The organism is Sphingobium sp. VMM, assembly GCF_056790315.1.
Genome location: NZ_JBXGSI010000029.1, coordinates 1 through 46927, shown reverse-complemented (window position 1 = coordinate 46927; position 46927 = coordinate 1). Strand labels below are relative to the sequence as shown.

The 46927-nt window shown below is 61.8% G+C and carries 41 protein-coding genes and 2 pseudogenes; 22 read left to right on the top strand and 21 right to left on the bottom strand.

Annotated features, from left to right (window positions below; genetic code table 11):
* A partial coding sequence (locus ACUCV3_RS25230; protein ID WP_482241325.1) for an IS5 family transposase occupies positions 1-314 on the bottom strand: 314 nt, incomplete at its 3' end.
* Positions 315-397: 83 nt separating this feature from the next.
* Between ACUCV3_RS25230 and ACUCV3_RS25225 the strand changes: the two genes are divergently transcribed.
* Positions 398-640 carry a hypothetical protein gene (locus tag ACUCV3_RS25225; protein ID WP_137405232.1) on the top strand — a complete coding sequence of 81 codons (243 nt, stop codon included), beginning with the start codon at positions 398-400 and terminating at the stop codon, positions 638-640.
* A 741-nt stretch (positions 641-1381) separates the two neighbouring features.
* Positions 1382-1597 (top strand): annotated as a pseudogene (locus tag ACUCV3_RS25220) (transposase); the annotation flags it as partial.
* 58 nt (positions 1598-1655) lie between these two features.
* Here ACUCV3_RS25220 and ACUCV3_RS25215 read toward each other — a convergent pair.
* Positions 1656-1958, bottom strand: a pseudogene (locus ACUCV3_RS25215) (transposase); the annotation flags it as partial.
* Positions 1959-2123: 165 nt separating this feature from the next.
* Here ACUCV3_RS25215 and ACUCV3_RS25210 point away from each other — a divergent pair.
* The 6 genes from ACUCV3_RS25210 to ACUCV3_RS25185 all read left to right on the top strand — a co-directional run bounded on the left by ACUCV3_RS25210 (position 2124) and on the right by ACUCV3_RS25185 (position 9425).
* A complete protein-coding gene (locus tag ACUCV3_RS25210; protein ID WP_052076585.1) occupies positions 2124-2573 on the top strand; it encodes an IS110 family transposase in 450 nt (149 codons plus the stop codon).
* A gap of 349 nt (positions 2574-2922) precedes the next feature.
* Positions 2923-3261, top strand: a complete 339-nt coding sequence (locus ACUCV3_RS25205) for a CopG family transcriptional regulator (RefSeq protein WP_223178292.1) — start codon at positions 2923-2925, stop codon at positions 3259-3261.
* The gene (locus ACUCV3_RS25200; protein ID WP_037508573.1) at positions 3258-5351 is read left to right on the top strand and encodes a type IV secretion system DNA-binding domain-containing protein; all 2094 of its coding nucleotides are present in this window, start codon (positions 3258-3260) and stop codon (positions 5349-5351) included. The genes ACUCV3_RS25205 and ACUCV3_RS25200 overlap by 4 nt, the downstream gene beginning before the upstream one ends.
* Positions 5348-8302, top strand: coding sequence for a MobF family relaxase (gene mobF / locus ACUCV3_RS25195; RefSeq protein ID WP_037508570.1), 2955 nt, complete (start codon positions 5348-5350; stop codon positions 8300-8302). Before ACUCV3_RS25200 ends, mobF begins: the two co-directional genes overlap by 4 nt.
* A gap of 11 nt (positions 8303-8313) precedes the next feature.
* Entirely contained in the window at positions 8314-8901 is a 588-nt protein-coding gene (locus ACUCV3_RS25190; RefSeq protein WP_052076584.1) for a restriction endonuclease, read from the top strand.
* A gap of 68 nt (positions 8902-8969) precedes the next feature.
* Positions 8970-9425 carry a lytic transglycosylase domain-containing protein gene (locus ACUCV3_RS25185; RefSeq protein ID WP_230588527.1) on the top strand — a complete coding sequence of 152 codons (456 nt, stop codon included), beginning with the start codon at positions 8970-8972 and terminating at the stop codon, positions 9423-9425.
* Between the two features lie 19 nt (positions 9426-9444).
* Here ACUCV3_RS25185 and ACUCV3_RS25180 read toward each other — a convergent pair whose 3' ends face one another.
* Positions 9445-9759: a DUF4198 domain-containing protein gene (locus ACUCV3_RS25180; RefSeq protein WP_080726995.1), complete on the bottom strand. Its 315-nt coding sequence runs from the start codon at positions 9757-9759 to the stop codon at positions 9445-9447.
* A gap of 477 nt (positions 9760-10236) precedes the next feature.
* Between ACUCV3_RS25180 and ACUCV3_RS25175 the strand changes: the two genes are divergently transcribed.
* Positions 10237-11439, top strand: coding sequence for a tyrosine-type recombinase/integrase (locus tag ACUCV3_RS25175; RefSeq protein WP_048938506.1), 1203 nt, complete (start codon positions 10237-10239; stop codon positions 11437-11439).
* A 48-nt stretch (positions 11440-11487) separates the two neighbouring features.
* Here ACUCV3_RS25175 and ACUCV3_RS25170 read toward each other — a convergent pair whose 3' ends face one another.
* Entirely contained in the window at positions 11488-11949 is a 462-nt protein-coding gene (locus ACUCV3_RS25170; protein WP_482241324.1) for a Ros/MucR family transcriptional regulator, read from the bottom strand.
* 144 nt (positions 11950-12093) lie between these two features.
* Here ACUCV3_RS25170 and ACUCV3_RS25165 point away from each other — a divergent pair, with 144 nt between their 5' ends.
* Positions 12094-12330 carry an excalibur calcium-binding domain-containing protein gene (locus tag ACUCV3_RS25165; RefSeq protein WP_080993643.1) on the top strand — a complete coding sequence of 79 codons (237 nt, stop codon included), beginning with the start codon at positions 12094-12096 and terminating at the stop codon, positions 12328-12330.
* A gap of 215 nt (positions 12331-12545) precedes the next feature.
* On the opposite strand, the gene ACUCV3_RS25160 is transcribed toward ACUCV3_RS25165, so the two are convergent.
* From ACUCV3_RS25160 to ACUCV3_RS25145, 4 genes are all read right to left on the bottom strand, one after another.
* Positions 12546-14606 (bottom strand): hybrid sensor histidine kinase/response regulator, encoded by a 2061-nt coding sequence (locus ACUCV3_RS25160; protein WP_482241323.1) that lies wholly within the window; start codon positions 14604-14606, stop codon positions 12546-12548.
* Positions 14607-14717: 111 nt separating this feature from the next.
* Positions 14718-17261, bottom strand: coding sequence for an HWE histidine kinase domain-containing protein (locus tag ACUCV3_RS25155; protein WP_482241322.1), 2544 nt, complete (start codon positions 17259-17261; stop codon positions 14718-14720).
* Between the two features lie 133 nt (positions 17262-17394).
* Entirely contained in the window at positions 17395-19191 is a 1797-nt protein-coding gene (locus tag ACUCV3_RS25150; protein WP_482241321.1) for a GAF domain-containing hybrid sensor histidine kinase/response regulator, read from the bottom strand.
* A gap of 215 nt (positions 19192-19406) precedes the next feature.
* Positions 19407-20330, bottom strand: a complete 924-nt coding sequence (locus ACUCV3_RS25145) for a LysR family transcriptional regulator (RefSeq protein ID WP_010337043.1) — start codon at positions 20328-20330, stop codon at positions 19407-19409.
* Positions 20331-20530: 200 nt separating this feature from the next.
* Here ACUCV3_RS25145 and ACUCV3_RS25140 point away from each other — a divergent pair, with 200 nt between their 5' ends.
* The 5 genes from ACUCV3_RS25140 (at position 20531) to ACUCV3_RS25120 (ending at position 26499) form a co-directional block, all read left to right on the top strand.
* Positions 20531-21637, top strand: a complete 1107-nt coding sequence (locus tag ACUCV3_RS25140) for an MFS transporter (RefSeq protein ID WP_482241320.1) — start codon at positions 20531-20533, stop codon at positions 21635-21637.
* A 16-nt stretch (positions 21638-21653) separates the two neighbouring features.
* Positions 21654-22727 carry an alpha/beta hydrolase gene (locus ACUCV3_RS25135; RefSeq protein ID WP_482241319.1) on the top strand — a complete coding sequence of 358 codons (1074 nt, stop codon included), beginning with the start codon at positions 21654-21656 and terminating at the stop codon, positions 22725-22727.
* 426 nt (positions 22728-23153) lie between these two features.
* Entirely contained in the window at positions 23154-24506 is a 1353-nt protein-coding gene (locus ACUCV3_RS25130) for an LLM class flavin-dependent oxidoreductase (protein ID WP_482241327.1), read from the top strand.
* Positions 24503-26098 carry an FAD-dependent oxidoreductase gene (locus ACUCV3_RS25125; protein WP_482241318.1) on the top strand — a complete coding sequence of 532 codons (1596 nt, stop codon included), beginning with the start codon at positions 24503-24505 and terminating at the stop codon, positions 26096-26098. The genes ACUCV3_RS25130 and ACUCV3_RS25125 overlap by 4 nt, the downstream gene beginning before the upstream one ends.
* On the top strand, positions 26095-26499 hold the full coding sequence (locus tag ACUCV3_RS25120) for a 4Fe-4S dicluster domain-containing protein (protein WP_279730398.1): 405 nt from the start codon (positions 26095-26097) through the stop codon (positions 26497-26499). The genes ACUCV3_RS25125 and ACUCV3_RS25120 overlap by 4 nt, the downstream gene beginning before the upstream one ends.
* A gap of 223 nt (positions 26500-26722) precedes the next feature.
* Here ACUCV3_RS25120 and ACUCV3_RS25115 read toward each other — a convergent pair whose 3' ends face one another.
* Both ACUCV3_RS25115 and epsC read right to left on the bottom strand, forming a co-directional pair.
* Entirely contained in the window at positions 26723-28114 is a 1392-nt protein-coding gene (locus tag ACUCV3_RS25115) for a YeiH family protein (protein WP_482241317.1), read from the bottom strand.
* A gap of 22 nt (positions 28115-28136) precedes the next feature.
* Positions 28137-29066 carry a serine O-acetyltransferase EpsC gene (gene epsC / locus ACUCV3_RS25110; RefSeq protein WP_279730403.1) on the bottom strand — a complete coding sequence of 310 codons (930 nt, stop codon included), beginning with the start codon at positions 29064-29066 and terminating at the stop codon, positions 28137-28139.
* Between the two features lie 173 nt (positions 29067-29239).
* On the opposite strand from epsC, the gene ACUCV3_RS25105 reads away from it, so the two are divergent.
* A complete protein-coding gene (locus ACUCV3_RS25105) occupies positions 29240-29752 on the top strand; it encodes a thioredoxin family protein (protein WP_432215185.1) in 513 nt (170 codons plus the stop codon).
* Positions 29753-29780: 28 nt separating this feature from the next.
* On the opposite strand, the gene ACUCV3_RS25100 is transcribed toward ACUCV3_RS25105, so the two are convergent.
* Genes ACUCV3_RS25100 through ACUCV3_RS25075 form a run of 6 tightly spaced genes read right to left on the bottom strand, consistent with a single transcriptional unit; the run spans position 29781 to position 36955 of the window.
* Positions 29781-30506: an SDR family oxidoreductase gene (locus tag ACUCV3_RS25100; protein WP_482241316.1), complete on the bottom strand. Its 726-nt coding sequence runs from the start codon at positions 30504-30506 to the stop codon at positions 29781-29783.
* On the bottom strand, positions 30506-31186 hold the full coding sequence (locus ACUCV3_RS25095) for a DOPA 4,5-dioxygenase family protein (protein WP_482241315.1): 681 nt from the start codon (positions 31184-31186) through the stop codon (positions 30506-30508). The genes ACUCV3_RS25100 and ACUCV3_RS25095 overlap by 1 nt, the downstream gene beginning before the upstream one ends.
* Positions 31187-31227: 41 nt before the next feature.
* On the bottom strand, positions 31228-32592 hold the full coding sequence (locus tag ACUCV3_RS25090) for an LLM class flavin-dependent oxidoreductase (protein ID WP_279730409.1): 1365 nt from the start codon (positions 32590-32592) through the stop codon (positions 31228-31230).
* 13 nt (positions 32593-32605) lie between these two features.
* Positions 32606-35104: a TonB-dependent receptor plug domain-containing protein gene (locus ACUCV3_RS25085; RefSeq protein ID WP_482241314.1), complete on the bottom strand. Its 2499-nt coding sequence runs from the start codon at positions 35102-35104 to the stop codon at positions 32606-32608.
* A 43-nt stretch (positions 35105-35147) separates the two neighbouring features.
* Positions 35148-36110, bottom strand: coding sequence for an ABC transporter substrate-binding protein (locus tag ACUCV3_RS25080; protein ID WP_279730414.1), 963 nt, complete (start codon positions 36108-36110; stop codon positions 35148-35150).
* Positions 36110-36955: a class II aldolase/adducin family protein gene (locus ACUCV3_RS25075; protein WP_279730416.1), complete on the bottom strand. Its 846-nt coding sequence runs from the start codon at positions 36953-36955 to the stop codon at positions 36110-36112. The genes ACUCV3_RS25080 and ACUCV3_RS25075 overlap by 1 nt, the downstream gene beginning before the upstream one ends.
* Positions 36956-37591: 636 nt before the next feature.
* Between ACUCV3_RS25075 and ACUCV3_RS25070 the strand changes: the two genes are divergently transcribed.
* From ACUCV3_RS25070 to ACUCV3_RS25050, 5 genes are read left to right on the top strand one after another with little or no spacing between them, the layout of a single operon-like run.
* Positions 37592-38260 carry a TonB-dependent receptor gene (locus tag ACUCV3_RS25070; RefSeq protein ID WP_482241313.1) on the top strand — a complete coding sequence of 223 codons (669 nt, stop codon included), beginning with the start codon at positions 37592-37594 and terminating at the stop codon, positions 38258-38260.
* A gap of 36 nt (positions 38261-38296) precedes the next feature.
* A complete protein-coding gene (locus ACUCV3_RS25065) occupies positions 38297-39826 on the top strand; it encodes a TonB-dependent receptor (protein ID WP_482241326.1) in 1530 nt (509 codons plus the stop codon).
* A gap of 17 nt (positions 39827-39843) precedes the next feature.
* Positions 39844-40776 carry an alpha/beta fold hydrolase gene (locus ACUCV3_RS25060; protein WP_482241312.1) on the top strand — a complete coding sequence of 311 codons (933 nt, stop codon included), beginning with the start codon at positions 39844-39846 and terminating at the stop codon, positions 40774-40776.
* 59 nt (positions 40777-40835) lie between these two features.
* On the top strand, positions 40836-41996 hold the full coding sequence (locus ACUCV3_RS25055; protein WP_482241311.1) for a mandelate racemase/muconate lactonizing enzyme family protein: 1161 nt from the start codon (positions 40836-40838) through the stop codon (positions 41994-41996).
* A gap of 17 nt (positions 41997-42013) precedes the next feature.
* On the top strand, positions 42014-43327 hold the full coding sequence (locus ACUCV3_RS25050) for a hypothetical protein (protein WP_482241310.1): 1314 nt from the start codon (positions 42014-42016) through the stop codon (positions 43325-43327).
* A 73-nt stretch (positions 43328-43400) separates the two neighbouring features.
* Here ACUCV3_RS25050 and ACUCV3_RS25045 read toward each other — a convergent pair whose 3' ends face one another.
* The 4 genes from ACUCV3_RS25045 to ACUCV3_RS25030 form a co-directional block, all read right to left on the bottom strand.
* Positions 43401-43847 (bottom strand): TfoX/Sxy family protein, encoded by a 447-nt coding sequence (locus tag ACUCV3_RS25045; RefSeq protein ID WP_482241309.1) that lies wholly within the window; start codon positions 43845-43847, stop codon positions 43401-43403.
* A gap of 511 nt (positions 43848-44358) precedes the next feature.
* On the bottom strand, positions 44359-44601 hold the full coding sequence (locus tag ACUCV3_RS25040; RefSeq protein ID WP_010339352.1) for a hypothetical protein: 243 nt from the start codon (positions 44599-44601) through the stop codon (positions 44359-44361).
* A 151-nt stretch (positions 44602-44752) separates the two neighbouring features.
* A complete protein-coding gene (locus ACUCV3_RS25035) occupies positions 44753-45079 on the bottom strand; it encodes a hypothetical protein (RefSeq protein WP_234831478.1) in 327 nt (108 codons plus the stop codon).
* On the bottom strand, positions 45076-45447 hold the full coding sequence (locus ACUCV3_RS25030; protein WP_037523030.1) for a hypothetical protein: 372 nt from the start codon (positions 45445-45447) through the stop codon (positions 45076-45078). Before ACUCV3_RS25030 ends, ACUCV3_RS25035 begins: the two co-directional genes overlap by 4 nt.
* A gap of 678 nt (positions 45448-46125) precedes the next feature.
* On the opposite strand from ACUCV3_RS25030, the gene ACUCV3_RS25025 reads away from it, so the two are divergent.
* Positions 46126-46356: a hypothetical protein gene (locus ACUCV3_RS25025; RefSeq protein ID WP_125999339.1), complete on the top strand. Its 231-nt coding sequence runs from the start codon at positions 46126-46128 to the stop codon at positions 46354-46356.
* Positions 46357-46489: 133 nt separating this feature from the next.
* Here the strand turns inward: ACUCV3_RS25025 and ACUCV3_RS25020 are convergent.
* Positions 46490-46927, bottom strand: a 438-nt coding sequence (locus tag ACUCV3_RS25020) for a response regulator (RefSeq protein ID WP_482241308.1), incomplete at its 5' end; no start/stop codon positions are given.

Below are 46927 nucleotides of genomic sequence, written 5' to 3'. Positions count from 1 at the left end.
ATGATCTCGATCCCCCTTTTTGCCGTCGCGGCCTGCTGGTGGGCCCGAACAGAGGTGCTGTCGTGCGCAGCGGTGATGGCATCCATCATCCGGTCCCAGACGCCAGCCTTTCGCCATCGCACGAAGCGGTTATAGCAGATGGTGCGCGGCCCATAGCGCTCGGGAAGATCGCGCCACGGAGCACCGGATCGCAGCACCCAGAAAATGCCGTTCAGGACGCGTCGGTCGTCAACACGCGGAACGCCTCTGGGCTTGTTGGGCAGCAGCGGCTCGATCACGCGCCACTCAAAATCGGTTAGGTCATATCGGCTCATGCCGCCGCTGAATCACAAGTCGAAGCGAGACAAAACCCATTATGTGCTATCCGGCGTGTATCCAGGTCAAAGGCAGTGTTGAAATGAGCGAGTGGCGAGATGTTCACGTTGGCTTTGAGGGCGACGGTGTGAAAATCAGCGGCATTGCAGTCTGGCAGCAAAATTGGCGACGCACTGGGGAAGAAGCCATTCAACTCCCTCATCCAAGCTACCAGCATCAGCGCCATCGGTTCGATATTTACGAGGTCGGGCCTACAGATAGCCTAATCCGCTTCGCGGCTGGCGAACTCTCCAACGGTGTATGGGGCTTCTACATCCCAGCCTGAATCGCGTTTATGGGTTCACGACCTAACACACACTCTGCGCTGCTCATCAATGGAAGCGGCGGCACGGTAGGGCATTCCTCGATGTGATTCTGTGGCCGGTCAAAACCGACGCCCGACTTGAGACAGAGGCAGGCCCGAGACGAATACGCGGTCTTGCGGTATCCAACCCGCGCATCACAGTCTGATCAACCGTCGTCCAACGCCGCCGCTTCCTACCATGCGCAGCGCTACAAACCCTCGCCGCCATTGCGAGCGGAAATCGTGTCCCGAGGGGTTCTCTAATCGCCAAGGTCAAGTGTTGATTTCTCAGCGATCCATCCTGCGTGCCGGGCTCTTGGGTTCTCTCCGCGGTCACCGCGTCGGGTGCCGCATGTTTGCGTTCCAGTTCGGGGGATCGAAGTGGTGTGCGCGGTCATTGCCGCTAACCCGGGAGCGATCTCACCCTCGCCGCGCGTCCCGGCTGGACGCATTCCGTTGTGCTGATGATCAGTGTCGTTTCGGTTGCGATCTATGCCATCGCTGGCTCCCGGAAGGGCGTGTTAGTGCGCCACATCGCATGCAATGTTACAGCAAGTTTCCGCGCCAGAGCCACCTTGGCTTTTCGGGTTCCTGTCCTTTCGGCGATAGCTTTGGACCAGTTGCGTAAGCGTGGGCCACCAAGGTCCCGACAGACGATCGCGTTCGCCGCCTCAAATAGGCATTTCCGCGTGAACCTATCTCCGCGTTTCGAGATGCGACCGTTCCGGCTACACCCACCGTGTCGCTATCGCGAACAGCCGTCTCGTCAGCATGGTCGATGCTACCGTCACCTTCCGTTGGCGCGACTATCGGCATGGCAATGCCCAAAAGCATATGGCTTTGACCGCAGACGAGTTTATCCGCCGGTTCCTGCTCCACACTCTGCCCGACCGCTTCCATCGCATCCGTCATTACGGTTTTCTTGCCAACGGATGTCGTCGTACCCTATAGCGCGACGATCTGGATGAGAGGCCTCTCATCCTGTTTGTCGCGCGGCAACTGCCGCCAAGGCCTTCTCGGCGGTGCGGCGTGGCTCCAGGAGGCTTGGGAAGTAACTGCCTTTTCGAAGCTTCGGGATCGCCAGATCAATCCGGCCAGCTCGCGTATCCCAACCGCGCTCGCGGTAGCCGTTGCGGTGGTTCAGCCGTTCCGGGCTGCGTGATCCGCAAGGCACGCCCGTCTTAGCCTCGATCTCCAGATCCATCATGCGCTCTGCGGCGAATGCCAGCATCTCACCCACCAAATCGCTATCAGCCCCTTGCTCAATCAGCTCGACAAGGGCCATTCTGTCATCGGTCATCGTCTTCTCCAGGTTCGAGTTCGCATCCGAACCCTACCAGAAGATCGACGGTGGCCACCCTCTCAGGGAAACCTTCCTACACCACTTAACGTAATCGCCACACTCGACCTCCGCTTCGTTGCGGTAGGAGGACATTGCCGCTTCGGCGCTCGGCCGGAGTCGAACGTGGAGGACATTGCCGCTCTCGATGGCAAAATTCAGGCCGTAGCCAAACAGCATGGTACGGTACGTCTTTTGATGACAGCACCGGGAGTCGGACCGATCACCGCGATGGCGGTAACTGCAGCGTTCGACGACGCCGAACGCTTCAACCGATCTTCCAGCGCGGGCGCTTATCTCGGTCTGACGCCAAGGCGCTACGAATCTGGCGAAATCAGCCGGAACGGGCGCATCTCGAAAAGCGGTGACAGGTTCGCTCGGAAATGCCTGTACGAAGCGGCGAATGCGATCTTGTCTCGAAAGCTTGGCGGCCCTCGCCTGCGTGAGTGGGCACAGGCGATCGCCGGCCGAACCGGGCCTCGCAAAGCGAAAGTCGCGCTGGCCAGGAAGCTGGCGGTAACATTGCACGCAATGTGGTGTACCAATACGGCCTTCCGGGAGGCCGCTATGGCCTGACCTAAATCCGAAACAATACGCTGAACTCAAGCGCGACAGAACGCGTCCTCCTGGGACGCTTAGCGAGGGTGAAATCGTTCCCGCGAGTGCGGCACGGACCGCGCACACCACTTAGATTCACCCTACTTTGAACGCTAACATGCGGCGTCCAGCGCGACGACCGCGGAGAGAACCCTGGAGCCCACCACGCGCGTGACGAACCGCATAAGAGATCAGCTGTTGACAGTGGCGATTAGGGAACCTCGCGGGACACGACCCACCCTAATCAACGAATAACCACATGATTATGAGTAATGGATACTGGGACGGTTGCGCCTGAGCGAACGTTTTGATAAATCATCAGGGCTTCATGACATCTGCGAAGGTTTCCCGTTGGGAGATTTATCGCGTGCCCAAGGTTAACTTTCGCCTCGACGAGTCGCTGCACTCAACATTGATGCGACGCGCGCGTGGCGCGAACCTCTCTCTGTCAGGATTTATCCGTCAGGCGCTGGAACAGGCGGTCGACGAGCGCAAGCGCTACGTCTTCTCCTCGCAAGATGAAATCCTCGCCACCTCCATCCAGATACTCTCGATCCTGGCGACCTCCGTGGGCCAGCAGTCGCCGAAGGCCCTCGAACAAGGCATGGCCCAGGCGCGATCCATACTTCTGGAGCGCGGCCTCCTCGGGGAGGCGGATCGCCCATGAGCATTTTCCGGAACGATACGCTGGGATCGTGGACGCGGGGCGGGCAAGCGATCGTCCACAATGTCCGCATGACCACTCAGGTCTTCTACCAGACCATGCTGGCCGGGTTGATCATCTGGATCATCGGCACGCTTTGGTATGCCTTCGAAAAATCGACGGAATATGAGCGCTTCGTGCTGGTCAAGCTCGCGGAGGCGATGATCAAGGTCGACGCAGCGGGCGGCCCCAACGATCCGGTCCAGTTTCGCACGCCGACAGGCCAATCCTACTGGACGTCCGCGGACTGGTTGGCCGCTTCGACCCTGGCAAAGAAGACGCTGCACCAGTTCGAGATCTATCTTCTGCACGGCGCTCTTCTATCCGGGCTCTTCACCCTCGCCATGCTCGGATGGGCCTGGTTCTACTTCACGCGGACGGGCAGGGGCCTTGGCTCCAACGAATATCTGCGCGGCGCCCGCTTCGGTACCATCAGGCAAGTGAAGCGCGCACTCTGGCGGCAAGGCAAGGGACCGTTGATCGTAGGCAATGTCCCGGTCCCGGAAGCCTTCGAACCCGAACATATCCTTCTGTGCGGGGCGCCGGGGACAGGCAAGACCAACCTCATCAACGGCATGCTCGATGGCATTCGCAAGTCGGGAAGGCGAGCGATCGTCTATGACACGGCGGGTACTTTCGTCGAGAAATTCTATCGCCAAGGCACGGACATGCTGCTCAATCCGCTCGACCAGCGCACGGCGCGCTGGTCGCCCTGGGTCGATGTGCCGCGCGACTATCATTATGATCAGATCGCCGAGTCGACGATCCCCGACAAGCATGGCGATCCATTCTGGGCCAAGGCCGCGCGAGGCACCCTAGTCGCGGTCATGCGCAAGGTCGCGCGGCAGAAGCACACCTATGTCTCGGTGCTGCTCGACCGGCTGCTACGCTCCAAACTCAAGGATCTCGCCGCTTTCGTGTCCGGGACGGATGCAGCAGCCTTTATCAGCACCGAAGGTGAAAGGACGTCGGCAGGCATTCAAGCGGAACTCGCGTCGGTCATGCGCAGCTTCGGGTATCTCGACGATACCGAAGATGGCTTTTCGATCCGCGACTGGGTGGAGAAGGGGCAGGAAGGGAGCTGGCTCTTCATCACCGTCAAGGCAGATCAGTTGCCGTCGTTGCGGCCCCTGATCACCGTCTGGCTCGATATCGCGATCAGCGCGATCATGAGCCTCACGCCCGACCGCGATCGCCGCCTCTATTGCGTGATCGACGAGCTGCCGACGCTCCAGAAGCTGCCGTCACTGTCCGACTTCCTTGCCCGGGCCCGCAAATATGGCGGCTGCGGCATATTGGGGTTCCAGTCCTATCCCCAGCTTGAAGCCACTTACGGCATTCAGGATGCCGCTGCCATCACCGGCTACTGTTCCACATGGGTAGCGTTACGGGCCAACGATACCGCGACGGCCAAACATGTGTCGGAGAATCTGGGTCAGGTCGAGCAGGTCGAGGCCAATGAGGGCATGTCCTATGGCGTCAACGACATGCGTGATGGCGTCAACCTCTCGCGGATGCAGGTGACGCGGCCGCTGGTGATGCCGACCGAAGTCACCAACCTGCCCAACCTGGTCGGATTTCTGCGCTTCGGCCGCAATCTGCCGGTTGTCCGCTTCGACAGCCGTTTCAACGAAATTCCTTCACTCGGCCCCGCCTTTCTCGAGCGTACGGAGTCCCCCATTCAGATCGATAAGGCGAAGAAGCTCGTCCGGATCGCTCACGCCGAAGCGCGCGTCCGAGAGGTGATCGAGCGGGAAGCGGCGCAAACACCGCCGCCGCCCGCGAAACCGCCGGCCAGTTCCCCAGACGAGCCGCCGAGCGGTGAACAACCGCCGCAATCTCCGCCGCAGCAACGGGACCTGTTCCAGCCGCCTGAGCCGCACGTCGATGCGCAGCGGGTTGAAGACATCCTGTTGAACGAGGAGGACGCTGACCTTCCGGTTCCGCCCCGGCTCGCCTGGACGATCCTGGCGGGCAAGCAGGGCGAAATCCGCTCCGACCTGGTGCAACATGAGCGGGACGATGGTCCGCGCGAACCGTCGCGACCGGCATGATCCAGCCGCAACGTCTCCACGGCAAGCCCGCCAATATCGCCCGATATTATACGGTTGGCGACTATTATACCAAGGGCGGCAACGAGCCGTCCGAATGGGGTGGCAAACTTGCTGCCGACCTCGGCCTTTCCGGTCCCGTCGACGCCAGGCAGTTTCGTGACCTGCTTGCCGGCAAAGTCGGCGATCAGCAACTGGGGCGACACCGCACTGACGGGCAAATTCAGCATCATCCCGGCTGGGACTTTGCCGTCAATGCCCCGAAATCCGTATCCATCATGGCGCTGGTGGCAGGGGATGAGCGAGTGCTCGCCGCGCATGAACATGCTGTCACAGCTGCCATCACCTATCTGGAGGAACAGGCACAACTTCGCCGCCGCGAGGAAGGCAAGATCGTTCATGAGACCACGGGGCGCATTCTCGTCACGCGCTTCACCGAGCATGGCAGCCGGGAACTCGACCCGCACCTCCATACCCATCTGGTCGTTCTCAACATGACCAATCGCCAGGATGGCGACCCGATGGCGAGCCTGGAAAGTCGCGTCATGTATGGTGAGCAGCGCGTCGCCGGGCAGATCTATCGCAATGCGCTCGCCTTCAGCCTCCGCGAGGCTGGTTATGAGGTCGAGTTCGATCCTCGCACTGGCTTATTCGAGATACGGGGCGTGCCCAAGGAGCTCATCGAGCGCTTCTCGCAGCGCGCAGAGGCGATCGAGGAGCATGCCCGGGAACATGGCCTGGTCGGCCAAAAGGCCCAGCGCGCCTCCTTCTATGCCACCCGCAAGGCCAAGGTGAAGATCGGCGCGCAAGAACTTACTGTACAATGGCATGAACGGACTGGCGACCAACTCGACACGCTTGATAAAATCGCTGCCGTTGCACGCGAACGGGAGGGGCAACATTCTCCCCCTACCGAACGCACGGCTTCACGCGCTGCCCTTTTCGGCCTGCGGCAACTCGAAACCGCCGAAGCCGTCAACAATCTCGGCGATATCCTGCGCACGGGGCTCGCAGCCCATGTCGGGGAAATGCGGCTGGAGGATCTGCGTCCTCGGGTCGCGATGCATGAACTCATGCGAAAACTGCTGCCGACCCACGAGCAAACGGGCGACAGGGTACTCACGCATGGACGCACCACCCGCAAGTCATGGCGGCTGGAACTGGCGCTTACCCAACATATTGCACTTGGCCTCGACGACGCCCGGCCGATCGCGTCGGGCGACCGGCTCTTGGCCGTGCTGGAAAAGACGACACTCAATGCGGAGCAGCAGCGGGCCCTGGTCGAGACCGCTATGTCACGGGATCGCGTCACCGGAATCCACGGCGTTGCCGGTTCGGGCAAATCGACACTGGTGCGGGTATTGGGCGAAGCGGCGGAACCAGGAACGACGCTGATAGCATTGGCGCCCACATCATCGGCGGCTGCGGAACTGGGGCAAAAGGCCAGTATCGAGGCGCACACGGTCGCCAGCTTTGTAGCGCGTGGCGGCCATGGCATAACGGATCGCCATGTGCTCGTGCTCGACGAGGCCGGTCAGCTTGGCAACCGTCAGGCTAGAAGGCTGCTCGAGATCAGCCGGATAACCGGAGCAAGGCTCCTGTTCCTTGGTGACGAGAAGCAGACCGGCGCCATCGAACAAGGCAAGCCCTTCTGGCTGATGCGCCGGCTGGGATTGCCGGTGGTGGAACTGACCGAGGCGGTTCGCCAGGAAACCCGTACGATCAAAGAAGCGGTCGCTCAGGCGAGGGCCGGCAATTTCGAGCAGTCGCTCAAGAATCTCGACAGCGTGACGACCGTCACCGACAATGAGGCCATGGCCGCGATGGTGGTCAACGCCTGGGTGAGGCTCAAGCCCGACTCCCGTGCGGGCACCAACATCCTCGTGCTCGACAACGCCACGCGCCTCATCGTCAACAGCAAGATCCGCGAAGCGCTCAGGAACGAGAATGGGTTGGCAGCCGAAGACAGCAGGCTCTCGATCCTTGCCCCGGCAGGCTTCACCGATATCGAAAAACATATGGGCCGCTTCTACGGAGCAGGGCAGGTGGTGCGCTTCGACCGCGACATCGCTGGTCTCGGCGTTGCCCGGCACACGGACTATCGCGTCGTAGGGCTCGGACGGGAGCCCAACGGCCGGCAGGTCGTGCGCCTTGTCGATGAACAGGGTCGCATCATCCGCTGGGATCCGCAGACGACACGGGCCCGGCACATCAATGTCTTCAACCCCGAAGAGCGTGATCTGGCCGAGGGGGATCGTATCCAGTGGCGACTGGTCAATCGCGATCTCGATCTGCGCAACGCCGAGCGCGGCACGGTCGAAAAGCTGGACGGCGACCTCGCCACCATACGATGGGACCGGGACGGCCGTGTACAGCAGGTCAACCTGACAGAGCACAAGACCTGGGACCATGGCTATGCCGAGACGGTATATTCCTCCCAGTCGAAGACCTATCCGCGGGTCTTCCTGCTGGCGCCCGTGGACTCGCCGCTGGTTAGTGCCCAGAACTTCTACACTGCCATTACGCGCGCCAAGTACGGCGTCAGGCTCTGGACGAACAACGTCAAGGAACTTGTCGCCAAGCTGGAGCGACAGTCGGGTGAGAAGACCTCCTCCACCGAGGGCCTTGGACGCATGGACCAGGACCGCGTCGGCCCGTTCACGAACCGGCAGCGCGCGCGCCTGGCAACGCTGAAGGCCGAACAGGAAAAGGACCGGGCGTCGCGTGGAGATCGCGCCCTTGAAAGGCAATTGTCTCGCCGGGATCGCGGACCGCAAGGGACAGCAGAGTATATCGCGGAAGGCGCCCGAAGCGTCGCGCAGGTCCTCTACCGGTTTCTCGAGGGTATTCTCGATCGTGCTCGCACCCGGATCGAGCCCCCGGCGACGCATGCTGAACGGCAGTCGCCATCCCCCGCACCTCAACCCGAACCCTCCCACGGTCCCGAACGATAGAGGCTCGTCCCATGCTCCTCATCCTGCTCGCTGTCGCGTTGATGCTCCTGGCCCTTGTCCTGCACCGCTTTCACGTGCCCTTGCGGCATCGCTGGCGTCGCAGGCAGGCAAGGTTCATGGTGCAGCAACTGCGCCGCCGTGATCGCCTGCAACCGCCCCAGCTCCTCTACGCCCGGCTAAGAAGCATGGATCCGCTCGCCTTTGAGGAATTGCTGCTCGAAAGTTTGGAGCGTCGTGGTTTCAGGGTCATCAGAAACCATCGCTACACTGGCGATGGCGGCATTGATGGAAAGGTGATGATCGACGGCGCTCTGTGGCTCATCCAGGCCAAGCGCTATGCAACGGCCATCCGGCCCGAACATGTCAGCGCCTTCAATGCGCTGTGCCGGGCCAGCAACTGTCGCGGCCTTTTCATCCATACCGGCCGAACAGGGCCGCAGAGCCGAGAATCCATCGGTAACAGCAGCCACGTCGAGATCCTATCCGGGCGGAGGCTGCTTGCCCTGGTGACAGGCGGCCCGATAGCAGTGGCTGAAGTACCAGGCCGTGCCGTGCTTCCCGCGAAATCTCATCGAGCCACGCCGTGGCGGGCACGGTGATGTGGCGCCTTCTCTCGAGCACGACATGGGCAGTCACTGCCTTGCTGGCAGCATCGCCGGAACGGGCCATGGCCGCGCCCGAAAAAGTGCAGGAGGAACAGCGTATAGCTACCTGCATCCGTCACGCGTCGATGGGTCATGCGTGGCTGGAGAAGACGCTTTGGGGCCTGCGAGACCAGGAAGCAGGCTGGATCGGAGCTGAAGTCCGCAATAGCAATGGCTCGCATGATCTTGGCCCCTTGCAGATCAACAGCTGGTGGGTGCCGCGCATCGCCGCGCAAGTCGGGCACTCCGAATTGCAGGTACGACATTGGCTGCGCTTCGATCCCTGCTTCAACGCCGAAGCTGCGCGATGGATCTTTCTCTCCGGCCTACGAGCGGCGAAAGATTACTGGGCGGCAATTGGCCTTTATCACAGTCCGACTACTTGGCGGCAGCGCAGATATTCAGGTTCGGTCGCACGTCGGATGAAAATTCGCTTTGGCGAGAGCGTCTTTCACGAGCCGATGCGGACACATAATTAACGCTGGAAACATTGGCCAGCTACATCGCTGCGAGCGTGAAGGAATAGCTATAGTAGTGGGCTGCGGCGCCCGAGGGTGCCATGTCGCGGTGGCGCACGAGCAGAAGATAGCGACCGGCATCCGGCGAGGTAACGGTGAACTTGCCCGACGCATTGGTGTGGAGGTCGGCCGCCACTTTCTTTCCATCATAGAACCCGGCTTCCTGGAACAACCTCACGTCGGCGTTGGCCAGCCCCTTGCCGCTGTACAGGACCTTAATCGTGAAGGGCTGCGCTGTAGTGATCGATGTCGCGTTGCAAAGCGGATCGAATTTTGAACGCTGTGCCCCGCATATTTTAAGGCAGCAGCGCCGGCATCCTCCAGCCGTTCACCCTAGCGCCATGGCCCACTCCGGTTGCGAGGCACAAACAAGGACGGTTAAGCGGACTTCTACAATTTATTCAGATTGCGACTTCTAGAGAATGGCGACGTCGGCAGTTGTAGTTCCCCGCAAACACCGCTGCCGACATTGGAGACGAACTCGAGTATCGGTCCCGGTTTAATCCCTCCCCCGCAACCACCGATACCGACAAACCAGATTTTTCACTGGTTTGTCGGTCTCTGTTAGATCGCCCTCCCGCAACCATACACATACAGACCAAGCCGTCTCGGATCATCCCGGGGCGGTTTTTTTTATGCCTTTTTTGACGGATTTGCGCCGTTTCTTGGGGATGCAGCGCCGCCCATCGGATCGCGCCTGATACCAGGACGTCGATTTGCTTTTGGGGGTGTTTTGGAGGGTAATGCCTTTGCCCAGCAGGAGATACCCCCTATGCCGCTCAAGGAACTCGAGGTTCGCTACGCCAGTCGGCGCTCCAAGGATTACAAGCTTGGCGATGGCGGTGGTCTCTATCTGCTCGTCCGTCCGACTGGCTCGCGCCTCTGGCGCATGAAATATCGGTTCGACGGCAAGGAGAAGCTGCTCTCGTTCGGTCGCTACCCTGAGGTCACTCTTGCTGAGGCGCGGCTCCGCCGCGCTGAGGCCAAGCTGGCTCTTGCGCGGGGCGAGGATCCCGGTCCCAAGTCTCCCTCGCCTGTGACGAGCTTTGAGGCGGCTGCACGGGCCTGGCATGGTAACCGGGCGAGCGGGCTGGAGCCGGGGCATGCGGAGCGCATCCTGTCGCGTCTGGAGCGCGATGTGTTCCCCTCGCTCGGGCAGCGCGATCTCAAGGACATCACTGCAGGCGATGTGCTGACGATGTTGCGGGCGGTCGAGGCGCGCGGCGCGCTCGATGTCAGCCGCCGGCTGCGCCAGCACGTAAGCCAGGTTTATCTCTTTGCCATCCCGCAGGGCTGGGCCACCCATGATCCGGCTGCTGGCCTCGCCACCTTGCTGCGGCCAAAACCTCGGGTGCGGCATATGGCGCGGGTTGGGGCAGGGGAGTTGCCTGCGCTTGTTCGGGCGATCGACGCCTATGATGGTGATGAGAATCCCCGGCGGCGTGCGGTCACGCGCGATGCGCTCTTGTTCACGCTGCTGACCTGGGCGCGGACCAATGAAACCCGCTATGCGACATGGGACGAGTTCGAGGGGCTGGATGGCCCTGATCCCATCTGGCGGGTGCCGGCTGAGCGGATGAAGATGGGGCGGGAGCATATCGTGCCGTTGTCGCGGCAGGTCGTCGCCTTGCTCGAGAGCGTGCGGGTTTACAGCCGGGGCCCCTATGTCTTTGCCGGCGACAAGCCTGCGCTACCCATATCGCAGAACACGATGATCTATGGTTGCTACCGTATGGGTTATCGTGGGCGTCAGACGGTGCATGGGTTCCGCGGCCTTGCCTCGACCTGGGCCAATGAAGCGGAATGCTATCGGCCAGACTGGATCGAGGTGGCGCTGGCCCATGCCGATCGTGATGATGTGCGTGGGGCCTATAACAGCGCCCTCTACCTGACGCCGCGTCGGCGGATGCTGCAGGCATGGGCTGATCATGTGCTGGGCATGATCGTGGCGCCGCAGGAGGCACTGGTTGCGTGATTGCAGGCGAATGCGGGGGGCGGCTCTGCCGTTCCCCGCAATCTATCCTCAGGCCGGTTCGGCGACCTTCGTCTTGCGCGGGGTGCGGGCTGGCTTTGCGGGGGCAGAGGCTTCCGCGCGCGGCTTGCGGCCGAGGCCGATCTTGTGCGCCAGTGCCTTGCGCTGCGCAGCATAGTTGGGTGCGACCATCGGATAATCCGCAGGCAAGCCCCACTTGGCCCGATAGTCCGCCGGGGTCATCTGATAATGGGTCATCAGGTGACGCTTGAGCATCTTGAGCTTCTTCCCGTCTTCCAGGCAGACAATATAATCCGGCTTGATCGACGCGCGCACCGAAACCGCAGGCTCGGGCTTCACTTCTTCTGCAACCGCAGGTTCGCCCAGGCTAGCGAGTGCGCCATGCACATTGGCGATCAGGGAAGGAAGATCATTGATCCCAACACTGTTGTTGCTGACATGGGCAGCGGCAATATCGGCGGTGAGCGTGATGAGCGTTTCTTCAGCGGACATTTTTATTCCTTCTTCATGGCGACCAGTTATTTTTGCTAAATGGCAAAAGGAGGACCAGATTACCAGTGTGTGTTCGATGAACTATTGATCATGTTCGATCGCCTGTTTTAGAGAATATTTATGCTCGCTCGGCATCCTTGAACGATGCGGCAGAAATCTTCACTCATCATTGGCGCCCTCGTGATCGGTGCTGCAGGTGGCGTGGTTCTCCGCGACCCTACACCGGCCGCGCGGTCGGAAGCGCCTTTCTGGTCATATCGGAACTGTAGCGAAGCCCGTGCAGCAGGGGATGCGCAGCTCCATCGCGATCAACCAGGCTATGGCGCGCACTTGGACCGCGATGGCGACGGCGTCGCATGCGAGCCCTATACCGGGCGCTAAGCGGTCGGACGGCTCACGACCCTTTGCTGCCGTTCAGCCGTCGGATTTGACTTCCCAATAGCGGAAGGGCCGCTTTTCCTTACATAGCTACACTCGCGAGACAGGCATCGAGCCATAGCCGCAATGCCTTCCGCTATTATTCCCTCCCGAGGAGCAGATCAGGAATTATTGAAACGTGGTCGTTATTGCCCGTTACCGTTAGCGGCTCTGTCACCTCAACTCATCAATGCTGCAAGGTTGCCGACGAGATCAACTCTGCGGAACGGCTTGGTCAGTCGTGGCAGGTCAGGCGCAATTCCTTCGCTTTCGGCATATCCCGAGATGATGAGAACGGGCAGTGACTGGTTCTTTTGCCTGATCACGCGCGCCAGTTCGGAGCCGGTCATGCCAGGCATAAGATGATCGGTGACAACCAGATTGGGCGCTACGTCTTTATCAAGCAGAGCGAGGGCAGCTTCGGCGGACACCGCTTCTACCACCTGGTAACCAAGTTCTGACAGCATATCGGCGGTACTGACCCGCACGACGTCCTCATCGTCGACGAGCAGCACAAGGCCGCGCTGTTCTGGCAGTTCCAGGTTGGCGGGTTCCGATGCGACAACGGGGATATCGCTGCTTGTCGGTAGCCATAGCGTTATCTTACTGCCCACATGCGGGTGACTCTCAAGGTGTAACGCACCACCAAGTTGCGAGGCGAGGCCATGGACCATCGACAGGCCTAGGCCCGTGCCTTTACCCACCCCCTTAGTCGAGAAGAATGGCTCGACCGCACGAGCGAGAACATCCTCGGACATGCCGACGCCATTATCTTGAACAGCCAGGCGCACATAACTGCCGGGTTTCAACTCCATTGGGGCGTCATCATTGCTCCCCAGAGACGCCTCGATGCGCAACGTCCCACCTTCCGGCATGGCGTCGCGCGCATTCACGGCGAGGTTCAGCAAGGCCATTTCGAGCTGGTTGGGATCGGCCATTGCCGGCGGCAGATCATCAGCTACGAACGTCTCGATCTGCACCCGCGGGCCAACGGTGCTGCTGATCAGATCCCGCATTCCCTCGACCAATTGAACGACATCGACAGCACTTGCCTGCAGGGGCTGCCGCCTGGCAAAAGCCAGCAGCCGTTGTACCAATACACGGGCGCGCTCGGCCGACGACGCCGCGCCTTCGATCAACCTCTGCTCACGCTCGCCGCCCAACTTCTTGCGTTTCAGCAGATCGAGCACGCCAACGATCGGCGTCAGCAGATTATTGAAGTCATGCGCAACGCCACCCGTCAATTGACCCATTGCATCCATCTTCTGGGCCTGACGCAACTCGTCTTGCGCTATCGCTAACTCCGCCTGCGCGCGAAGCCGGGCGCTGATGTCACGGGCATGATGGAACGCCCCGGTGACCTTGCCGTCGGCATCCCGCAGAGGGGAATAATGGATTTCCCATCGTGGCGCGTGGATCGCGGGGTTGCCGAAAGCTTCCTCGATCGTGAAGGATTCACCGGTGAGCGCCCGCGCCATCTGCGCGCGCATTATTGGTCGCTGCTCTGGAACGAAGAGATCGCAGAACACGTCACCGATCTTCGTGTAGAAGCCATTCACACGGTAGAATTCGTCATTATGAGCCTTGTTGAAGGCGATCAGGCGAAAATCGGTGTCGAACGCGCAAATCGCGGTGTCGTCCGACTGGATAATGTCTTCATGAAGCCGGAGTGCCGCCGAGCGCTCTTCGATCCGCTGTTCGAGCGTCGCGTTGATATCGCGTAATGCTGCTTCGTTAGCCATTCGTTCGGCTTCGAGCTTGCGGCGGGTCAGCACCATTTCCGTAAAGTCGACGCACACGTCGATCATGCCTCTGATCGTGCCGCTTTCATCCCGAAGGGGACTGTAGGAAAAGCTCCACCAGGTGTCTTCAGGATAGCCTTTCCGCGTCATCACCAGATGATGATTGTCGAGGCGAACGGTTTCGCCAGCGAGTGCCCGACGCAGGAGCGGCTCGATGTCGGGCCAGACGTCGCTCCAGACGATATCGATCGCCTTGCCCATAGCGGCAGGATGGCGCGCCGCGAGGATGGGGGCATAAGCGTCATTGTAGAGGAAGGTCAGTTCAGGTCCCCAGGTCAGGCACATGGCGTGACCGTTGGCGAGCATCAGGCTGACGATCGTACGCAGAGACTGTGGCCATGCATCCATCGGCCCGAGCGGCGTTCCCGACCAGTCGATGCCGCGTATGATGGCGCCGGTCTCGCCGCCTCCGTCCAGAAAATCCCCTGAAGCCGTCACAGCGACATTCGGCTCGCGCCCCTCGTTCCTACAGTCTGCCTCAAAACACCGGATGCGCGATTTTGTTCGCGGACCTCGGCGCCGTCAGGACGGACAGCCATTTTCACAGGACTAACCTTCCATTGCCTGAACCGCCTGGATCCGCGTGGCGAGCGATGTCGCGCTGACGGGTTTCCGCACCATGGGGACCTGTTTGAAACGATCCGGCATGTTAACGGTATCGCCATAGCCGGTAACGAAAAGGAAAGGCACGTGAGATGCCTGAAGAAGATCGGCGATGTCAGCGGACGTTTCGTCCCCAAGGTTGAAATCGAGGATCGCGAATTGGGGAAGCGCCACGCCGATCTCCGTGCGTGCCTGTGCCACATTAGCCGCCAGCCTTACCGTAGCGGCGCCGAGCTTTCGCAACGTGTCCTCGGTGTCCATGGCGATGAGCGCCTGATCCTCGACTAGCAGTATGTCGGCTCCGCCCAGCACATCACGAGTGCGGACGACGGGTGCCGCCCTGTCCGCCGCGACCGACGCGCTTGCCACAAGATGGCCCCCGGGAATGCGCAACTCTGCCCGTAATCCTGCGGGATCGTAATCGACTCTGGCCGACCCGCCAAGATCGTAGGTCATCGTGGTCTGGATAAGCTTGCTGCCAAAGCCAGACCGGGTTGGAGCGACGACACTGGGTCCGCCTTCTTCAACCCATTGAAGAACGCAATCTCCTTCCACTGAGATCTGCCAGGTCAGCTTCAGCTGGCCTCCCGTCACGGACAGCGCACCATATTTGGCTGCATTCGTCATCAACTCGTGAAGAACCAGAGCGACGACCCCGAAGCTGCGATCCGACAATCCGATTGCCGGCCCTTCCGCGGTGACGCGATCGGCTTCGCCGCCATATCGGTGCAGGCTCGCTTCGGCAGCGATCAGCGTCGCAAGATCGCCGCCACTCCCGGTCTGCAGCGATTGATCATGGGCGAAGGCGAGCGCACGAAGGCGCCCCTCCATCGCGGACGCATAATCCTCGACGCTGGCAGCCGTCGCACCGGTCTGGCGGGCGATGGACTTCACCAGCGACAGGATGTTCTTCACACGGTGATTGAGTTCGTCGTTTAACACGCGACGCCGATGTTCGGTGCGCTCACGTTCTTCCGATGTCGCTTCATTATATCGCAGCACGACGTCGCGCAGATAGACGCGGATCGCTTCGGCGACCGCCAATTCGCGTTCGACCCACGGCTTGGACTGTCCCCGCACATCTTCGCGCCAAGTGTCGAAACTTCCCCGCGGACTGAGGCGATCCCCGGAGGGTCCGCTCACGATTTGCTTGACCGGTTCACCTGCCCACTCGACGGCGAAGGCTTCCTCGCTGCGGAACAGCACCAGATAGTCGCGCGACATGGACGAAATGGGAATCGCCAGAAGACCGGCCACCTCAGTCCCATATTCGCCTGACAAGCCGTCGATCGAACGAAGGTCGGCGGTCGACCAGACATTGCCGTCCGCGGTCTCCCTCAACACTCCGATGAGGTCGATGGCTTCCTGGCCGGAAGGCGCGCGCCCGATGGCGTTCCACCCACCATTCACTGAAATGCCGGCGCCATTGCTTTCGACGAGGGCGGAGAGATCGCCCAGATGGCGGGTCACTGCAACATCCACCGGTTCGCCCGGTTCGACATCGGCGACGATCTGGTCGAGTTGCGCGCGCGCTTCGTTCGTTGCGACCAGGGCGGCCCTCCGCTCGGCCAACGCGATCTGCATTGAGAAATATTGGCCGAAAAGTTCAGCGCCGATGCGTAGCGGCATCGGAATGACCTTGGGCGAGTCATGATGGCAGGAAATCAGGCCCCATAATTCGCCATCGACCACGACGGAGATCGACAGAGAAGCTGCGACGCCCATATTTTTGAGATATTCGCAGTGGATGGGTGACACGCTGCGCAACTGCGCGAACGACATGTCGACCGGCTCCTCATTGGCGCGCAACGGAGGCTCGAGCGGTACCGGCTGGAAATTGACGTCGCCGATCATGCGGATGGTATTTTCAAGGTACAGCCGACGCGCCTGGTAGGGGATATCGGATGCCGGGAAATGCTGCCCCATGAAGCTGTTGAGCTTATTAGCCTTCGCTTCGGCGATGACCCGTCCCGCGCCGTTATGCAGAAACTGATAGACCATGACACGATCATAACCGAGCATCGCACGAATAAGGCGCGCGCCGGTAGTTGCGATCGTGTCGACGCTGTTTTCTAGGCCGATCCTGCGCACCAGGCTCTGCGTCATATCGAGCGCATCCTTGGCCGCACTCGCATCGACCGAGGTGGGTTCGATCTCGACGAACAGGCGGCCGCGATGCTGATGCGTCAGCGCATCGACTGGAAGGTCGAGGTTCGGCAGTTTGAGGCCCAGAAGCACGCCGGCAAGGTGGGAACTGCCGACCTTCGCCACCGCATTGCGCAGGTCGTGAGCGGCGTCGGCGCCGAGCACTTCGGCCAGGGAAAGGCCCAGAAGACTGGAGTTACGCTTGCCGAGCAAATCTTCCGCGGTTTCAGAAGCGAATAATATTTCAGCCGATACCGGGTCGCAAACCAGCATGGCACCATGCGGCTGGATGCTGCCGGGAATGTGGATGGGTTCGCGATCGCAATTTGTCAGATCAACGGTCATAAACGCGCAGGCTAATCCTTGGGAAGGGTGTCCCACGCCTATAGGCATTGCGCCCGAGTGTCGATCATCTCCGGCTTGATTCTCGTAAACTATGCCGCCAGCTCAGGTGGGCGATTATGCCTGTTCTTGGCACTTATCGGCTATTTGCCTGGCGCGCATCCCGCAGGACCCGGGACAGCTCGTCAACGGAATAGGGTTTGTGCAACAGAGCGAACCCATGGCGCGCATCATCGGCCAGTACATGACTATACCCACTTGTCAGCACGATCGTCAGGTCTGGCCAGCGTTCGCGAACCTGTCTGGCCAGCTCAACGCCATCGATCCCGGGCATGATCACGTCTGAGAAGAGGATATCGATGTCGCGATGCTCGCGCTCCAATATGGCGAGCGCCTCTCGCGCATTGGCGGCGCGGCGGGTCGTGAAGCCAAGATCGCCCAGCAATTGGGAGGCGAATTCGCCGACCTGATCATTATCTTCCACGACAAGGATACTGGCCTCGGTCGCGATGACCTTCTCGACTGGGAAAACCGCCTCCATAGCCCCCGCCTTGCAGCGTGGAAGATAGAGGCTAAAGGTCGTGCCCTGGCCCAGTTGGCTGTCGACGTCGATTTCGCCCCCCGATTGCTTGGTGAAGCCGTAAACCTGGCTCAGGCCGAGCCCCGTGCCCTTGCCAACTTCCTTCGTTGTGAAGAAAGGCTCGAAGATATGATCGAGCTGATCGCTGGCCATTCCCGAGCCTGTGTCGGTCACGCACACTTTGACGAAATCGCCTTTCGCAGCCGCATGGCCCCGCCGCGCGGGAATATATCCAGCTGCCTCGATCGCGATCGTAATGCGTCCCTCGCCGCTCATGGCATCACGCGCATTGACCGCCATATTGACAAGCGCTGTTTCGAACTGGCTCGCATCGACCTCCACGAAGCAGGACGAGCACACCGGGTCGACGGTCAAGGCGATCCGCGATCCAACGACGGTTCGCAACATGTCCGCCACACTGGCGACCTTGTCTGCGGCATTGAATATTTCGGGCTTGAGCGCCTGGCGGCGTGCAAAGGCGAGAAGCTGACTGGTCAGTTTGGCGGCGCGATCGGCGGTTTCCGCGATGGCATCGATATATTTCTTCTGCTTGTCACGCGGCAATTCACGGCGGGCAAGAAGCTCGGCCGAGGACCGAATGATCGTCAGCAGATTGTTGAAATCATGCGCGACGCCGCCGGTCAACTGGCCGATGGCCTCCATTTTTTGCAATTGTCGAACCTGATCCTCCGACGCCATCAGTTCTCGGGATCGCTCCTCGACCCGTACCTCCAGCGTCTCGGCGAGTTGGCGCAACTGTTCTTCTGCGATCGTGCGTTCCAGGATGTCGGCCGCCTGCCGGGCCACAATGTCGAGCATGCGTAGGTCGCGGTCGGACGGTTGGTGCGGTTCGCGCCAATGGTTGGAAATCATGCCCAGCAGCTTGCCGTTGCGCGAGAGCAGTGGCGTGGTCTGCGCCGAACGGATGCCGGCGGCGCGAAACGCCTCCAGATCAGATGTGCCTGCGATATCGTCCCACGCTTCAAAATCGGGCACGATCGCGCGCTGCCCGAATTTCAGTGCGAGCGTGCAACTGCTATAAGCCTCAGGGCTGACCCATTGCCAGAAACCGACCGCCTCCGGAGGCAAGCCGCGATGGGCTAGAAGTTGCAATTCTCCCTCGTGGCCGGAGGGGTCTCCGGTCGGGCACAGCAGTTGCATCGTGCCGAATTGCGATCCCGTGATCGCCACCGCCGCCTCAACGATCTTGCCGTACAGCTCGAAGCGATCCTGCTCATTGATGAGGGCAACGCTGATCCGATGCAGCAAGTCGATGTCGCAAGGCTCGCTATCTGACGCGGGAGTCAGGCCATCGAGGGCCATGAGTTGCGGACCTTGTCGCGGGTTCGTCATGAAATTGCCCCTTTGCCGGCGAAAGCGAAAATCGTCGGACTGTGCGCGCACAATTCCTTCGGAGCGCAGAAGTTCCGTGGCTACGGACTTTCTGCAATTCTTGATCGTGCCTGCGAGTACAGTCGACCCTTTGCGGTCGCTCAGCCGTCGATTTCCGATGCCCAGATGCGGTCAGTCTGCTTTCTTTGGTCGCCCTGCAACGCGCAGCTCCACGATTACTTGCCGTCCAATCTTATGGTCCGTTCCGGCCATTTATACCGCAAGGCCTCGACTAACAGCGAGAAGGCGAGCGATGGCTGCGTGACCGTCGGGTAATAGAGATAGAAGCCCGGGAATGGCAGGCTCCACTCGTCGAGTACGATTTCAAGCCTGCCGGCTTGCAGATGTGCTTCCGCCAGATCCTGCGGGATGAAGGCGAGGCCCAGTCCTGCAACGGCTGCGCCGAGGCAGGAATAGCTGTTGTTGAAGATTAGCTGCCCGCCGACTTGCACCTTGATCTCCGCTTCGCCCTCCCGCTGCAATTCCCAGGCGTAGAGCCGTCCGGAGGTCTGGCGCAGCCCGATACAATTGTGCGACTGAAGATCAGACGGGCTTTCAGGCCGACCATAACGCTCGAAGTAGTCTGGCGAGCCGACGGCGACCATGCGGGCGTCTGGCCCGATGCGTACCGCGATCATATCCTTTGCCAGGGTTTCGCCGTAGCGGACGCCCGCATCATAGCGCTCACTGATGATGTCGATCAGGCCGTAATCGGTGATCATCTCGACCTGAACTTCAGGATAAGCCCTCATGAAGTCGGCCAGTTTCGGCAGGAGGAGCTCGTTGATCGCATGGTCCGACGCGCTGACGCGGATTTTACCGGTAGGCCTGTCTCGCACTTCGTTGACCGCGGCCAGTTCAGCCTCGATCCCGTCCAGATAAGGACTGACCTTCTGGAGCAGCCGCTCGCCGATCTCGGTCGGCGCCACGCTGCGGGTCGTACGGACGAGCAGTTGAACCCCTAGCCGATCCTCCAGCTTCCTGACGATTTGGCTGATTGCGGACTGGGAGAGTCCGAGCTTACCTGCCGCTTTGGTGAAGCCGCGCTCGCGCGCCACTGCCACGAAAGCGGTGATGTCGCTCAACGTGTCTCGCGCCATTAATTACGATCCCTACTGATTGTCAGAAGACTTATGTATCTAATAATAGATCGGCGCACGGGCTAGATAGCGGAGTAGAAATTCATCCGAAAACTACGAGGTAGACCATGCCGGCATCCGGCAAAATTGGGATCGTGCCAGCTTGGGGCGCGGTGATCGCAATGGCGCTGTGCGCCACGATACTGATTTCATCGGAATTCATGCCGGTCAGCCTGCTGAGCCCGATCGCGCGCGATCTGGCGATCACTGAGGGGCATGCCGGCCAGTCGATCTCCATCTCCGGCTTCTTCGCGCTCATCACCAGCCTGTTCATCTCGGCGATCATCGGCGTGTCTGACAGGCGTCGCGTCGTGCTAATCTTCACCGTATTGATGATCGTGTCCGGCGTGATGGTCGCACTCGCGCCCAATGCCCCGCTGCTGATGGCAGGGCGCGCACTGCTCGGGGTCGCGATCGGCGGATTCTGGTCAATATCGGCAGCAATCGTCATGCGCCTCGTGCCCGAGGAGTCCGTGCCCAACGCACTGGCGATCCTCAACGGCGGCAATGCGGTCGCGACCACATTGGGCGCCCCCATCGGCAGCCTGATCGGCGGCCTGATCGGCTGGCGCGGTGCCTTCTTTTGCGTCGTACCCCTCGCTGTCGTTGCCCTTGCATGGCAGTGGCGCAGCCTTCCGGCCTTGCCGCCGGAAAAGGCGACGATCCGCGCACGCGACGTGTTCGCTCTGCTGAAACATCGGCAGTTCGCCATCGGTATGATTGCCGTTTCTCTGTTCTTCTTCGGTCAGTTCACGCTGTTCACTTATCTGCGTCCGTTCCTTGACCTGGTGACGGGGAACGACGCGCCGCTGATCTCGGCTATACTGCTGGCGCTGGGCATCGCCGGCTTTGTCGGCACGATCATGATCGGCTGGCTGCTTAAGTCACATCTCTACAGCCTGCTGATCACCATCCCGGCCATGCTGGCAGTCATTGCCATCACGATGGTGGAAATTGACGGCACGCCGCTGACCGCCGGCCTACTGCTCACACTCTGGGGCCTGCTCGCTACCGCAGCGCCGGTCGGATGGTGGACCTGGCTGAGCCGGACTATGCCGCACGAGGCGGAAGCCGGCGGCGGCCTCATGGTCGCGATTATCCAGCTTGCGATCATGCTGGGCGCGATCGTCGGCGGCGCTCTGTTCGACGCTTGGGGCTATCGCGGCCCGTTCAGCGTCGCTGCCGGGCTCCTCGTGATCGCGTCGCTGCTGGCGTTCGTCACGTCACGTATCGGCGCCGCGCGGCGCCTTGCCGAACAACCGGCCTGACAAGGAGAGCCCCGCCATGACCGACCGATCCTTCCCATTCGAGCGCCGCGGCGTGCTGAAAGCCGGCGCCGCCGGTCTCGTCACCCTCGGCACGCTTTCGATCCCCTCCACCTCCTCAGCAAAGGCACGAAACATGACACAGGATTGGGACAAGACATTCCCGTGCAGCAACGCGGTCGATCACCAGAAGGTCTCGTTCAAGAACCGCTACGGCATTACCCTTGCCGCTGATCTGTATCTGCCGAAGGACCGTGGCACGGAGAAGCTTGCGGCGATCGTGGTCAGCGGGCCGTTCGGTGCCATCAAGGAGCAGTCCTCGGGCCTTTACGCTCAGACCATGGCCGAGCGCGGCTTCGCGACGCTCGCCTTCGATCCCTCCTATACCGGCGAGAGCGGCGGTGAGCCGCGCAACGTCGCATCGCCCGACACCAACACCGAGGATTTCAGCGCGGCCGTCGACTTTATCGGGCTGCGGCCAGAGATCGACCGCGAGCGTATCGGCGTTATCGGCATCTGCGGATGGGGCGGCATGGCGCTCAGCACCGCCGCCATCGACAAGCGGATCAAGGCTGTCGTCGCCAGCACGATGTACGACATGACCCGCGTCATGTCGAAGGGCTATAATGACAGCACGACCCTACAGCAGCGCGCCGAGGCGCTGGAGCAGATGAGCCGCCAGCGCTGGACCGACGCTGAGAAGGGCACTCCGGCCTATGGCCCGGTCTCGCTGGAGCTGAAGGGCGGGGAGCCTGAGTTCGTCGTGCAATATGCAGCCTATTACAAGACGAAGCGCGGCTTCCACCCCCGCGCGATCAACTCGAACGCCGCATGGTCGCTCACCACACCGCTTCCTTTCTTCAATCTGCCGATCCTAACCTATATCGCGGAGATATCGCCCCGGCCGGTCTTGCTCGTCCACGGCGAAAACGCCCATTCGCGCTATTTCAGCGAGACAGCCTATGCGGCGGCAGCCGAGCCCAAGGAATTGATGATCATTCCGGGCGCCACCCACACCGACCTCTACGATCAGGTCGACATCATCCCGTTCGACAAGCTCACGACATTCTTCAACGACCACCTCGCGGCCTGAAACAAGTGGGTGGGCGTCATGCCCACCTACTATGCTGTCAAAGAGATTCATTCTCATTGCCAGTGCCATTCTGTCTGGCAGATGCCAGACTTGCGAAAATGGCTGGCTTTGAGAAGGGCTCCCGTTCAAAGCGGCGGCAGGGATTAACGCGGGGTCGCTGCCGACCCAAATCAGTCATTTATTCGCGGATATTCCATTCCCTCAACCGGACGGGCTGCTTCCTACACTGGTGGCGTAAGTGGCGCTTGAAAATGCTGACGTGTGCGCGGCCTCGCTGGAGGTGATCTGTAAGTAATGGACTTGAAAATTTCTTTGCGTTTCTCTGTCACAACCTGTCCATCAGCCTTTCACAACAGCCTATGAGAAGCTCTCGTTATTCCGGTGGGAGCGGCACGGTTACGGTCATCGCATCCAAGGGAGACGATGATGGCCGACCAACCGCACCGCCAACTGCATCTGGGCGCGATCCTGGAGGGCGTGGGCGCCAATCAGTCGAGTTGGCTCGATCACGATCTGCCGGGCGATGCCAGCATCGATATCGGCTGGTATATCAGCCAGGCGCAACTAGCCGAGGCGGCCGGCTTCGACGTCGTCTTCATCGTCGATTCCCCCTATATCACGCCGGATACGGCGCCGCATTTTCTCAACCGGCTGGAGCCACTGACCCTGCTGTCGGCGGTTGCCGTATCAACCTCGCGCATCGGCCTCGTCGGGACGCTCACCACCTCCTATTGGGAACCCTATAATGTTGCGCGCCAGTTCGGCTCGCTCGATCATATCAGCCATGGCCGGGCCGGCTGGAACGTGGTCACGACGGGGCTTGAAGGAGCCGCGCGCAATTATGGCCGGACCGAGCATTTCGACCATGGCGTGCGCTATGCGCGTGCCCGCGAGTTCGTCGATGTAGTACAGGGACTGTGGGACAGTTATGAAGATGATGCCTTCCCGCGCGATCGGGCAAGCGGCATCTTCCTCGACAAGGCCAAGCAGCATCGGCTCGATCACAAGGGCACGCATTTCTCGGTCGCAGGACCGCTGGCGCTCAGCCGCTCGCGTCAGGGGCAGCCGGTCATCTTCCAGGCCGGTGACAGCGATGAAGGCCGCAAGCTGGGCGCGCAGATCGCCGAGGGCATCTTCACTATCGGCGCGGATTTCGACAGCGCGCGCGCCTATTATGCGGACCTCAAGGCGCGCGCCGCAGCGATCGGACGCAATCCCGACGATATCAAGATTCTCGCCGGTCTGACGCCGATCATTGCCGACAGTGATGAGGAGGCCCAGGCGATCGATGCCGCAGGCCGCGGCGCGCTCGATCTTGGCAAGCTGCTGGTGCAGCTCGGCCGTGCGTTCAACTATCATGACTTCGCCCAATATGGGCTGGACGAACCTTTCCCGGATCTGAGCGGTGTCACCCTCAACAGCTATAAGGGACAGGCCGAGCGGATCATCCGGACAGCGCGGGACGAGGGCCTGACGCTGCGCCAGGCGGCCTATCGCTTTGGCGACTGGCGGTCCCAGTTCATCGGCTCGCCCGAAACGGTCGCGAACGAGATCGAGCGCTGGTTCAGGGAGGGGGCCGTCGATGGCTTCCTGCTACAGGTAACCCGGCCCGAACCGTTCCGCCGCTTCCGCGAGGAGGTGGTGCCGATCCTGCAAGCGCGGGGCCTGTTCCGCACCGAATATGCGCATGACACGCTGCGCGGCCATCTTGGCCTGCCGGTGCCAAACCATCGTTACGCCGTCCCGCTCGCGTCGCCGGCGGCTGTCGCTGCCGAATGACGCAGGTCGCAGAGATCCTCCGGGACGCCGATGTCCTGATCATCGGAGGTGGCATGGCCGCCTGCTGGGCGGCGATCATGGCGGCGCAGGCGGGTGCCGAGGTGTTGCTGGTGGACAAGGGTTTTGTCGGCACCAGCGGCGTCACGGCGACCGGCGGTCCCAATCATTGGTGGGTCGCGCCGGAACCGGGACGGCGCGACTCCGCGATAGAGGAGCGTCATGCCCGCAGCTTTGGCTTGGCCGAACGGGACTGGATGGCGCGTATCATCGATGAAACCTGGCGTGCCCTGCCGCAGCTGGCGGGCTATTATCCCTTCGCCGGCGATGGCAAGGGCGGCACTTTCTACTCCGGTGTGCGCGGGCCGGAATATATGCGTGCCCTACGTCGCTTTGCGCAGGATGCCGGTGTCACCATATTGGATCATCATCCCGCACTGGAACTGCTGCTGCATGCCGATGGGTCGGTGGCGGGGGCGGCCGGCTATGCGCGGCTAAAGCAACAGGCCTGGGTAGTGCGCGCAGGGGCGGTCGTGATCGCGACCGGAGGCTGCGCCTTCCGGTCCGGGCTGATCGGCAGTCATGGCAATAGCGGCGACGGATTGCTGATGGCGGCGGAGGCAGGCGCGGTCCTGTCGGGCATGGAATTTTCCGTATCCTATTCCCTCTCGCCGGCCTGGAATTCGACCCGGACGCTGCCCTATTTCGCGGCCCGCTTCTTCGATACCGAAGGCCGCGAACTGGACGTGCCGCCGCCGCTGAGCGGGGAGGCGGCGCATCTGCGCGCTTTGGCCCGTGCGCTGGAGGCTGGACCGGTATTGGCCGACCTGTCGGACGCGCCGGACGCTCTGAAACAAGGCTTGCGTCGTATCCAGCCCGCCTCGCTCGCGCCGTTCGAGCGCAAGGGGATCGATCTGTTCCGCGATCGCTTCCCGGTGCGACTATTCGGCGAAGGCACGGTCCGCGGCACCGGCGGGCTGCAGATCGTCGGCGACGGCTGCGAGACCAGCGTCGCCAATCTCTATGCAGCGGGTGACAGCGCCACGCGCGAACTGGTTGCCGGGGCAACGAGCGGCGGCGGCGCGCAAAATGCCGCCTGGGCGCTCACCTCCGGCAGGATCGCCGGCGGCGCAGCGGCGGCCCATGCGCGTCGGACCGGACGACGAGGCGATACGCCGGTGCAGGCGGCCGGCACGGCAGGCCTGCGGCCCACTTCCACGGCACGGCTCGCCGACGCCCGTGAGGGGCTGCCGATCATCCAGGCCGCTACCATCGGTTATGATGCGGCGCTCTGGCGCAGTGCGGACAAGCTTGTGCGGCACCGGGACGCGGTTGAGGCCGCCTGGCGCACGATCGCGGATCATGGCCACGCCGAGGGCCTGGGCGAGGTGGCCTTGCGCGAGCATGCGGCAATGACGGCGTGCGCGCGCTGGATATTGGCGGCGGCGCTGGCGCGCGACGAAAGTCGCGGCATGCATATGCGCATCGACCGGCCCGGGACCGATCCGGCGCAGCAGAGTCGCTTGCTGGTCGCTGGACTGGACCGCGTCTGGACTCGTCCAGAACGGCCCGTTGCGCAGGAGATCGCCGCATGATCGCCCAGATATTCGCGGAGCGCTGCACCGGTTGCCAGGCCTGCGTGACAGCCTGTCCCACCCATGTCTTCGACGCGGGAACCGATGGCGTGCCGCTGATCGCACGGCTGGATCAGTGCCAGACCTGCTTCATGTGCGAGCTTTATTGCCCGACCGATGCCCTTTATGTCGCGCCCGAGCAGGAAGGCGAGCCAAGCCTGTCCGGCGCGCAGGCGCTGGCCATGGGGCAGGTCGGGCGGCTACGCCATGATTATGGCTGGGATCATGATGCCCCGCCCGAAGCTCCGCATCTGCAGGACTTCTGGCAATTGGGGCCCTTGTTGCGTGAAGGGGCAGAGATTGCCGCGCGCCGTTATGCCGGGCGTCAGTCCGGGCGTGGCGACATGGCTGGAGCGACCTGATCGCAAAAGCCCGAGCACCGCGCTCGCCCATTGATGATCCGGTCATGCAAGTTGCACAGGCCATTGCCATCGAAGGTCGAGGCCTGGGCCGACGCGAGCGCGCTCAGCCCAGGCATGGTCGCTTCGATCCGATCCGGTGCGCGATCGAAATGCCCGCAAGGGGCGCAGTCTGCGGTGGAAAGACTTGGCCGCGTCAGCAATGCCGCGATCCGGGACAGGAAGGTCATTGTCCCAATCCTGCCCAATGCGCGCCGAAAAGATGCACCGACAGGACATAGCCAAGCGCCAGATTGACGGCGACACCCGCGGTGAAGGCTATCAGCGGTTTGCGGCCGGTCGCCGCCAGATCGCGGATGCGGGTGGTAAGGCCGATGCTCAAAAAGGAGAAGATGAAGGCCCAACTGCGCAGATCCTTGATCGGTGCGATCAGGTTCGGGATGGCCTCCCTATTATAGCCCGCCAGGTCATAATGGGCGGTTGCGGCGGTCACCACGGCCGAAGCGAGGAAGAAGCCGAGTATGAATTTCGGAAAGCGTCGCCATATTTCCCGGATATCGGGGGCACTGCCGGCGGGGCGCTCCTCCCATCGCGTGGTCGCGACAATCGCCAGCACGACCGCCCAGATGCCGATCCAGACGTCGCGGCCGACCACCTTGACCAGCGTGAAGGCCTGCAAAGCCTGATCGGCCGTGCCGCTGATCCCCTCAACCTTGCCGGCCAGGCCGCCATAGGTCTGGGCGGCAGCGATACCGGCTGCATCGGCAAATTCCGATGTCCCGATCCATGCGCCGGCGATGCCGGTCGGCAGATGCAAACCACGCGCGACGAAGGGCAGGGCAAAGATCATCGCAATCGCCCACAGGACCACGATCGAGATGGTGATGGATGCCTGTTCCTTGCGCGCGCCGACCGCACCGGCGACCGCGATCGCGGCCGATACGCCGCAAACCGCGCCGCCGACGCCCAGAGTCGCGGCAAAGGGGCGATCAAGGCCAAGCCGGACGGCAATGCCGAAGATGACAGCAAAAGTGACAATCGAGACGATCGATGCCTGTACGATCGCGATCGGTCCGGCGAGCAGGATCAGCGACAGCGGGACGGTCGCACCGAGCAGAACGATGCCGGTCTTGATGTAGAGTTCGCCCCGCAAGGCGGGCGCCAGCCAGCGCGGTACACCGATCAGGTTGGCGACAGCCAGGCCAACAAACAGGGCGACCAGCGGCGGTTCCAGATTATAGCGGACCGCGCCTTCCCATTGCCCCAGCACGAAGATGGCATAGGCCGCCAGATAGAGAAAGCTGAAGGCGGGCACGAACGTCCCTATGCTGCGGCCAAGCGCGCGCAGGGCGATTGCGAAGGCCGCGAGCCAGAAGAGATATTGGGCACCATAGCGTGGCCAGTGCGTGACGAGATCGGCTGCGACTTGCGACGGGCTCGCCCATTTGGGCGGCAATGCCGCGAGCCAACGCAGATTGGCGCCATTCCAGAACAGAACAGATCCGGTGAGGACGATGGTGAGGCCGATCAGGATCGCCCAGCCATCCTCCTTGGCGAACCAGGCCGTCGGGCCACCGGAAGGCTCGTTCGGCGAAACGGACCGGGTGGGTGTCGTCATGCGTATCTCCCCCTCCTGCTGCTCAGATCGGCCTGATCGTCGGTGCCGGTGCTTCGACCAGGCTGCCCGGCGGGACGTCCTGACGCAACCAGACATTGCCACCGATCCGCGAGCCCGCACCAATCGAGACCCGACCGATGATGCTGACATTGGCATAGATGATCACGTCGTCGCCGATCAGCGGATGACGCGCTACCGCATGCTGGGCTCGACCGCCGGGAATGTCCGGGTCGCCACCTAGCGTCACGCCCTGATAAAGGCGGACGCGGTCACCCAGGATCGCGGTTTCGCCGATGACGACGCCGGTACCATGGTCGATGAAGAAGCTGCTGCCGATCCGCGCGCCGGGATGGATGTCGATACCGGTCTTCTCATGCGCGATTTCGGCGATGACCCGGGCGACCAGTGGAGCGCCGAGCCGATAGAGGCTGTGGGCAATGCGATGGTGAATGACAGCCGTCAGCGACGGGTAGGCGAGCAGCACCTCATCGACGCTGCGTGCCGCGGGATCAGCCGCGTAGCCGGCGTCGACATCACTATCGAGCAGGCGCCGCAGCGTCGGCAGATAGGCAGCGAAGCGGCCGATAATCTCCTCGACTTGAGTGGCAATCGCCGACTGGTCGCTGTCGGGCTCATGATAGCCGCGCTCCAGTCGGATTTGTGCGGCAAGCTGGGACAGGGTCGATTCAAGGGCCGCGCCGACATAGGCATTTTCATTCTGTGCGGTCAGTTCGGGCGGACCGAAGCGCAGCGGAAAGAGAGCGATCGCCAGTTCCCGGCTGATCCGCTGCAGCGCTTGACGCGACGGAAAATAGACACCTTGCTCGGCCTGGCGCTGATGCCCGGCGCGCCAGTCGAGACGGGCCTGGTGAAGCCCCTCCACCACTAGGTCAACCTGCTCGGGAAAACGAATGATCTCGGTCAGTGGGTCGGGTTTGGGGGTAGGCGACATGCAGATGATCCTTGCGTTCGGGATGATCGGTGTCGCGTGACATGTCTCCGACCTTGGCTGTTGTGTTTATCTACCAAATTTGTAGTGATTTGAAAGAGGATCAACTTGATCGCTCAAAAGCTGCTGTTTTCCCGAGCTGCTGGCGGGGCCCTGAAAGGAATGAGGATCAGATGATGAAATGGATTGCCGCGACTGGGATGGTGACGCTGGCCATGACCGGTGCGATAGCGGTCGGCGCGCCGACGCGTGCCCCTCGCGTGTCGATCGCCAGCCTGGAACAACTGCCTCAGCCTTTGCCGCTGCCTTATGATGTCAACGCTGATGCGGACCGTCAGGTGGCCGCCGCCCGGGCGCGGGCCAAGGCAAGCGGCAAGCGGCTGATCATCGACCTTGGCGGCAATTGGTGCGCGGATTGCCGCATTCTGGCCGGTGTCATGGAGTTGCCGGAACTCCGTTCATTCTTGCGCCGCCATTATGAGGTCGTGACCGTCGATGTTGGCCGGTTCGACCGTAATCAGCAGATCATCCGCCATTATGGCCTGGATCGACTGCAAGGCGTGCCTGCTTTGCTGATCGTCGACCCGCGCAATGACAAGCTGCTCAACCGTGATCGTCTGTCGGCCTTGGCCGATGCGCGTCATATGACGCCCCAGGCACTCGCCGACTGGCTGGCGCAATGGGTCTGAACGACGCAATGCCGGGACGAATGCAAGGCTAGCGGAAACTGTAGCCGCCATCGCAGAACAGGGTGCTGCCGGTCATATTGCCATTGTCGAGCAGGAACAGGGCGGCCTGCGCCTGTTCCTCGACATGGGCAGGGCGCCCGATCAGGCAAACTCCGTTCCAATGGGCGTAAGCGGCTTCACGCTGCGGCGCGGGGCGTCCTCGCCACAGGTCGCTGTCAGTGGTGCCGGGCGACAGACAATTGACCCGGATTGGGGACAATTCGAAAGCGAGGCCGCGCGCCAATCCCTCCAGCGCTGCATTGCAGGCGGCATAGGCAGGGGCACCGATCGGCCTGACCGAGGCCACACCCGACATTAGCAGGATCGATGCCGTCTGCCTTAACACCGGCAAGGCGGCGTGGACGGTCCAATATTGCCCCCAGAATTTGGCGTCGAATAGCGCTTCGCTTGTGTCAACATCGCCGTCACGAAAGGCTCCGGTGCGATAGCTGGCGGCCGGGGTAAACAACCCGTCGAGCGCCGGTGCATCGGCGAAGAAGGCCGCGATCGACGCACGATCGCCGGTGTCGATGGAGCGGGCGGAGGCCTGCTCCCCCAATGTCGCGATAGCGCTGGCCAGCCGGTCGGGCGATCGTCCGCCGATCAGCACTCTGTCGCCGCGCGCGACCAGCAATTTCGCCAGAGCAAGGCCGATGCCGCTGCTGCCGCCGACGATGGCATAATGCCGGCCGGCCTGTTCCGTAGCAGCGCCCATCAGCTACGCTCGATCGCGACCGTCGGCCGGGTATTGGGATAGATTTGTTCCACGGCCGGCTCGCCAGCCGCAAGGTCCGGCTTCCTCATGCCATAGGCGTTCACCGGCTGCGACCGGTTCACCCACAGGGCATAATGGAGATGGTCGGCGCGCGGATCGTCGGTATTGGGATGGACCAATATTGTCAGGCCCAGGCTGTTGAGCTGGAGCCAGGGCAGGATCAGCGGCTGCAGGTCGGTGCCGAAGCCGAAATAGAAGGACGGCGTGACATGCGGGCCGCGCGGCTCTGCATTCCAGTTGCCCAGTTCCACCGCAAAGCGTTCTGCGGTCCATTGCCGGATGCGGACTGCCTTCTCGTAGCTGTCCTCATCGAAATAGATATGGGCGTGATAGCTCTTGATATCGGTATAGGCGCGTGGCCGATCGGGCAGACCATACTCCTCGCCGGGGCGCACCGCCAGGGGACGGGGCGTCGGTTCCGTGGCGGTGGCATAGCCCCAGGGGCTCTTGCCCGTATGGGCGGCGATGGCGGCGGCAGAGGGCGCAGGAGCGGCGGCAAAGGCCGGCGCCCCGATCAGGCCACCGGCAGCGGCAAGCCCGCCGGCGCGCAGCAATTGCCGTCGGCCGGGGGAGAGAAGATCGGCCCAATGCTGGTCGATTGGGTCATAGGTCTGGGACATGTCCGGTTCCTTGTTCTAAGATTTTGGGAATGAAACGCCGCTCAGTTCCTGACAGCCGTTACTGGCTGGGGACGGGTGAAGCGGTTGTCCGGGCGATCGAGGCCCAGATTGTCGCGCAGCGTGGCGCCCTCATAGGCGGTGCGGAACAGACCGCGCCGCTGCAGTTCGGGGACAACCTCCTCGACGAAACGGTCGACCGATCCATGCAGGTCGGGGAACATGATATTGAACCCGTCGGCCGCACCGGCATGGAACCAATGCTCAAAGTCATCGGCAATGTCGCGTGCGCTGCCGAACAGGATGCGATGCCCGCCGGCGACCATCTTGCGCAGCAATTGCCGCACCGTCGGCTGTTCGCGGCGGATCAGGTCGATCACCAGTTGCTGGCGGCTCTTGTGCGTGTTGGTCACCGGGATCGCGGCGGGCAGGACGACCGGTTCGTCCAGCGGCAGAGTCCACAGGTCGATGCCGATATTGACGAAGCGGGATATGCCCTTGAGCGCGGAAACCGGATCGAGCAGATCCTGGAGCGCTTCGTAGCGGGCACGGGCTTCCTCGGCATCCTGGCCGACATAGACCGATATGCCGGGCAGGATGCGCACGTCACTGCGCTTGCGGCCATAGCGGCCGAGGCGGGCGGTGATGTCCGCGCTGAAGGTCAGCGCCTCGTCGATCGTCTGGGCGGCGGTGAAGATGATTTCTGCGGTTCGTGCCGCGAGTTCGCGCCCGTCATCGGATGATCCGGCCTGGGCGATGACGGGATAGCCCTGGACCGGGCGGGCTGCGTTGAGCGGCCCCTGCACCGAAAAATGGGTGCCCTTGTGGTCGAGCCGGTGGAGCTTGGCGGGGTCGGCCCAGATGCCGCTCTGCTTGTCCTGGACGAAGGCGTCATCCTCCCAACTGTCCCACAGGCCCGTGATGACGTCGAAAAACTCCTCCGCGCGCTGATAGCGCTGGGCATGCAGGACATGGTCCTCGCGGTTGAAATTCTCGCCGCCGCCGAGCGATGTGACCAGGTTCCAACCAGCTCGTCCCGCGCTCAGATGATCGAGCGAGGCGAGCCGGCGTGCCAGCGTATAAGGTTCGTTATAGGTAGTGTTGGCCGTGCTGATGAGGCCGATCCGGCTGGTGACCACGGCCAGCGCGGGTAGCAGGGTCAATGGATCCCAGCGCATTCCCTGTGCCGAGCGTGCCAGCGAATCCGTGTCGAGATCGGGAATGGCGACGCTGTCGTTGAGGAAGATCGCGTCGAATAGTCCCTGCTCCAGCTTCTGCGCGACGCGGGCATAGGGAGCAAAGCTGCGCGAGGCATCGACATCCACCTCCGGCAGGCGCCAGCTCGCATTATGCGAGCCGTGCCCCGACAGGAAGGCGCCGAGCTTGAGCGTGCCGGAGGGGTGGGTCATGCCTGCGTCTCCATCAGAAGCTGAAGGCCAGGCGGCCATAATAATAGCCGCCATAGAAGCCGAACGGGGACTGGGCCGGATAGGGCGGGAAACCGTTGGTATCCGGCAGCGTGTTCTTGTCGGGATAGGTGTCGAAGAAATTGTTCGCGCCGATCGCGACGTTGATGTTTCTCGTTGCCTGGAAGGACAGGTCGATATCGGCGATCCACTTGGCGCCGTAGAACTGGTCGGTCGCGGCCGTCGTGCCGAGGAAAGCGACCTTGGCGTAGCGGGTCTCGCGCAGGTTGAGCTGGAGATTGCCGAGCTTCAAATCCTGTCCCAGGATCAGTTTGGATCGGGGCAGGTTGCCGGCGATATAGCCCTGCGCTTGGCGATCGAACAAGGTGAGGTTGAGCGCAGCGAGTTCCGACGGATTGTCGGCCACATGCGTGATCTTGGTCTTGTTATAGTTGTAGCCGAGCGTGAAGCGGATCGACTTGTCCTCGCCCAGCGGCTGCAGATAGTTGGCGACCGCTTCGACGCCGCGGGTCCGGGTGTCGATCGCATTGGCGAAATAGCGCACAGAATAATTGGGATCGAAGCCGTTCGCGACCAGGATAGCGCTGACGCCCGCGCCGGTCAGATAACCAGTCTGGGCGATGCGATCGTCCAGCTTGATCTGATAGGCGTCGACCGACAGGTTGAAGCGCGTGCCCAGTCTGTAGGTGAAGCCGGCGCTCAGGTTGAAGGATTTCTCCGGCGTCAGCGGCTTGGCGCCGAGCGCATCGCCGATCGGCGTGCCCGGTCGCACCGACTTGGCGGTGATGAACGTCTGGACACCGTTGACGGTGGTATATTGGTTCGACGTCTGCGCAAAGGCGGACTGGGCCAGCGAGGGTGCGCGGAAGCCGTTGCTGATCGTGCCGCGGATCGCGAAATGATCGGTGAAGTCATAGCGGGTGGTGAACTTGCCATTCAGCGTGTCGCCAGCGCTGTCGTCATAATGTTCGGCCCGACCAGCCAGCCCAATGAACCAGCGCGGCACCGGATTGATGCCCAGGTCGACATAGGCGGCATAGCTGTTGCGGGTCAGCTTTGCGGCATCCTCGGGCGTGAGAACGATCGCGCCTTGCGCGCCGATGGTGGCATAGCGGCCGGCCAGCGGCGTGCCGGCGGGATATTGGTAAAGGCCGTTGGCATAGGCTTCTGGGTCGCCGGCGATGGTCTGGAAGCGCTCGTAGCGATGCTCGGCCCCGAACGAGATTTTCAGCGGTTCGGCAAGGCCGATATCCACGCCCTTGGAAATATCGAGATTGTTGGTCCACTGGGCGAATTTTGCGGTGAAGGTCCAGAATTCGGTTGGACTTGTATCGCCCAAGGAGGCGTTGAGGCTCTCCGTAGAGCCGTTTTTCGACCGGTTCTCGCCATAGGTGCTGGACAGATCCCAGCTCCAGCCACCCGCTTCGCCCTTGATGCCGGCGAGGATCTGGAAATCATTCTCGTCCAGCGTGTAGTTGGGCGCATAGCCATCAGGATAGATGGACAGCACCGCATTGGTGGAATTGGGGCGACGGAAATTCTGCCCGATGATCGCTTCGCGGGTTGACCATGTCGATGAAGAGTAAAGGGTCGCGGCCGGGGAAAGCGGCAGTTCCGCATTATAGAGGACCGTCAGTGCGCGCAGGTCGGGCAGGCCGCCGGTGAACACCGTCTTGTCCCGGCTCTCGCGCGGGTCGGGCTGCCCATTGGCCAGCGGGTAATAGAAGGCGCCGGTCGCGGGAATGGCGCGGCGGGCATGGTTATTGTCCTTGGCGCTGGCGGCAATGTTGACGAACCCGTCCGACCCCAGCTTGAAACCGATATTGCCGCCTGCCTCGATATTGCGCCCGTCGGAATTACCGCGATAGCTGTAGCGCTTGCCGCCGTTCGCGGTCAGCGTGCCGCCATGGTCGTCATCCTTGAGCACGATGTTGATGACGCCGGCGATCGCGTCCGATCCATATTGGGCGGCCGCGCCGTCGCGCAGCACCTCGATCCGCTTGATGGCGGCCGCCGGGATCAGGTCGATATCGACCGAATTGGCGCCCTGGTCGACGCTACCGGTCGACAGGTTGAGCAGCGAGCTATTGTGGCGCCGCTTGCCATTCACCAGCACCAGCACATGCGACCCGCCCAAGCCGCGCAGGCCTGCGGGGCGCGCAACACTGTTCCAGGATGAGGAACTGACGGTCAGCGAGTTGAAGCTGGGCAGCAATACGCCCAGTGCGTCGCGCAGCGAACTGTTTGCCCCCAATGTCGCCAACTGGCTTTCGTCGATTACATCGATCGGCACCGGGCTTTCAAGCGCGATGGTGGCCCGGCTGCGGTTGCCGACGACGACGATCGTCCCCTCGGCATCGGTCGGGGCTGGGGCCGGGACAGGTTGTTCCTGCGCAAGTGCTGCCGAACCGATTCCGACCGCGGTTAGCGTCGCGGTGGAAAGCCATAGCTTGCGCAGGACGCCAAAGGTCGACCGGCTGATATCATGTCGCATAAATTCCCCCTTTTTTTTAAGATGTTCGTGACGGTCAGCCCGATCAGATCAGGCCCGGTTCCCACAGCGCCGACAGATCGAAGCGATCCCGCACCAGCGCGAAGCGGGCGAGATCGTCGGCGACATGCTGCAGGCTTGCGATGGCGGTTTTGGCGGGCGGGACGATCAGGGCGGGCCGGCTCGCCTCGCGGGCCAAGCGCTGGAACAGGGCGGCGGGCTGGTTGCTGAGCGTCCCCGACAGTGCCGCCCAGCGTTCCGGGTTCCGGTCGATCCATTGCCAGGTCGCCTGTTCCCGGCGCAGATAGTCGCGGATCGCCGCTCGCTTGAGGGGATCGGCCAGTGCGGCTGGATGGGCAGAGATGCAGAAATTGCCCGAATAGAGACCGGCGACCGATCGGGTGATCCAGCGCCCGCCCAGCAGACTTTCGGTCAGCAGGGCGGAAATGCCGCCGGTGACGGTCGCTTCCACATGACCACGAGTGAAAGCGGCATTGGCGTCGTTGGCGGGCAGGCCGACGGCCTGCACATCGGACAGGCGCAGATCATGCGCTTCGAGCAGCTTGAGCAGATAATAATGATTGTTGGTGTTGGGCGTATAGGCGATCGTGCGTCCGCGCAGGTCGGGAAATTGCCGTGCGCTTGATCCCTTCACCACCAGCACGCCGCTATTGTTCACGTCGCCCTGGTGGGTTGCGATCAGCCTGAGCGGCGTGCCCGATTGCAGCGCGAAAGCCGGCGGGATTTCGCTCATATAGGCATAGTCGAGCGCGCCGGCGGCATAGGCGTTGAGCACCAGCGGGCCGCCGGGCAGATCGACATAGCGGACCTGGTATGGCGTGTCGGCCTGTCCTGCCGCCGCCATGAAATTGCCGGCCGTCGTCTTGTAGCGCCAGACGTTCAGGGTCACGTCGGACAATGCCCGTTCCGTGGCCGCGCCGCATCCGGCCAGCGTCAGGGCGCCGGCGCCGGCTAGCAGCGCCCGCCGGGAGTAAAGCTGCGCGCTCATCAGTCCAGCAGATCGGGTTGCGCGCGGACGATCTCGTCCCAATAGGGCAGGAAGTTGAGCCAGGCCCATCCTTCGCGCTGGTCGGGAGAGGGAAGCTGGGATGGGGGATCGATGATCGCTGTTCCGGCAGCCCGTGCCGCCAGTTGCACGCGGGCCGCGCTTTCATAGGCAATGAAGCGCCAGGCCGCGCTTTCGACGCTGTTGCCGACGGTCCAGTGGCCATGATTGGCCCAGAGCAGGATGTTGCGCTCGCCCAGCGCCCGGACGAACTGCTGTGCTACGGCGTCGCGCCCCGTAGCGGCATCCAACGACCGGTCGGGCACGAAGACCACCTGATCCTCATGGAAGGCGGCGAGGTCGGCGATGATCGGCTCGACCGGTTGCCGGAAGGCGGACCAGGTCTTGGCATGGAAACTATGGGCATGGACGATCCCGACGACGTCCGGCCGGGCGCGCTGGACGGCATGATGATAGGGGATGCCGGAGATGTTGACTGGCCCGTCGCCCTCGACGACCCGCCCGTCGCTGTCGATCCGCAGCAGGTCCGATACCCGAATATGGGAAAAGGGGACGCCGACCGGATTGACCCAGAAATGGTCCACATGTTCGGGGTCCCGGGCGCTCAGATGGCCGGCCAGGCCAGGCTCGACGCCATGCTGGGCCAGCAGGCGCAGCGACGCGGCCAGTTGCTGTTTGCGGTGCAGCCGTTCGTCTTGAACTGTGCGCCGGGCCGGCCCGGCCTCCGGCCTTGGTGCGTCGCCATCGCGGGGTACATCATGGATACGGAAGCGCCGCAGCGTTGATTGGGCAAAATTATCCGCGTGGGGCTGAGACAATATCGTCATTCACCGCTCTCGTCGTCGAACGTGGTTGGTGGATGATGTTTAGATTTTTGAAAATTGAGCCGGCAAATGATTATGTCTTCAGCGATTATTTGTAATGCGAATGGCTTCGTATTTTACCATGAGATAAAAATATTCATTATTTGCGGTGCTCATATCTGAATTTATCTTCTGTTCTGATCGAGGCCATGGCGGATCATGTGCACCACGGTTACGCACGAAGCGCGCTCGCGCGCCGGACGGCGCGAATGGGCTACAGCTTTCGCACGGGCGCAATCACAGGTTTAATGAGCAAAATTAAACCTATGGTGCATCTTATTTATCGACTTCATAGGTAGAGATTGCATTCCGCAGCGGCGATCGGCCGCTGCGCCAGTTGCCGAGGCGACATCGCCAGGCCCTTTTCATCAAGCATGTCCGCACGGGCGTCACACATCACCGGGCTGAGCGTTTGCTGGGTCGGATGTTTGCGCGTGCGTGCGGATCCAAGGGGAAAATATGTCGCGCGCCTGTTTCTTGTCATCCATCCTGTTCACTGCGTCCCTTGCTGCGATTGCCTCTGCAGCACCCGCAATGGCCGAGCAGGCGCCTGAAGCCGTTGCAGCGGAGCCGGGCGCGCAAAATGACAATGAGATTCTCGTGACCGCGCGCAGGCGCCAGGAGCGTGCGCAGGATGTCCCGATCTCGCTCAGCACGGTCGACGACCGGACCCTGCTCACCACTGGCTACAGCAATCTCACCCAGATCGCGAACCTGACGCCGAGCCTGACCATTCGCGGCACCAACGCGCGTAACACCTATCTCAATATTCGCGGCCTGGGTTCCAACTCGACCCAGAATGACGGACTGGAGATCGGCGTCGGCGTCTATGTCGACGATGTCTATTATGGCCGGGTCGGCTCCTCGCAGTTCGACCTGATCGACCTGGAACGGGTGGAGGTCCTGCGCGGCCCGCAGGGAACGTTGTTCGGCAAGAACACCACGGCCGGCGCAATCAGCATCACGACCCGCGAACCCAGCTTCTCACCCGAATTTCGCGGCGAGATATCGATCGGTGAAAATGGCTATCGCCAGGTGCGGGCCAGCGCCAGCAACGCGCTGGTGCCAGACCGGCTGGCGATCCGGCTGACCGCCTCAAGGACGCTGGAAGATGGCTATTTCCACAATAGCTATAATGGCAAGAGCCTGGGCGACAGCGACAATCTGTCCCTACGTGGACAATTGCTGTTCGTCCCAACGGACCGGATCCGGGTCAAGTTGATCGGCGACTATGCAGAGCAGGATGCGTCCGGCTTCGGCAGTGCCTAGGTCGGTTATTTCACCAAATATGACAATGGCGCCACTATCGCCAACAACATCATCGATCGGACGACGCGGCTTGGCTATGCGCAGCCCAACGCCTTTGGTGATCCCTATGCCCGGGTAACCAGCGTCAATGCGCCGACTACGTCCAGCATGCGCAGCGGCGGTGTCTCGGGCAAGGTCGATGTCGATCTCGACTGGGCGACGCTGACGTCGATCACGGCCTGGCGCTATTGGAACTGGCAGCCGCAAAACGACACGGATGGCACTGCGCTCGACATCAACCCCATTGGCGGCACCGCCAACCGGCAGCGCCAGTTCAGCCAGGAAGTCCGTCTGGCTTCCCAGGGCAAGCGCACGATCGACTATGTCGTGGGTGCCTATTACGTCCATCAGGTCATCCACGCGCTCAGCGAATATCGGCTTGGCGCGGATTATGCGGCCTGGAACAACCCCAATGCCAACCGGGCAATCGCCAACTATGCCTATACCGGCTTCCAGGCCAATTCGGCGGCAACGCCCAAGACCGACAGCTATGCCCTGTTCGGCCAGAGCACTTGGAATGCCAGTAATGCGCTGAGCGTGACGGCGGGTCTGCGCTTCACCCATGAGGACCGGCAGGCCAGCTATGACCAATATATGGCCGCCGGTAACGACCTTTCCCTTTTGAGCGCAGCGGACCGCGTGACGGCCCAGGCGCTGCGCGATGCGCTCTATCCCGCGACCAGTTACTTCCGCAAGGTCAGCGACAATGCGCTGACCGGACAGATCAATCTCTCCTACAAGATCGCGCCCGATATCCTGGCCTTTGCCAGCTATGCGCGCGGTGTGAAGTCGGGCGGCGTCAATGTCGGCCAGTTGCCTGCCGGCGTTTCCGGCATCGTCGAGCCGGAAAAGGTCGATGCCTATGAAATCGGCCTGAAGACCCAGTTCTGGGATCGCAAGATCACCGCCAATTTTGCCGGCTTCTGGACCGATGTGGAGGATTATCAGGCGGCGATCGCCGAGCAGATCGGCACCACCACATCCTATCGCCGTTATATCTCGAACATACCGGGCGTGCGCTCGCGCGGGTTCGAGGCCGATATTGCGATCGTGCCGACCACGAACCTGCGTCTGTCGGCCTCGGCGGCCTACACTGACACGACGTTCAAATCCTATCCCAATGCCCAGGCCCCGGTGGAGACCCGCAATGTCAGCCAGACCCAGGACCTCTCCGGCGAGCAGCTCGTGAATATTCCCAAATTCGTCTACACGCTGGCGGCGGATTATAGCCATCCCGTGCATGTGATCGGCGACGACGCGCTCTACCTGCGTGCCGATTATAATCATCGCTCGTCCTACATCACCGACGAGACCAATTCCCGCTACGCGCGTGTGCCCGGCTATGGCGTGCTGAACGCGCGGGTCGGCCTGCGCATCGATGGCGAGCGCTGGGATGTGTCGGTCTGGGCGCGCAACCTGCTCGACAAGAAATATTATAACGCGATGACCGCCGCCGCGACGGGCCTGATCACGGCCGGCATCGGCAATCCGCGCCAGATCGGCGGCACTTTGCGGGTGAATCTCTGATGATCGGAAGGAAAGCCATGGCCTGTCGTCGATGGGCGCTCTGCGCGCTATTTCCTCTGTCGCTGGCGGCAACCCAGGCGATGGCCGCTGACAGGGCGGGTAGGGCCGACACCCGGTGCCGGCCTGTGCCGACCGGTATCGATGTCGATGCGGCCACCGATGTTCGCGTCCATGTGCGCACCATTGGCGCGGGCCGGCCGATCCTGTTCATTCCGTCGCTTGCGCGCGGCGCGTCTGATTTTGACGATATTGCGCAGCGACTGGCGACGCAGGGCTATATGGCGATCCTGCCGGATCCGCGTGGCACGGGGGCGACGACGGGACCGGCGCCTGGTTCGCTGTTCGACCTTGCCCATGATGCGCAGGCGGCAGTGGAAGCGCTTTGCGATGGGCCGGTGGATGTGGTGGGGCATGCCTTTGGCAACCGGGTCGCCCGGGCCCTGGCCGCCTCCAGCCCGGCAACGGTGCGCGCGGTCGTTCTGCTGGCGGGCGGCGGGAAGGCGAAGCCACTGCCGCAGGTCGGCGATTCCATTGCCGTGTCCGCCGCGCAGGGTGCCTTGCCCGATGACCAGCGGCTTGGCGCCCTGCAGACCGCCTTCTTTGCTCCGGGCCATGATCCTTCGGTCTGGCTGAATGGCTGGTATGCCAAGGCCAAGACCTATCAGGGGCTGGCGATGCAGGGCTCTACCATCGATCAATGGTGGTCTGGCGGGAATGCTCCGATCCTGCTGGTTCAGGCGGATACCGACCCGGTCGCCCCTGCGGGCAACGTCGAGGAACTGCGCAAGGATATCGGCGCGCGGCTGCGCACGGTGACGCTGCGCCGCGCGAGCCATGCCATCCTGCCCGAGCAGCCTGATGCCGTGACCTTTCTGCTTGCGCGCTATTTCGCCGGGGAGCGGGATGAAGCGCAGCTACAGCGCGGGGCAGACGCCCTGATCAGGCCCTGATCCAGGAGGATATGGATTTGGATCGTAGAAGATTTTTCCAGGGACTGGCCGGTGCGCCTATGGCCGCCATTGCACTCAGCCCGGTGCAGGCGGCAACGCGGCTGTCGGTCGACACGCTGATCGATGATCTCGATATTTTCCAGGTGCGCGTCAACCATCGCGGCAATTGGGTGATCATCCGCTTGCGAACGAAAGGCGGCATGACCGGGATCGGCGATGCTTCGCATGGGGGGAATGACGCCCGCACGATCGAGCATCTCCAACATTTGACGGGTCTGTTGCGCGGGCGCTCGATTTTCGATGTCGAATGGTTCCGGCAACAGGGCGCGGCGCTGGTCGAGCGGACCGGCGGCGCGGCGCGGTCGGCTGTGAGCGCGCTGGCACAATGCCTGTGGGATCTGATCGGCAAGGCGACCGGCCAACCCGTGCATCAGCTATTGGGCGGGGCGCTGCGCAACCGGATCGTGCTCTACGCCAATATCAATCGATCGGCCGATCCGCGCACGCCAGAAGGCTTCGCGGCGATGGCGCGCCGCGCCGTGGAGGCCGGTTTCGATGCCATCAAGCTGGCGCCGTTCGACGAGATGCCCAAGCAGCCGTCGGAAGGTGCGGACATCGCCGAAGGCGTTCGGCATGGCATTGCCTGCGCGCAGTCGGTCCGCGACGCGATCGGACCGACGCGAAAGCTGATGATCGACGTGCACAGCCGCTTCACGCTGAAACAGGGGCTGGCACTGCTGCCCCGGTTCGAGCCGCTCGACCTCTACTGGCTGGAGGAGGTCACGGCCGAGGACGGATTTGCCGATCTTGCCACGATCAATCGGGCTGCACGGATGACGACCGCAGGCGGCGAGGCGCTCTATGGCATCGAGGCCTTCTATCGCTACGCCAGGGCACAGGCCGCCGACATCCTGATGCCCGACGTCAAATTGTGCGGGGGCATCCTGGAGCTGAAGAAGATTTCCGCGATCGCGGAGGCGGGGGGCCTCGCCGTCTCTCCCCATGGTCCAGCCAGCCCGGTCGGCAATATTGCGGCCGCGCAGGTCATGGCGACCGTGCCGAACTTCACCATGCTTGAATATGCCTTTGGCGAGGTGCCCTGGCGCGCTGAACTGCTGGGGCCAGTCGAGGACGTGGCTGGCGGCGCGCTGATGCTCTCGCCACGGCCGGGCTTCGGTGTTGACCTCAATGAGCGCGCTTTGCGCAAATATGCAGCCTGAAGGCAGGAGGAAGGCCGATGACGTTCAAAGCTGAGCGGCTCGACCGGCGCGACGTGCTGGCATCAATGGCCGCGTTGCCATTTGCACTGGGGCCGGTGGTTGCCGTTGCAACGGATAGTGTGCCGGGCATCGGGGTGGATCGAATTGCAGAAGATATCCAACGCTATATCGGCTTCGGCGCCAAGGCGTCGGGCGGGGCAGGGGATACCGCTTCGGGCGCGTGGATCGGCGAGGAACTGGCTAAGGCAGGCTATGCGGTCGAGCGGGCTGCGTTCGAAGCGCCCTATTTCGATCCGGCGATCGTGCAACTGCGGATCGACGGCCGCAAGGCGGAGCTCATTCCCCAGGCGATCGTCCAGCAGACATCCGCGGACGGGGTGAAGGGGGCGCTCTTTCACTTCGATCCCGAGCGGCCCTTAGCCATTCCTGCAAAGGCAATCGTGCTGGTGGACCTGCCAAAACGGGCGTGGTCGACCGCGACGGATCCGGTAATCCGGCGCGCCATCGCTGCATGTGTCGATGCCGATGCCTCGGGCATCATACTGATCACCAATGGTCCCACGGGGGAGGCCATTGCATTGAACGCGCCGGCGGATGCGCCGCTATCGTCCATTCCCACCGCCTGCCTTGCCCCAAGGGATGCCGCGCCATTTCTTTTAGCGGCGCGTACCCAAGACGAAGCGACACTGTTGATTGCGGGCAAGGCTGGGCGGCGACCGGCCTTCAACATCATGGGTCGATGGACCGCGCCGGGGGCGAGCAAGAAAGTCATTGTCACGACGCCGCGGTCTGGATGGCTGACCTGCGCTGCCGAACGCGCTCCGGGCATAGCGGCCTGGCTGGATCTGATGCGCTGGCTGCCGACCAGCGGTCTTAAACTTGACATCATATTCAGCAGCAACAGCGGCCATGAATATGAAAATCTGGGCGCGTCGCATCAGGTGGATGGGCGACTGCCCCGGCCTGAAGAGACGGCTTTGTTCCTGCTGTTTGGCGCCAGTATCGTCACGAAGGCAACCGCAGAGCAGGACGAGCAGTTGCGCATATTGTCCAAGCCGAGCGAGAAGCGCGCCTGCATCGTGACCGCGCGCGAGGCGTCGCGCGCCAGGGAATATTTCGCCGGCTGGGCGGGGTGGGCCGACCCCGCCATCGTCACCGATGGTGGGGCTGGCGAGGCAGGAACCGCCATCAGGGCGGGCTATCCCAACGTCATTGGCCTGATCGGGGCCAATCCCTATCATCATGTTGCCGGCGATACGGGCGCGATCGTTGATGCGGGCTATGTTCGGCAGATCGCGCAGGCGAGCCGCAAGTTGCTGCAATCTTTGTAGAGTAGAGGCGGGGCATACGGCCCGTCCCGGATGTTCAGGAATTCACTTGCACTTTCCAAGAGCGGGCATTCGTTTAACGAACACGGGCTTCTACCAGACGTTGCATCAACCTGATTTCCGCTTGGTCCTGACCTTGGGAGCAGGCAATTCCCGGGGATGTGATACGAACGATCTCGGCAAGCCACTCACGGTCATCCCACTTTTCCGCGTCGATCAGGAGCCAGGGCTTCGCACCGGGGTATGGAGGGGCTTCTTCCGCACCGGCAGCGAATGCCCTCCCTCCAACTGTGGGCTTTACGAATAGGTGGTCGTCGCAGATCAATGCGACCATTTTCCCATCGCAATAAATGCCGAATTCGCCAAACATCGCCTTGGCTGAAACGGTGCCGCCGCCTGCCATCTGCTCGACAAGGAATTCAACGGTTTTACGATCGGACGCCATAAGGCGATATCGCCCGTCCTGATGAAAAGGTCGAGGGTTAATCGACCCTTTGCCGCCGTTCAGCAGCCGATTTTTCATTCCCAGGTGCGGCCGGTCCGCTTTGCCGATCGGAACGTTCGAGACTGGCCGATTGCAGAATGACGGCTTTCAGCCCGCCGGTGAGCGATAGCTGCCGGTCGGTATAGGAGAGATAATCCTATGCAGTGGTTTGCGGTTAGGCGAGTGCAAGCTCAGCCTAGATCGGGATGAATCAACCTGTCCATCGCCTTCGCAGCGCGTTAAGCATAAAGTTCAGACATCTCACTATATATTTCGCTGACTGCTACCGATTGCGCGGAACATGCGTTTGAATTGCTGGGGAAAGCGATGCACGAGAATGAGATAAGCGATCATGGGTCGTACTCCATCGGGCGCGCGAGGGGCCAGCCCAACGCAACGCAGGTGTTTCCAGCCTCTGGAAATTCGGTCGAAACTCTCGACCGGCGTTCGATTTTTTGGAGAAGCGGCACCGGACATGCTCGGTACCGCTGATCACCAGTCAATATAGGGATCGCGGCGGCACATTATAAGACACAACGTCGGAGGCGCATCAAAATGGTGCCCATAATCGTTCGGCGTCATCGACCGCTTCAAACATGTCGCTTTCAGCCTGCATCTTATTGAGGTGAAGACGCACGGCGTCCGGGTCGCCATGCCGCGGAAATCCTCGATCCGCCTTGGCCGCCCTTGCTAGATCGCCGATCCAGCCGTCTCGGCCGTGCTGACCGATCAGCCAGGTGCCAAAGGCAATGTCCTCAAATGGGTCCTGTTCGATCGCTTCGCTATCCGTCATGGCCTGACCCGTCCCGCCAGTTGCCAGCCCCGTTTCGAAGGTTTGACCATGGGGCGACCACACAGCAGACATGCCGACATAAGCAAGCCATTTTCCACATGCTCCTCGACCGGATCGGGCCGATGCCGGCGCAGTAGATTGTGAAGGATCATCAAGGGGCTCCTGTCCCGCAATGAAGCGGACTTTGTCTTATTGAGGTTGCCTCCGCCACACCCTCTGACACGACATGATTGGCTGGTTCTGCAGGCTCGGCCGCATCTTCGATCAGGAATTCTAGCGCGATCGCTGCATCCTCTGCGCTGAGCAAACGGCGCACGCCGGCTTCGATGTCGGCCGCCTCTACCGCCTGACGGCCCCAGGCCGCAGCCGCGCGCAGGGCAACGGCGCGAACATGGGCGAGCGGCGTCTCGGCCGCCCTCTGGCGGTGCAGGGCTTCTTGCTGCCTGCACATCAAAGCACTATTGAGTGCGATGGTCATGGTCGCCCGTCCGAACGCGCGTGGCGCACCCACAAAGGCACCCAGCGCCACGAGTTCATCGAAGAAGGGGGGCCAAGGAGATCGGAACCATCCGCCGCCATTCCTTCGATCCGGGCCTGGACTTTAGCCTGTTCGTCCCGCTTTTGCGCCTGCTCCAAGTCCTCCAGCTCGATCCGATGGCTCTCCAATCCGCTACCTGTTGGAATGTGGAGCGTCGTCGCAATCCACTGATAGACCGTCCCTGTATTGCTTGCAAAAGCCTCTTCGTCGGTATCGAGTGCATAGGTACCTGCAGGCAGGAACCCAAGTCCTGGTAACTGGAAAGGCGCCCTGAATGTCACGGATGTGCTGCTCGTACGCTTCGTCATGGACGTAGCCAGCAGGTTTTATCCAAGGGCGTGCATTGATGTTGCAGAGTCATCACTCTCTCCCGAAAGCAGGCGGGAGCACGATGGTCTCTCTGTCACGAAATGCCTGCGGCATTATATGGGTGATGCGTCATCCTAGCACATCTCCCGATAGTCCTTGCATCAATTCGGCTGTCTGAAGAATGATGTATGTCGCCGATACGGCCAATGTCCTGGAACAGAATAAATGAAGAGCGACAGGCCTGGGACACCCCGGCACCTCGGCTTGTCGGCTCCGTCCCTGGTAACCGGTTCAGCCGCCGATTTTCCATCCAAAAGTGTGACCGGTCCGCCTGCCGATTTTGGATGCGAGATAGTGGCAGATAGCTGTCTGTCCTTTTCCCGAGCTGGGAAAATGGTTGCGGGCGGAAATAGCTGCCAAATGGCTGTCGACCAGAAAGGACCTTGTTTCCTCTCCCGTTTACGGGAGGAGCATGACAGTAATCCATCCATCCCGCTCATTCAGCGCGCCGAATTCATCCACGCCCCTTAAATCAGGGGTTCGGGAGCGATCTTCGAAGCTGCGGAACGTCAATCGGATTAGTTGTGTCGCTGTGACTATGGTATGGCAGCTAATCGCTGCGCAAATCGCAGTGGCTGAGAGACACATGCGCTCCCGAAAATACAGGAGAGACGCATATGTGCCCGTCCACTTCCGCCATCGATCTTGCCGATATGCTTATCCGCGCGAAAGACAGGGTAGGTGGTAATCCGTCCCAATGCCTTGAACGTTTGACCGCGCTTCTCGGTGCAGCACGGGAGAAACTGGCTCGCGGCACGAATCTCTCCAATGCCGACATCCAAAAGCTGAACGAGGCTTTGGATGAATGGCAGAATAAATGGGCGAGCCCGCTTGAACCTCGGAAATGACGCAATACATCCCTCGACGAAAATTCGCGCGATGCAGAGTTTCTCCAAAAATTTACTTACTATGCCAGATTGCTTTTCAAGAATTAGTTCGGTGCCCGGATTTTGACTTGAATGATGATGGAAGGGATCACCGTCATAATGCGTCAGTAGCGCCGTTCCGAAGGAGCGCAAAAAGCCTTTCCAACGGTTTTCCTGGCTTCATGACCAGCGGCAAGTCGGGATGCTGCGCGTGCAGCTCTGGAGGAAGGCCCGCAGCGCTGTACACTATGAAGGGTATTGCGGTTTCCATCAGGAAAAGTGCGAGAGGCGTGACGTCGCGATCCCGGAGATTTGCGTCTACGATGGCAGCGTCAATCTTCGCCTGAGTCAGGAAAGTTAGAGCCTCACCGACCGTTGAAAACGGCCCGACAACTGTACCGCCTACGGCTTCTACATTTTCGCAAAGCGCCATTGCAATAAGCGGATCATCCTCGACGATCAGCACGCAGAATCCTGATAGCATATGTTCTCCCCTTGCAGCGGGAGCACAATGTCTCTCAGTCGATGATGCGCCGAACATGTCACCGATAGG

Excerpts from the sequence above, each read along its gene's own strand:
- ACUCV3_RS25225 (WP_137405232.1), top strand. The coding sequence starts at position 398 with ATGAGCGAGTGGCGAGATGTTCACGTTGGCTTTGAGGGCGACGGTGTG.
- ACUCV3_RS25205 (WP_223178292.1), top strand. The coding sequence starts at position 2,923 with ATGACATCTGCGAAGGTTTCCCGTTGGGAGATTTATCGCGTGCCCAAG.
- ACUCV3_RS25200 (WP_037508573.1), top strand. The coding sequence starts at position 3,258 with ATGAGCATTTTCCGGAACGATACGCTGGGATCGTGGACGCGGGGCGGG.
- mobF (WP_037508570.1), top strand. The coding sequence starts at position 5,348 with ATGATCCAGCCGCAACGTCTCCACGGCAAGCCCGCCAATATCGCCCGA.
- ACUCV3_RS25190 (WP_052076584.1), top strand. The coding sequence starts at position 8,314 with ATGCTCCTCATCCTGCTCGCTGTCGCGTTGATGCTCCTGGCCCTTGTC.
- ACUCV3_RS25185 (WP_230588527.1), top strand. The coding sequence starts at position 8,970 with ATGGCCGCGCCCGAAAAAGTGCAGGAGGAACAGCGTATAGCTACCTGC.
- ACUCV3_RS25175 (WP_048938506.1), top strand. The coding sequence starts at position 10,237 with ATGCCGCTCAAGGAACTCGAGGTTCGCTACGCCAGTCGGCGCTCCAAG.
- ACUCV3_RS25170 (WP_482241324.1), bottom strand. The coding sequence starts at position 11,949 with ATGTCCGCTGAAGAAACGCTCATCACGCTCACCGCCGATATTGCCGCT.
- ACUCV3_RS25165 (WP_080993643.1), top strand. The coding sequence starts at position 12,094 with ATGCGGCAGAAATCTTCACTCATCATTGGCGCCCTCGTGATCGGTGCT.
- ACUCV3_RS25155 (WP_482241322.1), bottom strand. The coding sequence starts at position 17,261 with ATGACCGTTGATCTGACAAATTGCGATCGCGAACCCATCCACATTCCC.
- ACUCV3_RS25150 (WP_482241321.1), bottom strand. The coding sequence starts at position 19,191 with ATGACGAACCCGCGACAAGGTCCGCAACTCATGGCCCTCGATGGCCTG.
- ACUCV3_RS25145 (WP_010337043.1), bottom strand. The coding sequence starts at position 20,330 with ATGGCGCGAGACACGTTGAGCGACATCACCGCTTTCGTGGCAGTGGCG.
- ACUCV3_RS25140 (WP_482241320.1), top strand. The coding sequence starts at position 20,531 with ATGCCGGTCAGCCTGCTGAGCCCGATCGCGCGCGATCTGGCGATCACT.
- ACUCV3_RS25135 (WP_482241319.1), top strand. The coding sequence starts at position 21,654 with ATGACCGACCGATCCTTCCCATTCGAGCGCCGCGGCGTGCTGAAAGCC.
- ACUCV3_RS25130 (WP_482241327.1), top strand. The coding sequence starts at position 23,154 with ATGGCCGACCAACCGCACCGCCAACTGCATCTGGGCGCGATCCTGGAG.
- ACUCV3_RS25125 (WP_482241318.1), top strand. The coding sequence starts at position 24,503 with ATGACGCAGGTCGCAGAGATCCTCCGGGACGCCGATGTCCTGATCATC.
- ACUCV3_RS25120 (WP_279730398.1), top strand. The coding sequence starts at position 26,095 with ATGATCGCCCAGATATTCGCGGAGCGCTGCACCGGTTGCCAGGCCTGC.
- ACUCV3_RS25115 (WP_482241317.1), bottom strand. The coding sequence starts at position 28,114 with ATGACGACACCCACCCGGTCCGTTTCGCCGAACGAGCCTTCCGGTGGC.
- epsC (WP_279730403.1), bottom strand. The coding sequence starts at position 29,066 with ATGTCGCCTACCCCCAAACCCGACCCACTGACCGAGATCATTCGTTTT.
- ACUCV3_RS25105 (WP_432215185.1), top strand. The coding sequence starts at position 29,240 with ATGAAATGGATTGCCGCGACTGGGATGGTGACGCTGGCCATGACCGGT.
- ACUCV3_RS25100 (WP_482241316.1), bottom strand. The coding sequence starts at position 30,506 with ATGGGCGCTGCTACGGAACAGGCCGGCCGGCATTATGCCATCGTCGGC.
- ACUCV3_RS25095 (WP_482241315.1), bottom strand. The coding sequence starts at position 31,186 with ATGTCCCAGACCTATGACCCAATCGACCAGCATTGGGCCGATCTTCTC.
- ACUCV3_RS25090 (WP_279730409.1), bottom strand. The coding sequence starts at position 32,592 with ATGACCCACCCCTCCGGCACGCTCAAGCTCGGCGCCTTCCTGTCGGGG.
- ACUCV3_RS25085 (WP_482241314.1), bottom strand. The coding sequence starts at position 35,104 with ATGCGACATGATATCAGCCGGTCGACCTTTGGCGTCCTGCGCAAGCTA.
- ACUCV3_RS25080 (WP_279730414.1), bottom strand. The coding sequence starts at position 36,110 with ATGAGCGCGCAGCTTTACTCCCGGCGGGCGCTGCTAGCCGGCGCCGGC.
- ACUCV3_RS25075 (WP_279730416.1), bottom strand. The coding sequence starts at position 36,955 with ATGACGATATTGTCTCAGCCCCACGCGGATAATTTTGCCCAATCAACG.
- ACUCV3_RS25060 (WP_482241312.1), top strand. The coding sequence starts at position 39,844 with ATGGCCTGTCGTCGATGGGCGCTCTGCGCGCTATTTCCTCTGTCGCTG.
- ACUCV3_RS25055 (WP_482241311.1), top strand. The coding sequence starts at position 40,836 with ATGGCCGCCATTGCACTCAGCCCGGTGCAGGCGGCAACGCGGCTGTCG.
- ACUCV3_RS25050 (WP_482241310.1), top strand. The coding sequence starts at position 42,014 with ATGACGTTCAAAGCTGAGCGGCTCGACCGGCGCGACGTGCTGGCATCA.
- ACUCV3_RS25045 (WP_482241309.1), bottom strand. The coding sequence starts at position 43,847 with ATGAAAAATCGGCTGCTGAACGGCGGCAAAGGGTCGATTAACCCTCGA.
- ACUCV3_RS25040 (WP_010339352.1), bottom strand. The coding sequence starts at position 44,601 with ATGACGGATAGCGAAGCGATCGAACAGGACCCATTTGAGGACATTGCC.
- ACUCV3_RS25035 (WP_234831478.1), bottom strand. The coding sequence starts at position 45,079 with ATGACCATCGCACTCAATAGTGCTTTGATGTGCAGGCAGCAAGAAGCC.
- ACUCV3_RS25030 (WP_037523030.1), bottom strand. The coding sequence starts at position 45,447 with ATGACGAAGCGTACGAGCAGCACATCCGTGACATTCAGGGCGCCTTTC.
- ACUCV3_RS25025 (WP_125999339.1), top strand. The coding sequence starts at position 46,126 with ATGTGCCCGTCCACTTCCGCCATCGATCTTGCCGATATGCTTATCCGC.